Annotated in this window: 55 protein-coding genes (2 of these 55 only partly in view); 30 read left to right on the top strand and 25 right to left on the bottom strand. The window is 69.2% G+C overall.

The genetic code is table 11. The annotated features are described in order from the left end of the window. The 4 genes in view from ACWDUD_RS06070 to ACWDUD_RS06055 are tightly spaced (each overlapping or abutting the next) and all read right to left on the bottom strand, a layout consistent with a single transcriptional unit that may run on beyond the window. Positions 1-336 carry the 5' end (the start) of a dioxygenase family protein gene (locus ACWDUD_RS06070; protein WP_420750629.1) on the bottom strand. Its footprint begins 450 nt before the window's first position, so the window shows 336 of its 786 coding nt (coding positions 1-336); the start codon lies at positions 334-336; its stop codon lies off the left edge, out of view. Beyond that, the gene (locus ACWDUD_RS06065) at positions 333-1,574 is read right to left on the bottom strand and encodes an NAD(P)/FAD-dependent oxidoreductase (protein ID WP_450108678.1); all 1,242 of its coding nucleotides are present in this window, start codon (positions 1,572-1,574) and stop codon (positions 333-335) included. Before ACWDUD_RS06065 ends, ACWDUD_RS06070 begins: the two co-directional genes overlap by 4 nt. Then, a complete protein-coding gene (locus tag ACWDUD_RS06060) occupies positions 1,571-1,882 on the bottom strand; it encodes a 2Fe-2S iron-sulfur cluster-binding protein (RefSeq protein WP_420750627.1) in 312 nt (103 codons plus the stop codon). The genes ACWDUD_RS06065 and ACWDUD_RS06060 overlap by 4 nt, the downstream gene beginning before the upstream one ends. Continuing rightward, entirely contained in the window at positions 1,875-3,161 is a 1,287-nt protein-coding gene (locus ACWDUD_RS06055; protein WP_450108677.1) for a cytochrome P450, read from the bottom strand. The genes ACWDUD_RS06060 and ACWDUD_RS06055 overlap by 8 nt, the downstream gene beginning before the upstream one ends. A 320-nt stretch (positions 3,162-3,481) precedes the next feature. Here ACWDUD_RS06055 and ACWDUD_RS06050 point away from each other — a divergent pair, with 320 nt between their 5' ends. The 5 genes from ACWDUD_RS06050 to ACWDUD_RS06030 all read left to right on the top strand — a co-directional run bounded on the left by ACWDUD_RS06050 (position 3,482) and on the right by ACWDUD_RS06030 (position 9,982). Beyond that, complete coding sequence (locus ACWDUD_RS06050; RefSeq protein ID WP_420750625.1) at positions 3,482-4,825, top strand: MFS transporter; 1,344 nt, start codon at positions 3,482-3,484, stop codon at positions 4,823-4,825. A 251-nt stretch (positions 4,826-5,076) separates the two neighbouring features. After that, positions 5,077-6,264 carry a CaiB/BaiF CoA transferase family protein gene (locus ACWDUD_RS06045; RefSeq protein ID WP_450108676.1) on the top strand — a complete coding sequence of 396 codons (1,188 nt, stop codon included), beginning with the start codon at positions 5,077-5,079 and terminating at the stop codon, positions 6,262-6,264. Beyond that, positions 6,261-7,034: a citryl-CoA lyase gene (locus tag ACWDUD_RS06040; RefSeq protein ID WP_450108675.1), complete on the top strand. Its 774-nt coding sequence runs from the start codon at positions 6,261-6,263 to the stop codon at positions 7,032-7,034. The genes ACWDUD_RS06045 and ACWDUD_RS06040 overlap by 4 nt, the downstream gene beginning before the upstream one ends. Then, positions 7,031-8,623 (top strand): class I adenylate-forming enzyme family protein, encoded by a 1,593-nt coding sequence (locus ACWDUD_RS06035; protein WP_450108674.1) that lies wholly within the window; start codon positions 7,031-7,033, stop codon positions 8,621-8,623. The genes ACWDUD_RS06040 and ACWDUD_RS06035 overlap by 4 nt, the downstream gene beginning before the upstream one ends. An 84-nt stretch (positions 8,624-8,707) precedes the next feature. After that, positions 8,708-9,982 (top strand): acyl-CoA dehydrogenase family protein, encoded by a 1,275-nt coding sequence (locus tag ACWDUD_RS06030; protein WP_450108673.1) that lies wholly within the window; start codon positions 8,708-8,710, stop codon positions 9,980-9,982. Positions 9,983-10,053: 71 nt separating this feature from the next. Here the strand turns inward: ACWDUD_RS06030 and ACWDUD_RS06025 are convergent, their stop codons facing one another. Then, the gene (locus ACWDUD_RS06025) at positions 10,054-10,557 is read right to left on the bottom strand and encodes a MarR family winged helix-turn-helix transcriptional regulator (protein ID WP_248673198.1); all 504 of its coding nucleotides are present in this window, start codon (positions 10,555-10,557) and stop codon (positions 10,054-10,056) included. Between the two features lie 211 nt (positions 10,558-10,768). Between ACWDUD_RS06025 and ACWDUD_RS06020 the strand changes: the two genes are divergently transcribed. Genes ACWDUD_RS06020 through yhjD form a run of 6 tightly spaced genes read left to right on the top strand, consistent with a single transcriptional unit; the run spans position 10,769 to position 15,817 of the window. Then, positions 10,769-11,998, top strand: a complete 1,230-nt coding sequence (locus tag ACWDUD_RS06020; RefSeq protein ID WP_450108672.1) for an MFS transporter — start codon at positions 10,769-10,771, stop codon at positions 11,996-11,998. A gap of 5 nt (positions 11,999-12,003) precedes the next feature. Continuing rightward, the gene (locus ACWDUD_RS06015) at positions 12,004-12,807 is read left to right on the top strand and encodes an exodeoxyribonuclease III (protein WP_450108671.1); all 804 of its coding nucleotides are present in this window, start codon (positions 12,004-12,006) and stop codon (positions 12,805-12,807) included. Beyond that, positions 12,804-13,292 (top strand): ribonuclease domain-containing protein, encoded by a 489-nt coding sequence (locus ACWDUD_RS06010; RefSeq protein WP_197255000.1) that lies wholly within the window; start codon positions 12,804-12,806, stop codon positions 13,290-13,292. Before ACWDUD_RS06015 ends, ACWDUD_RS06010 begins: the two co-directional genes overlap by 4 nt. Beyond that, a complete protein-coding gene (locus ACWDUD_RS06005; protein WP_450108670.1) occupies positions 13,292-13,714 on the top strand; it encodes a barstar family protein in 423 nt (140 codons plus the stop codon). Before ACWDUD_RS06010 ends, ACWDUD_RS06005 begins: the two co-directional genes overlap by 1 nt. Before the next feature lie 13 nt (positions 13,715-13,727). Beyond that, complete coding sequence (gene trpS, locus ACWDUD_RS06000) at positions 13,728-14,768, top strand: tryptophan--tRNA ligase (RefSeq protein WP_450108669.1); 1,041 nt, start codon at positions 13,728-13,730, stop codon at positions 14,766-14,768. A gap of 14 nt (positions 14,769-14,782) precedes the next feature. Further along, the gene (gene yhjD, locus ACWDUD_RS05995) at positions 14,783-15,817 is read left to right on the top strand and encodes an inner membrane protein YhjD (RefSeq protein ID WP_197254994.1); all 1,035 of its coding nucleotides are present in this window, start codon (positions 14,783-14,785) and stop codon (positions 15,815-15,817) included. A gap of 25 nt (positions 15,818-15,842) precedes the next feature. Here the strand turns inward: yhjD and ACWDUD_RS05990 are convergent, their stop codons facing one another. Then, entirely contained in the window at positions 15,843-17,045 is a 1,203-nt protein-coding gene (locus ACWDUD_RS05990) for a hypothetical protein (protein ID WP_231611257.1), read from the bottom strand. Positions 17,046-17,230: 185 nt separating this feature from the next. Here ACWDUD_RS05990 and ACWDUD_RS05985 point away from each other — a divergent pair, with 185 nt between their 5' ends. Continuing rightward, positions 17,231-18,271, top strand: coding sequence for an NAD(P)-dependent alcohol dehydrogenase (locus tag ACWDUD_RS05985; protein ID WP_450108668.1), 1,041 nt, complete (start codon positions 17,231-17,233; stop codon positions 18,269-18,271). 101 nt (positions 18,272-18,372) lie between these two features. Here the strand turns inward: ACWDUD_RS05985 and ACWDUD_RS05980 are convergent, their stop codons facing one another. The 4 genes from ACWDUD_RS05980 to sdhC are packed head-to-tail and all read right to left on the bottom strand — an operon-like array spanning position 18,373 to position 21,765. Beyond that, positions 18,373-19,149, bottom strand: a complete 777-nt coding sequence (locus ACWDUD_RS05980) for a succinate dehydrogenase iron-sulfur subunit (protein WP_197254990.1) — start codon at positions 19,147-19,149, stop codon at positions 18,373-18,375. Beyond that, positions 19,149-20,900, bottom strand: a complete 1,752-nt coding sequence (gene sdhA / locus ACWDUD_RS05975) for a succinate dehydrogenase flavoprotein subunit (RefSeq protein WP_197254988.1) — start codon at positions 20,898-20,900, stop codon at positions 19,149-19,151. The genes ACWDUD_RS05980 and sdhA overlap by 1 nt, the downstream gene beginning before the upstream one ends. Positions 20,901-20,915: 15 nt before the next feature. Next, positions 20,916-21,356 carry a succinate dehydrogenase hydrophobic membrane anchor subunit gene (locus tag ACWDUD_RS05970; protein ID WP_248673205.1) on the bottom strand — a complete coding sequence of 147 codons (441 nt, stop codon included), beginning with the start codon at positions 21,354-21,356 and terminating at the stop codon, positions 20,916-20,918. 1 nt (position 21,357) lies between these two features. Further along, positions 21,358-21,765 (bottom strand): succinate dehydrogenase, cytochrome b556 subunit, encoded by a 408-nt coding sequence (gene sdhC / locus ACWDUD_RS05965; RefSeq protein ID WP_282581764.1) that lies wholly within the window; start codon positions 21,763-21,765, stop codon positions 21,358-21,360. A 253-nt stretch (positions 21,766-22,018) separates the two neighbouring features. Here sdhC and ACWDUD_RS05960 point away from each other — a divergent pair, with 253 nt between their 5' ends. From ACWDUD_RS05960 to ACWDUD_RS05950, 3 genes are read left to right on the top strand one after another with little or no spacing between them, the layout of a single operon-like run. Further along, on the top strand, positions 22,019-22,438 hold the full coding sequence (locus ACWDUD_RS05960) for a cytidine deaminase (protein WP_197254985.1): 420 nt from the start codon (positions 22,019-22,021) through the stop codon (positions 22,436-22,438). Further along, a complete protein-coding gene (locus ACWDUD_RS05955; RefSeq protein WP_197254983.1) occupies positions 22,431-23,735 on the top strand; it encodes a thymidine phosphorylase in 1,305 nt (434 codons plus the stop codon). The genes ACWDUD_RS05960 and ACWDUD_RS05955 overlap by 8 nt, the downstream gene beginning before the upstream one ends. 17 nt (positions 23,736-23,752) lie before the next feature. Next, positions 23,753-24,838: an adenosine deaminase gene (locus ACWDUD_RS05950; RefSeq protein ID WP_450108667.1), complete on the top strand. Its 1,086-nt coding sequence runs from the start codon at positions 23,753-23,755 to the stop codon at positions 24,836-24,838. A gap of 61 nt (positions 24,839-24,899) precedes the next feature. Here the strand turns inward: ACWDUD_RS05950 and ACWDUD_RS05945 are convergent, their stop codons facing one another. Genes ACWDUD_RS05945 through ACWDUD_RS05925 form a run of 5 tightly spaced genes read right to left on the bottom strand, consistent with a single transcriptional unit; the run spans position 24,900 to position 28,195 of the window. After that, the gene (locus ACWDUD_RS05945) at positions 24,900-26,138 is read right to left on the bottom strand and encodes a primosomal protein (protein WP_450108666.1); all 1,239 of its coding nucleotides are present in this window, start codon (positions 26,136-26,138) and stop codon (positions 24,900-24,902) included. Between the two features lie 59 nt (positions 26,139-26,197). Next, positions 26,198-26,497 carry a YbaB/EbfC family nucleoid-associated protein gene (locus tag ACWDUD_RS05940; protein ID WP_450108665.1) on the bottom strand — a complete coding sequence of 100 codons (300 nt, stop codon included), beginning with the start codon at positions 26,495-26,497 and terminating at the stop codon, positions 26,198-26,200. Beyond that, positions 26,494-26,814: a hypothetical protein gene (locus tag ACWDUD_RS05935; protein ID WP_450108664.1), complete on the bottom strand. Its 321-nt coding sequence runs from the start codon at positions 26,812-26,814 to the stop codon at positions 26,494-26,496. The genes ACWDUD_RS05940 and ACWDUD_RS05935 overlap by 4 nt, the downstream gene beginning before the upstream one ends. 38 nt (positions 26,815-26,852) lie before the next feature. Further along, positions 26,853-27,848 (bottom strand): C40 family peptidase, encoded by a 996-nt coding sequence (locus ACWDUD_RS05930; protein WP_450108663.1) that lies wholly within the window; start codon positions 27,846-27,848, stop codon positions 26,853-26,855. Beyond that, on the bottom strand, positions 27,845-28,195 hold the full coding sequence (locus tag ACWDUD_RS05925) for a type VII secretion target (RefSeq protein WP_248673213.1): 351 nt from the start codon (positions 28,193-28,195) through the stop codon (positions 27,845-27,847). Before ACWDUD_RS05925 ends, ACWDUD_RS05930 begins: the two co-directional genes overlap by 4 nt. Positions 28,196-28,285: 90 nt before the next feature. Here ACWDUD_RS05925 and upp point away from each other — a divergent pair, with 90 nt between their 5' ends. Both upp and ACWDUD_RS05915 read left to right on the top strand, forming a co-directional pair. Then, positions 28,286-28,909 (top strand): uracil phosphoribosyltransferase, encoded by a 624-nt coding sequence (upp, locus tag ACWDUD_RS05920; protein WP_248673214.1) that lies wholly within the window; start codon positions 28,286-28,288, stop codon positions 28,907-28,909. A 216-nt stretch (positions 28,910-29,125) separates the two neighbouring features. After that, a complete protein-coding gene (locus tag ACWDUD_RS05915) occupies positions 29,126-29,839 on the top strand; it encodes an MspA family porin (RefSeq protein WP_450108694.1) in 714 nt (237 codons plus the stop codon). A gap of 10 nt (positions 29,840-29,849) precedes the next feature. On the opposite strand, the gene ACWDUD_RS05910 is transcribed toward ACWDUD_RS05915, so the two are convergent. Together ACWDUD_RS05910 and ACWDUD_RS05905 are read right to left on the bottom strand one after the other, a co-directional pair. Beyond that, positions 29,850-31,340 carry a phospho-sugar mutase gene (locus ACWDUD_RS05910; protein WP_450108662.1) on the bottom strand — a complete coding sequence of 497 codons (1,491 nt, stop codon included), beginning with the start codon at positions 31,338-31,340 and terminating at the stop codon, positions 29,850-29,852. Further along, positions 31,337-32,149 carry a purine-nucleoside phosphorylase gene (locus ACWDUD_RS05905; RefSeq protein ID WP_450108661.1) on the bottom strand — a complete coding sequence of 271 codons (813 nt, stop codon included), beginning with the start codon at positions 32,147-32,149 and terminating at the stop codon, positions 31,337-31,339. Before ACWDUD_RS05905 ends, ACWDUD_RS05910 begins: the two co-directional genes overlap by 4 nt. A 66-nt stretch (positions 32,150-32,215) precedes the next feature. Between ACWDUD_RS05905 and ACWDUD_RS05900 the strand changes: the two genes are divergently transcribed. The 6 genes from ACWDUD_RS05900 to ACWDUD_RS05875 all read left to right on the top strand — a co-directional run bounded on the left by ACWDUD_RS05900 (position 32,216) and on the right by ACWDUD_RS05875 (position 38,967). Further along, entirely contained in the window at positions 32,216-32,914 is a 699-nt protein-coding gene (locus ACWDUD_RS05900; protein WP_450108660.1) for an enoyl-CoA hydratase/isomerase family protein, read from the top strand. 38 nt (positions 32,915-32,952) lie between these two features. Next, positions 32,953-34,113, top strand: a complete 1,161-nt coding sequence (locus ACWDUD_RS05895; RefSeq protein ID WP_450108659.1) for a M20 family metallopeptidase — start codon at positions 32,953-32,955, stop codon at positions 34,111-34,113. Further along, positions 34,110-35,267: a M20 family metallopeptidase gene (locus ACWDUD_RS05890; RefSeq protein WP_450108658.1), complete on the top strand. Its 1,158-nt coding sequence runs from the start codon at positions 34,110-34,112 to the stop codon at positions 35,265-35,267. The genes ACWDUD_RS05895 and ACWDUD_RS05890 overlap by 4 nt, the downstream gene beginning before the upstream one ends. 75 nt (positions 35,268-35,342) lie before the next feature. Then, positions 35,343-36,380, top strand: a complete 1,038-nt coding sequence (locus ACWDUD_RS05885; protein ID WP_450108657.1) for an iron ABC transporter substrate-binding protein — start codon at positions 35,343-35,345, stop codon at positions 36,378-36,380. A 104-nt stretch (positions 36,381-36,484) separates the two neighbouring features. Beyond that, on the top strand, positions 36,485-37,939 hold the full coding sequence (locus ACWDUD_RS05880) for an ABC transporter permease (RefSeq protein ID WP_450108693.1): 1,455 nt from the start codon (positions 36,485-36,487) through the stop codon (positions 37,937-37,939). After that, positions 37,936-38,967, top strand: a complete 1,032-nt coding sequence (locus ACWDUD_RS05875) for an ABC transporter ATP-binding protein (protein WP_450108656.1) — start codon at positions 37,936-37,938, stop codon at positions 38,965-38,967. Before ACWDUD_RS05880 ends, ACWDUD_RS05875 begins: the two co-directional genes overlap by 4 nt. A 30-nt stretch (positions 38,968-38,997) precedes the next feature. On the opposite strand, the gene ACWDUD_RS05870 is transcribed toward ACWDUD_RS05875, so the two are convergent. Beyond that, positions 38,998-39,468, bottom strand: a complete 471-nt coding sequence (locus tag ACWDUD_RS05870) for a gamma-glutamylcyclotransferase (protein ID WP_197253847.1) — start codon at positions 39,466-39,468, stop codon at positions 38,998-39,000. A gap of 178 nt (positions 39,469-39,646) precedes the next feature. Here ACWDUD_RS05870 and ACWDUD_RS05865 point away from each other — a divergent pair, with 178 nt between their 5' ends. Further along, the gene (locus tag ACWDUD_RS05865; RefSeq protein WP_450108655.1) at positions 39,647-41,044 is read left to right on the top strand and encodes an NAD(P)H-quinone dehydrogenase; all 1,398 of its coding nucleotides are present in this window, start codon (positions 39,647-39,649) and stop codon (positions 41,042-41,044) included. Between the two features lie 186 nt (positions 41,045-41,230). Continuing rightward, complete coding sequence (locus ACWDUD_RS05860; RefSeq protein ID WP_450108654.1) at positions 41,231-42,442, top strand: aminotransferase-like domain-containing protein; 1,212 nt, start codon at positions 41,231-41,233, stop codon at positions 42,440-42,442. Here the strand turns inward: ACWDUD_RS05860 and glpK are convergent. Continuing rightward, on the bottom strand, positions 42,427-43,941 hold the full coding sequence (gene glpK / locus ACWDUD_RS05855) for a glycerol kinase GlpK (protein WP_450108653.1): 1,515 nt from the start codon (positions 43,939-43,941) through the stop codon (positions 42,427-42,429). The two genes, ACWDUD_RS05860 and glpK, sit on opposite strands and share 16 nt — an antisense overlap. Positions 43,942-44,050: 109 nt before the next feature. On the opposite strand from glpK, the gene glpD reads away from it, so the two are divergent. Then, positions 44,051-45,784, top strand: a complete 1,734-nt coding sequence (gene glpD / locus ACWDUD_RS05850) for a glycerol-3-phosphate dehydrogenase (RefSeq protein ID WP_450108652.1) — start codon at positions 44,051-44,053, stop codon at positions 45,782-45,784. 43 nt (positions 45,785-45,827) lie between these two features. On the opposite strand, the gene ACWDUD_RS05845 is transcribed toward glpD, so the two are convergent. The 3 genes from ACWDUD_RS05845 to ACWDUD_RS05835 form a co-directional block, all read right to left on the bottom strand. Next, the gene (locus ACWDUD_RS05845; RefSeq protein WP_450108651.1) at positions 45,828-46,376 is read right to left on the bottom strand and encodes a hypothetical protein; all 549 of its coding nucleotides are present in this window, start codon (positions 46,374-46,376) and stop codon (positions 45,828-45,830) included. Between the two features lie 53 nt (positions 46,377-46,429). Then, complete coding sequence (locus ACWDUD_RS05840) at positions 46,430-46,966, bottom strand: hypothetical protein (RefSeq protein WP_450108650.1); 537 nt, start codon at positions 46,964-46,966, stop codon at positions 46,430-46,432. A gap of 100 nt (positions 46,967-47,066) precedes the next feature. After that, positions 47,067-48,014, bottom strand: coding sequence for an oxygenase MpaB family protein (locus ACWDUD_RS05835; RefSeq protein ID WP_450108649.1), 948 nt, complete (start codon positions 48,012-48,014; stop codon positions 47,067-47,069). 50 nt (positions 48,015-48,064) lie between these two features. On the opposite strand from ACWDUD_RS05835, the gene ACWDUD_RS05830 reads away from it, so the two are divergent. Beyond that, on the top strand, positions 48,065-48,658 hold the full coding sequence (locus ACWDUD_RS05830) for a TetR/AcrR family transcriptional regulator (protein ID WP_450108648.1): 594 nt from the start codon (positions 48,065-48,067) through the stop codon (positions 48,656-48,658). A 71-nt stretch (positions 48,659-48,729) separates the two neighbouring features. Next, a complete protein-coding gene (locus tag ACWDUD_RS05825; RefSeq protein ID WP_450108647.1) occupies positions 48,730-48,987 on the top strand; it encodes a DUF7218 family protein in 258 nt (85 codons plus the stop codon). 9 nt (positions 48,988-48,996) lie between these two features. Here ACWDUD_RS05825 and ACWDUD_RS05820 read toward each other — a convergent pair whose 3' ends face one another. Both ACWDUD_RS05820 and ACWDUD_RS05815 read right to left on the bottom strand, forming a co-directional pair. Then, entirely contained in the window at positions 48,997-49,788 is a 792-nt protein-coding gene (locus tag ACWDUD_RS05820; protein WP_450108646.1) for a DNA-formamidopyrimidine glycosylase family protein, read from the bottom strand. A gap of 1 nt (position 49,789) precedes the next feature. Beyond that, positions 49,790-54,334, bottom strand: coding sequence for an ATP-dependent helicase (locus ACWDUD_RS05815; RefSeq protein ID WP_450108645.1), 4,545 nt, complete (start codon positions 54,332-54,334; stop codon positions 49,790-49,792). Between the two features lie 208 nt (positions 54,335-54,542). Here ACWDUD_RS05815 and ACWDUD_RS05810 point away from each other — a divergent pair, with 208 nt between their 5' ends. Then, positions 54,543-54,983, top strand: coding sequence for a DUF4383 domain-containing protein (locus ACWDUD_RS05810; RefSeq protein WP_197253864.1), 441 nt, complete (start codon positions 54,543-54,545; stop codon positions 54,981-54,983). Between the two features lie 27 nt (positions 54,984-55,010). On the opposite strand, the gene ACWDUD_RS05805 is transcribed toward ACWDUD_RS05810, so the two are convergent. Further along, on the bottom strand, positions 55,011-55,628 hold the full coding sequence (locus tag ACWDUD_RS05805; protein WP_374068741.1) for a TetR/AcrR family transcriptional regulator: 618 nt from the start codon (positions 55,626-55,628) through the stop codon (positions 55,011-55,013). Positions 55,629-55,731: 103 nt separating this feature from the next. On the opposite strand from ACWDUD_RS05805, the gene ACWDUD_RS05800 reads away from it, so the two are divergent. Then, a protein-coding gene (locus ACWDUD_RS05800) for an SGNH/GDSL hydrolase family protein (protein WP_450108644.1) crosses the window boundary here: on the top strand, positions 55,732-56,221 show its 5' portion. It continues 218 nt past the right edge of the window; the window shows 490 of its 708 coding nt (coding positions 1-490); it begins with the start codon at positions 55,732-55,734; the stop codon falls past the right edge of the window.

Below are 56,221 nucleotides of genomic sequence, written 5' to 3'. Positions count from 1 at the left end.
GAAGTTCGGGTCGAGCGGAAAGCCCGAGACGTCCAGGGAGTCGCGGTATCCGCCGGCGCTGTTCGCCTGCCAGATCTCGACGAGGGCGTTCTTGACCGGGACACCGCCGCTGTCGGTGATGTGGCCGTGCACGATGACCCGAGTGCCGATCGGCTCGGAGACGCCCTGCACGGTGAGGTCGCTGTCGAACGCGCCGAGCTTGAGCTGCCCGAAGGCGGGGCCCGGCCGGTTGTGGAAGAACTCCTTGTCCAGGTGCACCGGTGCCTGCAGGGGCACGCGCAGGGTGCTGACGAGGGAGTTCGAGTCCGCCAGCGGCGGATCGAACGATTCGATCATGATGTTGCCTCCAGTGCTTGTGCGGCGATGTCCCGGATTCCGAGGCTCTCGTCGGCCACGGTGTGCTGTGCGGGGCTGACCCCGCGGTCCATCAGCCTGCGGGCCGTCAGGAACGCGCCCGGGTCGTTGAGGGCCTCCACCGCGACGAGGTCGTCACCGCGGTAGTGCCACAGGGAGAATCCGTTGCCGTCCTCGGCCTTTCGGGTGACGACGGTGTCGCTCTCGTCGAGCAGGCCGACGATCTGCAGTTTCACGTCGTACTGGTCCGACCAGAACCACGGTGCGGGCCGCGGGGGAGTTTCCCTGCCCGCGATGTGCGCGGCCGCGGCCTTCGCCATGAACTCGGCGTTCTGCACCGACTCGAGTCGCCGTCGCCCGCCGCGCCACGCGAAGTTGGCGCAGTCGCCGATCGCGTAGACGCCGGGGGCGCTGGTGCGGCCGAGTTCGTCGACGGTGATGCCGTTGTCGACGTCGAGGCCGGCGTCGGCGGCGAGCTCGGCGACCGGTTCGGCGCCGATTCCGACGAGCACCAGGTCGGCCTCGATGCGGGTTCCGTCCGTCATCACGCCGGCGGTCACGCGTCCGTCCACGCCGTCGAACGAGGCGAGTTCACGACCTTCGACGAATTCGACGCCGTTGCCCAGGTGCACGGACCGGATGTGCTCGGCCGCCTGTTCGCTGACGACCCGCCCCAGCACTCGGTTGCGTTCGACCACCGTGACGCGACGGCCGAGACGTGCTGCCACGGCGGCGAATTCGAGTCCGATGAAGCCGCCACCGAGGACGAGCACCGACTTCGCGTCGTCGAGGGCGCCGGCCAGGGTGTCGGCGTCGGCGAGGGTCCGGAGCACGTGCACACCGGCGAGTCCGCCCACCAGCGCCTCGGGGAGCCTCCGGGCCCGGGTGCCGGTGGCCAGCACGAGATGGTCGTAGCGGAAGCTGGTGCCGGCGTCGGAGACGACGAGGCGCCGGTCGACGTCGATGCGGGCCACGCGTTCGCCGGTGCGCAGGTCGATCTGCGGTCCCCGGGCACGGCCGCCGAGTGCCAGGTGCTCGGGCTGGGCCTCGCGCAGCAGGTAGCGCTTGGACAGCGGAGGACGCTGGTAGGGGGCGGCCGGCTCGTCGCCGATGACGGTGACCGGGGCCTCGTATCCGGCGGCCCGCAACTGCATGGCGGCGGTGTGGCCGGCCTGTCCGGCGCCGACGATCACGGTTCCGTGGCTCATGGCTGTGCTCACCAGGCGGAGGGCACTTCGACGGTGATGCCGTCGAGCTCGGGCCGGGCAACGATCTGGCAGCTCAGCCGGCTGGTGTCGCGGCGGGGGACCTCGGCGAAGTCCAGCAGGTCGGCCTCGACCGGGGTGGGTTCACCGGTCCGGTGGTCCGACTCGACGTAGACGTGGCAGGTGGCGCACATCATTCCGCCGCCGCATTCGCCGACGATGCCGGGGACGCCGTTGGCGACGGCTGCTTCCATCAGGTTGATGCCGTCGGCGACATCCGCGGTGATGCGCTCGCCGTCGGCGATCCAGGTGACCTCAGCCATTTTCGGAACCTCCAAGGCGGACCTTCAGACTCTGGGGGCCGCGGTGGGCCATCGTCCTGGTCCATTCGAGTTGTTGTCCCTTCACCAGGCTCATGCCGGGGAAGGCGTTGACGAGTTCTTCGAGCACGATCTTCAGTTCGGCGCGTGCGAGGGGTGCTCCCATGCACACGTGGATGCCGTATCCGAAGGACAGGTGTTCACGGGAGTTGCGGCGGTGGATGTCGAAGACCTCGGGACGTTCGAACCGGGCCTCGTCGTGATTCGCCGAGGCCAGGCTGAGCAGGATCTTGCCGCCGGCCGGGATGGTCACGCCGCTCAGTTCGACGTCCTCGAGCGCGGTACGCCGCCAGGTCATGACGGGCGTGCTGTGCCGCAGGACCTCTTCGATCGCGCGGGGAATCAGCGAGGGGTCCGCGACCAGTTCCTCCCAGGCCTCACGATGCTCGAGCAGAGTGAGGACGCTGATGGTCAGGCCGTTGGTGACGGCCTCGTGACCGGCCAGCAGCAGCGCGAAGACGAGGCAGATGATCTCGTTCTCGGTTAGCACGCTGTCGTCGCCGTCACGCAGTTCCAGCAGCTTGCTGGGGTAGTCGTCGCGCGGGTCGACCTTGCGGTCCTCGACGATCTCCCGGCAGAACTGGAAGAAGTTGTTCAGCTCGTGGCCGGCGTCGATCATTTCCTGGTCGGTGAGCTTGCCCCAGATCATGGTGGCGCGGTTGAGCGCCCAGCGCTTGATCTGCAGCGGGTCCACGTCGTCGACGCCGAGCAGCATGAACACCACGCGCGCGGGCATCTCGTGGGTCAGTTCGGCGACGATGTCGACCTCGTCCTCACCGCGTGCGACCTTCTCGCGCAGGCCTTCGACGTACTCCTGGACCAGAGCGCGGACGCGGGGTTCGAAGTCGCGGTAGCGCTTGGGGTTCAGGAACTGGCCCGCACTCTGCCGGATCCGGGAGTGCCGGGGGCGGTCGGTGTTGGACTGCACCGGCTCCACCGTGAAGTTGTTGTCCGCGAGGAACCGGGTGAGCTCCTCGGGGTACGGCTTGACCGAGGACAGCACGTTCGCGGCCGAGAACCGGTCGGCGTCCTTGAACACCGCGAGGACGTCCTCGCGCCTGGTCACCACCCAGTAGTCGGTCTCGGCGTTGTAGAAGACCGGTGCCTCGCGGCGGGCGCCGAGGAAGAACTCGTAGGTGCCGTCGTGATCGAACGGCTTGAATCCGCTGGTCACGGGGCACTGTGCGGCGGCGGCGGTGGGCTTCTCGTCGGTGACAGTCATCCGTCTGCACTTTCTCCCGTCGGTCGTGTGTGACCGTGCTCGAGGTCACATTCGACCGTAGTTGTTGTTTTGTCAACAGACGGTCGAAGTGTGTCCAGAGTTTGATGATTTGTCAACAACTCCCCGGAAATCCGAGGACGGACGCGACTTCGCGGGAGAGCGTGTTGACAAGTCAAGAGTCTTCCGTCACCGTTGTGGTCCAGGTCACCGGACTCCGCCGAACCGATTCCGTGAGCGCAGTCCCGCCCTGGGGCCGGCGCTCCGTTGAAACCGGATTGCGGGCAGTGGCTTTCATAAACGACTCTGTCGAGAGGACTCCTATGGGAGCGAATCGGACTCCTGAACTCGCCGAAGCTTTCGCGTCGGCGGGTAGCACTGCGCCGGCAGGCATGGACCGGGAACGGCGACGCGTCGCGTATGCGACGCTCGTCGGCACCACGGTCGAGTGGTACGACTTTCTTGTCTACGCGCAGGTCGCTGCCCTGCTCTTCGGCAATCTGTTCTTCAGCGGTCTCGGCGAGTGGAGCCAGCTCACCGCGCTGGCGACCACCGGCGTGAGTTTCGTGTTCCGGCCACTCGGGGCGATCATCAGCGGATACCTCGGTGACCGTTACGGCCGCCGCCTCGTGCTGGTGCTCACGCTGGCCCTGATGGGTGTATCGACCGTCCTGGTCGGTCTGCTGCCGACGGCCGCGTCGATCGGTATCGCGGCTCCGATCTTGCTCATTCTGCTGCGGTGCCTCCAGGGGCTCTCCGCGGGCGGCGAGTGGGGTGGCGCGGCGATGCTCGCCGTCGAGCACGCCGAACCCGGTCGCCGCGGGCGCATGGGCTCCTTCCCCCAGATGGGCATGCCGCTCGGCATGATGCTGGCGATCATCGTGATGGCCGTCCTCAACGGCGTGCTGGGCAAGGAAGCGTTCGACTCCTGGGGCTGGCGTCTGCCGTTCCTGTTCTCGGTGGTGCTGGTCCTCGTGGGTCACTTCGTGCGGTCCAGGGTTTCCGAGTCGCCGATCTTCGCGCAGCTCGAGGAATCGAACGCCACGGCGAAGACCCCGCTGCGGGAGCTTCTCGGCAACCACTCCGGCAAGGTCTTCCTCGCGGCCGGCACGCTCGTGGGCAACATCGCCGCCGGGTACATGATCGTCGGTGGTTTCGTTCTCGCGTACTCCACCAAGACACACGACCTGCCCCGCAACCACGTGCTGATGTGGCTCGTCGCGGCCAGCGCGGTGTGGATCGCGTGCACCTACCTCGGGGCGTGGTGGAGTGATCGCGCCGGTCGCCGGGTCGTCTACCGCACGGGCTACTTCCTGCTGTTCGTGATGCTCGTGCCGCAGTTCTGGCTCCTCAGCGGGGGTTCCGAGCTCGGTACCGGCGTGGCGCTGCTGACGCTGGCGGCGCCGCTGGGTCTGACCTACGGACCGCAGTCGGCTCTGTTCGCCGAGATGTTCCCGGCGAAGATCCGGCTCTCCGGGGTGTCGCTGTCCTATGCGGTCGGTGCCGTGCTCGGTGGAGCCTTCGCTCCCACGATCGCCGAGGCGCTGACCAAGAGCTTCGGCTCGGTCATGGCAGTCGCTCCGTACCTGATGGGCATGGCCCTGCTCAGCCTGATCGCCGCGTTCCTCATCCCCGAGCGCTCCAAGGAGCCGCTGCCCACCCACTGAGTGCAGCGGCAGTTCACGAAGCACGGCCGGCGTCGGCGGCGTGGACCTCGGGTCCCGTCGCCGGCGCCGGCGTGCCGTTTTCCGGCAGGCCTGCGGAAGGGCCGACCCTGTGGCGTCGAGCCACATCCATCGCAAATGTGGTGTTGACAACTCAACAACTCTCTCGACAAGATGCGTGTTGACAAAACAACAACTTGTGACGGGGTCGTGCAATGCGTCGGCGCCCGGGCCGCAAGTCGTAGGAGGAAGCTGTGGAGATTCAGCAGAGCAAGGAAGCGGGAAGTCCGCTCGGAATGCTTCCGGGACTGAAAGTCGTGGAGATGGGCCAGAACCTGGCCGCTCCGTACGCTTCGTTGATCCTCGGTGACCTGGGCGCCGACGTCGTCAAGGTCGAGAAGCCCGGCGGTGACGACGCCCGCGGATGGGGCCCGCCGTTCGTGGGGGACAGCTCGGTGAGCTTCCACATGATGAACCGCAACAAGAAGTCCGTGGTTCTCTCCCTCGATGACGAGAACGACTACAAGGCGTTCCTCGATCTCATCCGCGATGCCGACGTCTTCGTCCACAACCTGCGCCCCGGCGTCGACAAGAAGCTCAAGGCCGACGCCGACACGCTCATGGCCGTGAACCCGCGGCTGATCTACTGCGGGATGTCGGCCTTCGGTCACGCCGGCCCGATGGCCGACCGTCCCGGCTACGAGCCTCTCCTGCAGGCCTTTTCGGGCATGGTCGCCATCAACGGTGACCCGAGCGGACCGCCCTCGCGGGTCGGCCCCTCGGTGGTCGACCTCGGCACCGGCATGTGGTCGGTCATCGGTGTGCTCTCGGCACTCCTGCAGCGTCAGGTCACCGGACTGGGCAGCGAGGTCAAGACCTCCCTGCTGGAGACCGCCGTCAACTGGGCAGGTCGCCACATCGCCGATTACGGTGCCACGGGCAAGATTCCGCCGCGCGTGGGCACCGGCCACAACTCGCTCACGCCCTACGGGGCGTTCGAGGCGTCGGACGGCCCGTTCATCATCGCGGCCGGCAACGACCGACTGTTCGCCAAACTGGCCGGGGCACTGGGCCATCCGGAGTGGCCCGAAGATCCGCGCTTCACGACCAACGCGGCCCGCACGGAGAACCGTCCCACGCTCCTGCCGCTGATCTCCGAGATCGTCGCCGGTGCCACCGTCGCGGAGTGGATCGAGCGCCTCGAGGCGGCGGGAGTGCCCTGCGCACCGATCAATTCGATCCCGCAGGTCCTCGAGCACCCGCAGACCGCGGCGATGCAGATGATCCTCGACACCGACGACGAGCGGCTCAAGCTCACCGGACTGCCGCTGAGCATCAACGGTGCCCGGGCAGGCTTCGGCACCGAGGCTCCGGCGCTCGACGCGCACCATGACGAACTGGTCGACGGCGCAGCCGCGACGAACACGGGAGAAGTCAAGTGACCCAGGCAGTGACACACATCGCGACCTCCGACGAGAAGTCGGTCACCGTCCGCGGCAAGGACCTGTGCGAGGAGCTCATCGGCGAGCGCACCTTCACCGAGATGATCTACTTCCTGTCCGTCGGGCGGATGCCGTCCACCGCCGAGGCGCGTGTCCTCGACGCCTGCCTGGTCACCTTGATGGAACACGGCTGGGTCCCGACCTCGATCGTCACCCGCCTGGTCGCGGACAGCGTCCCCGACGACGTGCAGGTCGCGATGGCCGCCGGTCTGCTCTCCGTCGGCCCGGTCTTCGCCGGCACCATGGAAGGCTGCGCGGAAATCCTCGCCGAAGGCATCCGCAGCGGTGAGGACCCGGACGTGTACTGCAAGCGGGTCGCCGAGGAGTATGTCGGCACCAAGCGGCCGGTCCCGGGATTCGGGCACCGCCTGCACAAGCCGGACGATCCGCGCTCGATCAAGCTGCTGCGTGTCGCCGAGGAGAACGGGCTCAAGGGCCGCTACGTCGATCTGCTCCTGACGCTGAGCCGCGAGGTCGACGCCGCCCGCGGTGGCCGGCACCTGACCATCAACGCCACCGGCATGATCGCCGCGCTGTTCCTGGAGATCGGAATCCCGCTGAAGGCGGGCCGCGGCATGGCCGTGGTCTCGCGCGCCGGCGGTCTGCTCGGTCACGTGGTCGAGGAGTTCAACGAGCCCTCCGCGCGGAAGATCTGGCAGCTCACCCGGGAAGGCATCCCGTACTCGGCACCCGAGGAGACGCAGGCATGACCGCCGCGTCGACCGATCGGTACTCCTCGGCCGAGGTGCTGGCGCTCTATCGCGAGCACGACGGAACCCTGGCCGATCTCGTCCGCAGCCGCGCCGAGACCGATTCCGGGCGCGAGATGCTCGTGTGCGGCGAGCGGTCCCGGTCCTGGGCGCAGGCCCTGGACGCGGCCGGCCGTCTGGCCGCCTACCTGCACGGCCGCGGTGTCGTCGCCGGCGACCGCGTGCTCGTCATGGGCCGCAACAGCGACTGGCACGTGCTCGCGTTGCTCGCCGCCGCGGGGCTCGGTGCCGTGTTCGTCCCCGTCAACCCGGATTTCAAGGTGGAGGAGGCGGCCTACGTCCTGCGCCAGTCGGGTGCCCGGGCCGTCCTCTGCGACGAGGTCGCCGCAGCGACCGCCGAGGCGGCGCGCGCCGAGGTCGACGAGGACGTCTGGATCGAACGGCTCGGCGAGCACCTGCTCACCGCAGAGCCGATGACGCTCGGTGGCGACCCGGAGGCGCCGTGCGTGATGATCTACACCTCCGGAACCACCGGTTTCCCCAAGGGCGTCCTGCACTCTCAGCAGAGCGTGATCGCCGCGGGGGAGAGCTTCGTGGAACGGGTGCAGCTGCAGCCGCACGACCGGGTCCTGGCGATCCTTCCGCTCTTCCACGTCAACGGACTGCTCTACTCGGTGGCGGGCGCGCTCGCCGCGGGCGCGACGCTGCTGGTGGAGCCGAAGTTCTCGGCGTCGAACTTCTGGACGACCGTGACGACGCTGTGCGCGACGCAGGTCAACATGATCGAGGCGATCAGCGCGATCCTGCTCAACCGACCCGAGAGCGAGTACGTTTCCGAGCACGGGCTGCGCAAGATCTACGGGATCCGGCAGGCGAGCATGCAGGCCTTCCGCGACCGGTTCGGTGTGCCGCACCTGGTGGGCGGCTACGGCATGACGGAGATCCCCGGCATCCTGAGCACCCCCTACGACGGCGAGACTCCGAAGGGCAGCATGGGCCGGTTGTGCCGGCATCCCGATCCCGCGCGGCCGTGGGCCAAGTGCCGGATCGTCGACGACAACGGCGCCGACGTCCCCGACGGAACGGTCGGCGAACTGTGGGTGAACACGCCCATCGTGATGCTCGGCTACTTCCGTGAACCCGAGCAGACCGCCGATTCCTTCGACGGCGGCTGGTTCAAGACCGGCGACCTCGTCCGCCGCGACGAGGACGGGTGGTTCTACTTCGTCGCCCGCAAGAAGGACATCATCCGCCGGCGCGGGGAGAACATCTCCGGCGCCGAACTCGACCGGGTCGTTGCCGAGCATCCGGAGATCGTGCTCGCCGCGGCTGTCGGCGTGCCCTCCGAAATGGGTGACGACGACATCCTGCTCGTGGTGACCAGGCGAACGGATTCGCAACTGACAGAACAGGAAGTCGCCGACTTCTGCAGCACACGACTGGCCCGGATCAAGCGACCGCGCTACGTCGTGTTCACCGACGACATGCCTCTCACCCCCACCGGAAAGGTCGCGAAACACCGGTTGCGCGCGGACGCCACGCTCCGCGACCGCGCCTGCGAAGTCGACCTCGTAACCGCCGAACAGTAAGCCCGCACCGTCGTCGGTGACGACGCGCAGCCACCCGTCGAACCGGTCAGCGTGACCGACGGTGGCCACAGAAAGGACCGAGCAATGACCGAGACCCTCGCACCACGCACCGCATCCTTCGTCTGGGACGACCCGATCGGCCGGATCCACGAATTCCTGGTCGGCGACTTCACGTCCTCGCCGCTGGTGCAACGTGCCCGCGACCTCGTTCCGACGCTGAAGGAGCGCGCGGCACGCCAGGCGCAGCAGGACCGCATCCTGCCGGAGACGATCGAGGACATGCAGCGGGCAGGGTTCTTCCAGATGCTGCAGCCGCGTTCCCACGGCGGTTTCGAACTGTCGCCGATCGAATCGTTCGAGGTGACTTCGATTCTCGCGGAGGGAGATCCGTCCGTCGGCTGGGTCCTGGGCGTGGTCGCCATCCACCACTTCCACCTCGGCTTCTTCGACGAGCGTGCCCAGTCGGACGTCTGGTCGACGGACCACACCACGCTGGTCAGTTCGCCGTACGCGCCGCAGACCGCGAAGCGGGTGGACGGCGGCTACCTCCTGTCCGGCCGCTGGTCGTTCTCGTCGGGCAGCGACTACTGCGAATGGGCGCTGCTCGGCGCGAACGTCGAAGGCGAGCCGACCCCCGGACCCGGACCGCTGGGCAGCCACGTGCTGCTGCTCCCGCGCAAGGACTACGAGATCGTCCACAACTGGGACGTCTCGGGCCTGCGCGCTACGGGTAGCAACGACATCGTGGTCGAGAACGCCTTCGTCCCCGACCACCGCAGCCTGACCTGGAACGAGGTGCACGACGGAACGGCACCGGGGCTCGCGCTCAACGACGGGCTGCTGTTCAAGCTCCCGTTCTTCCAGGTCTTCTCCCGCGCCACCCAGGCTCCCACCGCGCTCGGCGCACTGAAGGGCATGGCCGACGCCCTGGCCGACTTCATCCGGAGCAAGGGACGCAAGGGTGTCGATCCTGCTGCTGCCCTCGCACTCGCCGAGGCGTACTCGTTCATCTCGGAGGCGAAGGGACGGCTGTACGCGAACTACGGTGCGGTGATCGCCGAAGCGACCGGCGGTGCCGCGGTTTCGCCCGAGCGGCTCGAGGAGTTCCGGTTCCAGTCGGCGTACATCCCCGCGCGCGCCGCCCGGTACGGCACCGAGCTGTACCGCGTCGCGGGTGGCACCGGTATCTACAACACCCGGCCGTTCGGGCGGTACCTCACGGACCTGATGGCCACGCAGACCCACGCCATCAACAACTTCCAGGCCCGGGCGATGGACTGGATGGGTCCGCAGCTCGACATCACGGGTTCGTTCGTCTCGAAGCCGGACGGCGTGGTGCCGAACGCGATTCGGCGCTGAGCCGCCGGCGAGCACTGCTCGGCCCGGGTACCGATACGGTGCCCGGGCCGATCTGCTTTTCGGCGGTCCGTCTATTCGCTCAGCCCGTCCAGGTTCTCGCGGAAGCGCCGCAGCATTTCGTTGAACTTCTTGATCTCCCGCGGTGTGAAGCCCGACAGCACCTGCTTCTGGCGAGCGAGCACATCCTCGAGCATGCGGTCGTGGAGCTCGTATCCCTCCGGCGTCAGATGCCACAGGCGGCTCCGCGGATTCGTGCCGTTCGCTATCGCCTCGGCCAGGCCGAGCTTCTCGAGCTTGCTCAACGCGCGGCTCACGGCACCCTTGTCGTAGCCGACCGCGGGGCTGGCCGCGGTCACCGGGACATCCGGTTCCTTGCACAGCATCACCAGCATTCGCCATTCCATCGCGCTGATGCCGAATTTGTTCTGGTAGTGCCGGGAGGCGCTCCGGTTGAAACTGTTGGCGGCCCACACCAGAAGGACCGTCGGATTGTTGTCGAGATTGAGCGACTTCGAGCCGGAGCCGTCGCTGCGCTCGACGTCCTCGACAAAGAATTCATCGAGCGCGTCGGCCATGCGTTGCCCTTTCGGTTTCGGCTCGAACCGACGATCTCGGTGAACCGGACAGGAATCAGTTCTTGTTTCGTCAACAGTTTAAGGGCATTTCGGCGATTGCCAAGAGGCTGCAGCTGTTTGCCCACCCGAAGTTCCGGGGTGAGTGCCGGGTGAGTGAAGTCACGGGGCCGCACCGGTGACCTCGCCGCCGCGCACGGGACAATGGACACCCGTGACTCTCACCGACATCGCGCACCCACCCACCGGGTCCGGAACCGTCCGCAGCCGCGCCCTCGCGGTGTTCGCGCTGGCGCTGGGTGGCTTCGGAATCGGCACCACCGAATACGTCGCGATGGGACTGCTCCCCGAAATCGCCGCCGACCTCGGTATCACCGAGCCCACCGCCGGCCACACCATCTCCGCGTATGCGCTCGGCGTCGTCGTCGGCGCACCGCTGTTCGCGGTGCTCGCCGCCCGAATGCCCCGTAAGACGCTGCTCGCCGCCCTGATGGCGGTCTTCACGCTCGGCAACGCCGCCTCGGTCACGGCCTCGGGCTACGGGCTCCTCGTCGCGGCCCGTTTCCTCGCCGGCCTGCCGCACGGGGCCTACTTCGGGGTGGCCGCGCTGGTCGCCGCGCACCTCGCCGGTCCCCGGCGCCGCGCCCGGGCCGTCGCCCAGGTGATGCTGGGCCTGTCCGTCGCCAACGTCGTCGGTGTGCCCGCTGCGTCGTGGCTCGGGCAGGCCCTCGGCTGGCGGACGGCGTTCGGCCTCGTGGTCGTCATCGGCGCCGCGACCGTCGCGGCCATCACCGCCTGGATACCGAAGGTCTCGATGCCCGCCACCAACCCGATCACCGAACTCGGTGCGCTGCGGCGACGGCAGGTGTGGCTTACGTTGATCGTCGCGACCGTCGGTTTCGCCGGGTGCTTCGCCGTCTACACCTACCTGGCGACCACCCTCACCGACGTCACCGGCGTCGCCCGCTCGACGGTCCCGATCGGGCTGGCCGTGTACGGCGCGGGCATGGTTGCGGGCAGTCTCGCCGGCGGTCGCATCGCCGACCGTGCGCTGATTCCCGGCCTGATCGGCGGCATGCTCGTCTACGCCGCGCTGCTCGGCCTGTTCGTCGCCGGCGCTCACCATCCGGTCGCGGCGTTCGTGCTGCTATTCCTCATCGGCGCGACCAACGCCTCACTGATCCCGGGGCTGCAGACCCGCCTCATGGACGTCGCCGCCGACGCCCAATCCCTCGCCGCGTCCCTGAACCACGCCGCGCTCAATGCCGCGAATGCGCTGGGCGCGTGGCTGGGTGGCCTCGTCATCGCCGCCGGGTTCGGCTATACGGCGCCCGCCGCGGTCGGAGCCGTACTCGCGCTCGCAGGGGTCGCGGTCCTCACATTCTCCGTCCGCCTCGACACCCTCCCACCGGACCGGATCCGTCGACTGCGTCGGATACGGTGACCGGCGTGCCTCGCATCATCACCACCGTCAACGTCAACGGCGTGCGCGCCGCGGCCACCAAGGGCCTGCTCGAATGGCTCGCGGGGTCGGCCGCGGACATCGTGTGCCTGCAGGAGGTCCGCGCGACCGAGAAGCAGTTCCACGCGGCGATCGCGCCCGCCCTCGCCGCCGGATGGCAGGTCGTCGGCGCCGAATCCTCCGCGAAGGGCCGGGCCGGTGTCGCGATCATGTCCCGGGTTCCCGCGGACGCCGTCCGCGTCGGCTTCGGCGACGAGAGCTTCGCCGACACCGGCCGCTACCTCGAGGCCGACTTCGGCGACCTGACGGTCGGGAGCCTCTACCTGCCGACCGGCGAAGCGGAAACCCCGAAGCAGGACGAGAAGGAGCGCTTCATGAAGTCGCTCGCCGCCTACCTGGGGGACCGCGCCGCCGAGGTCGTCGAGGCGGACCGGCACATGCTCGTGTGCGGCGACTGGAACATCGCGCACACGGAACGGGACATCAAGAACTGGAAGGGCAACATCCGCAAGTCCGGGTTCCTGCCGCACGAACGCGAATGGGTCGGCGATCTCCTCGCGACCGGTCAGTGGCGCGATGTCGTGCGCGAGCACCACGGCGATGTCCCCGGCCCGTACTCGTGGTGGTCGTACCGGGGCAAGGCCTTCGACACCGACGCGGGCTGGCGGATCGACTACCACCTGGTGACCCCGGCACTCGCCGACCGGGTGACCGCGGCCCGCGTCGAACGGGCCGCGACATATGCCGAACGCTGGTCGGACCACGCGCCGGTGACGGTCGAATTCCGATGATCCGGCACCGGGTGAACCGGCACTGCAAGGCGGCCCTGCTCGCGCTGCTGTCCGCGATCGTCGCCCTGTTCGTCACGGCCTGCGGATCCGCGGGCACCGACACCGGCACGACCGTCGCGCCGCTGCTGTCCGTTCCCTCCTCGACAGCACAGCCGTCCGGGACGGCACAGCCGAACGGCGACACCGTCACCTGCGAGCCGGAAGGTCCGATCCCCGACTACGTCTGGGACACCCTCGAGCTCATCGACGCGGGGGACTGGCCACCGGACGACGCCCCGGGCACCCAGGGCGGTCGCCGGTTCGGCAACTACGAGGGCGAGCTGCCCACCGTCGGCGACGACGGGCGACCGGCGGCCTACCAGGAATGGGACGTCAACCGGAAGAAGCCCGGGCGCAGCCGCGACGCCGAACGCATCGTCACCGGTGCGGACGGATCGGCGTGGTACACCGCCGACCACTACGAGTCGTTCACGAGGATGTGCTGATGCGAGCCGACCTGACCCTGCTCGAGACCACCCGATCCGGGGCAGCGGACCTCGAGGAACAACTGCGGCAGGACGGGCGCGTCGTGCACCTGCGCGGCCGGAAGATGACGACCCTCCGGCAGCTGTTCGACGAGTTCGCCGCGGCGCTGCAGTTCCCGTACTACTTCGGTGCGAACAAGGACGCGTTCGACGAGTGCCTGTCCGAGGTCTGCGAGGCCGCCGCGCCGTCGGTACTGGTATTCGACGCACACGAACTGCTCACAGGAGAACCGGACCAGCTGGCGTGGTTCGTCGCGGTGCTCGGGCAGATCCCGCTGCGGGTGATCCTGCAGGTTCCGCCGCAGCACGCCGACGCCGTGGCCGAGCGATTCGCCGCGGCCGGACACGGCGACCTCGGTCGCAGCGCCGAACCCGGTGCGTGACAGTATCGAGAGCATGTCGAGCACTGCAGATCAGAACGCCACCGCGCCGACCGCCCGGCCTCGGGTGCTGTCCGGCATTCAGCCCACCTCGGATTCCTTCCATCTCGGGAACTTCCTCGGTGCGCTGCAGCAGTGGGTTCCGATGCAGGACGAGTTCGACGCCTACTACTTCATTCCCGACCTGCACGCGATCACCGTGCCGCAGAATCCGAAGGAGCTGCGCAAGCGGGTGCTGGTCTCGGCGGCGCAGCTCCTGGCCGTGGGCATCGACCCCGAGAAGTCGGTGCTGTTCGTGCAGAGCCACGTGCCCGAGCACGTCGAACTGTCCTGGGTGCTGACCTGCATGACCGGCTTCGGTGAGGCCAGCCGGATGACGCAGTTCAAGGACAAGTCCGCGAAGCAGGGCACCGAGCACGCCGGGGTCGGCCTGTTCACCTACCCGATGCTCATGGCCGCGGACATCCTGCTCTACCGCGCGCAGAAGGTCCCGGTCGGCGAGGATCAGCGCCAGCACCTCGAATTGACCCGCGACCTCGCGCAGCGTTTCAACAAGCGCTACGGCAAGACCTTCGTCGTCCCCGAGCCGCACATCGTCAAGGGCACCGCGAAGATCTACGACCTGCAGGACCCGACGTCGAAGATGAGCAAGTCGGCCGAGACCGCGGCCGGCCTGATCAACCTGCTCGACGACCCGAAGGTGTCCGCGAAGAAGATCAGGTCGGCCGTCACCGACAACGAACGGGAGATCCGCTTCGACCGCGAGGCCAAGCCCGGCGTGAGCAACCTGCTCACCATCCAGTCGGCGCTCTCCGGCCGCGACATCGACGATCTCGTCGCCGGATACGAGGGCAAGGGCTACGGCGATCTGAAGAACGACACCGCCGCGGTGCTCACCGAGTTCGTGACGCCGCTGCGGGCGAAGGTCGACGAGTACCTGTCCGACGAAACCGAACTGCTCAAGATCCTGTCGAACGGCGCGGACCGTGCGCGCGACGTCGCTTCCCGGACACTTGCCCAGGTCTATGACAAGGTGGGATTCCTGCCCCGCAAGTAGAAGGAGCGTCACGGATGGCCGGCGCGAGCGACGAGAAGAAACCCGGTTTCCTCGATCGGCAGCGTGCCGCCCATCCCTGGCTCGACCACACGATCCGGACCGGGCTGCGCTACCAGGAGCACAAAGGCGACTACTACGCCGCCGGTATCACGTACTTCACGGTGCTGGCTCTCGTGCCGATCCTCATGGTGGCGTTCTCGATCGCCGGTTTCGTGCTCGCCGGCCGACCCGAGATGATCGAGCAGATCCAGGACGCGATCGCCGAGAACATCCCCGGGCAACTCGGTGACACCGTGCAGAGTCTGATCGCGTCGGCGATCAACTCGCGCGGCGCCGTCGGCGTGATCGGGCTGCTCACCGCGTCGTACGCGGGACTCGGCTGGATGGCGAACGTGCGTGACGGCCTCACCGCGATGTGGGACCACCCGCGCGACAAGGGCAACTTCGTGGTCTCCAAACTGCGGGACGGGGCGTCGCTGCTGGGTCTCGGTCTCGCCATGCTCGTCTCGCTCGGGTTGTCGGCGCTGAGCAGCGGCCCGATCATGTCCAGGCTCGTCACGCTGCTGAACATGGAGAACCTCCTCGGGATCGGCGTCGCGTTGCGGATCGCCGCGCTGGTCTTCGCGCTGGGCGCGACCTGGGCGGTGTTCACGTGGGTGATCGCGCGGCTGCCCCGCGAACCGGTCACCTTTCGTAGCGCCGCGCAGGCCGGTCTGATCGCCGCGATCGGATTCGAAGTGCTCAAGCAGGCCGGGTCGATCTATCTCGAGATCGTGCTGAACGGGCCCGCCGGCGTCGCCTTCGGCCCGATCCTCGGTCTGCTCATCTTCTCCAACCTGACGGCGAAGCTGCTGCTGTTGTGTACGGCGTGGGCGGCGTCGAAGAAGGAGAATCTGGCCTTGGCGCACGTGCCCGCGCCGGAATCGGCGACGATCACTCCGCGGCTCGAGGTGCACCAGGGTCCCGGGGTGCGGGGGAGCATCGCGCTCCTCGGCGCGGGCATTCTGGGTGGCGCGCTGCTCGGGTCGCGCCGACGCGCCCGGAGATGACCGGCGAAGTCGAGGGGCCGGCGGATCAGCCCGCCGCCTCGTCCTGGCACGCCTCGTAGCCTCCCGCGACGAAGGTCGTCGCGGAGCAGTACACGGCGGTCGGATAGTACGGTCCCATCACCGTCGCGGGGTCGGCTCCGGTCGCCTGGGACGCCTGGATGGACTGCGGGTAGAACGCCGGCGTCGGCAGCATGTAGCGCAGGAACAGCACCTTCTTCGGTACCGTCGTATCGCCCCACGGCAGCACCGTCACGGTCGGATCGGCGACCGAGGTGAGATCGGCGGGCGCGGCGACCGCGTAGGTGTAGTAGCCCGATTCGTCGAGCGCGGTCTCGAAGTCGGCCCCGCACGCCACCACCGGATAGGGCGAGACCCGATCGTTCTGGCACAGCGACCAATACCGCACCTGCTGATCCGGGTCGGTCGCCGGGACACCCGCGCGGGTGTCCGGGAACAGCGGCGCCTTCCCGCGGACGACCACGATCCTGCCCGGCTGGTAGGTCAGTGCCGTTCCGAGATACTTGTTGTCCCCGTTGGGAAACAGACCGGACGAGCTGGCCGGGTTCACGAACACCGTCTCCGGTGTGTCGCCGGGGAACGCGCCGCTCGCGGCACCGGCGATGACCTGATCGAAACCTGCCTGCGCGAGCTGCGAGACGGGTCCCGTGTAGGAGTTCGGGTCGAACGGCTGCTCGCACGGCTGCCGCGGAACGGTCGCCCCACCGACCCGCATCGTCGCCTCGGGCAGGGGCACACCGCCGCTGGGGGAGGCGGCGTCGTCGGGCACGTAGACGCGGATGATCAGGAAACCCACCGGGGTGCTCTGACCGGCCGGCAGAGCCTGAATCTCGTTGCGCGCGTGGTCGGCCGGGCCGGTGACGATGGTGGCGTGCCATTGGCGTTGCACAGGGGGGAGGGTCCGTGCCGACGCGTCCGTGAACGGATTGCTGCTGCCAGGGTCGGGGTCGATCTGGTTGTCGCGCAACGTATCCACGGTGTCGAAGTTCGTGCCGTAGGTGTTGAGCGAGAAGTACCGGGCGTACGGGTAGGTGCCGGACAGTTCGATCGAGTCGCCCGGCCCCAGCGCATAGGGCAGGACCCAGTAGGTGGCGTTCACGTCCGGAAACGCGACGTTCAGCACCGTCTCGTTCGACATGAACCGCCACGCGCACAGGGGAGTATCGGCGGTCGCGGCCGGAGGCAGGGCGACCGTGACGGCGGCGCACAGGAACGCGACGAGGGCAACGATCCGGGCGCAGGCAGATCGAGAGCGATTGTCGGACACGGGGACTCCGTTCGTCGCCTCCACGATAACCGCGGTTCGCCCAGAACGGACCGGGTTTCGGTGAACAAGATCATTCGATTCGGTTACATCGGCTGACGCGGTGGCGGATCGGCCGTACTGTCGGGTCCATGAAAGCCGTTCAGTACACCGAGATCGGTGCGGAGCCGGTCGTCGTCGAGATCCCCACACCGTCCCCCGGCCCGGGGGAGGTGCTGCTGAAGGTCACCGCCGCGGGTCTGTGCCACTCCGACATCTTCGTGATGGACCTGCCCGCGGACGGATACGTCTACGGGCTTCCGCTGACGCTGGGCCACGAGGGGGTCGGCACGGTCGCCGAACTCGGCGCGGGCGTCGACGGCGTCGCGGTCGGGGACACGGTCGCCGTGTACGGGCCGTGGGGCTGCGGTTCCTGTCACGCCTGCGCTCGTGGCCACGAGAACTACTGCACGCGCGCCGCCGACCTCGGGATCACCCCGCCGGGGCTCGGTTCTCCCGGTTCCATGGCCGAATACATGATCGTCGATTCGGCCCGGCACCTCGTGCCCATCGGTGATCTCGACCCGGTCGCGGCGGCTCCGCTGACCGACGCCGGTCTGACCCCGTACCACGCGATCAACCGGGTGCTGCCGCTGCTGGGCCCCGGATCCACCGCGGTGGTGGTCGGTGTGGGCGGGCTCGGTCACGTCGGGATCCAGATCCTGCGGGCGACCGGCGCGGCCCGGGTCGTTGCACTGGACGTCGACGACGACCGTCTCGAACTGGCCCGCACGGTGGGCGCCGACGTGGCGATCCGGTCCGATGCGAGTGCGGCCGCCGCGATCCGCGAACTGACCGGCGGGCAGGGCGCCACCGCGGTGTTCGACTTCGTCGGCGCGCAGTCGACGATCGACATGGCGCAGCAGGTCGTCGCGATCGACGGGCACATCTCGATCGTCGGAATCCACGCCGGCGCGCATGCGAAGGTCGGGTTCTTCCTCGTACCGTTCGGTGCCTCCGTCGTGACGCCGTACTGGGGGTCCCGCACCGAGCTGATGGAGGTGATCGCCCTCGCCCGCGCCGGCAGACTCGAGATCCACACCGAGACGTTCACTCTCGACGAGGGGCCCGAGGCGTACCGGCGGCTGCGGGAAGGCACCATCCTCGGCCGCGGTGTGGTCGTACCCGGCTGAGTCCGCCCGGCGGAACAGCGTCGCGGAAACGCAGAACGCGGGCCCGGCCCCCGAAGGGCCGGACCCGCGTTCCGTGTTGCAGTTCCCTGTGACAGGGAGGGTCAGCGAGCGAACAGCAGCGCGCGCTTGACCTCCTGGATCGCCTTCGTCACCTGGATGCCACGGGGGCACGCGTCGGTGCAGTTGAAGGTGGTGCGGCAGCGCCACACGCCGTCCTTGTCGTTGAGGATGTCGAGACGCTCGGCGGCACCCTCGTCACGCGAGTCGAAGATGAACCGATGCGCGTTGACGATCGCGGCGGGGCCGAAGTACGACCCGTCGCTCCAGTACACCGGGCACGACGTGGTGCAGCACGCGCACAGGATGCACTTGGTGGTGTCGTCGAAGCGGGCGCGGTCGGCCTGCGACTGGATCCGCTCGCGGGTCGGCTCGTTGCCCGTCGTGATGAGGAACGGCTTGACGGCACGGAACGCGTCGAAGAACGGCTCCATGTCGACGACCAGGTCCTTCTCGACCGGCAGGCCGCGGATCGGCTCGACGGTGATGGTCACCGGCTTGCCGTCCTTGGGCAGCATGTCCTTCATGAGGATCTTGCAGGCCAGGCGGTTGACACCGTTGATCCGCATCGCGTCGGAGCCACACACGCCGTGCGCGCAGCTGCGGCGGAAGGTGAGGGTTCCGTCGAGGTAGCCCTTCACGTACAGCAGCAGGTTGAGCATGCGGTCGCTGGGCAGCGCCGGCACCTGGAACGAATCCCAGTGCTGACCCTTGCCGTCCTCGGGGTTGAACCGGGCGATCTTGAGGGTGACCATGACGGCGCCCTCGGGAACCGGAGGCAGTTCCGCGGCGACGGCGTCGTTCTTCTCGAGAGTAGTCATCAGTACTTCCGCTCCATCGGCTCGTACCGGGTCTGGACCACCGGCTTGTAATCCAGGCGGATTTCGGAGATCAGATCCTGGCCCACCTTGTACGCCATGGTGTGCTTCATGTAGTTCGCGTCGTCACGATTCGGGTAGTCCTCGCGAGCGTGGCCGCCGCGCGATTCCTTCCGGTTGAGGGCGCCGACCACGGTGACCTCGGCCATCTCGAGCAGGAAGCCGAGCTCGACGGCCTCGAGTAGGTCGCTGTTGTAGCGCTTGCCCTTGTCGTGAACCGTGATGTTCTTGTAGCGCTTCTTCAGATCGTGGATGTCCTCGAGGGCCTTGGTGAGGGTCTCCTCGGTGCGGAACACCGACGCGTTGTTGTCCATCGACTGCTGCAGGTCGCGACGGATGTCGGCGACGCGCTCCTTGCCGCCCGCGTGGAGGATGCGGTCGAGCCACTCCTCGACGTAGGTCGCGGGGTTCTCGGGCAGCTCGACGAACTCGGTGCTGTTCGCGTACTCGGCGGCAGCGATGCCGGCGCGACGGCCGAACACGTTGATGTCGAGCAGCGAGTTGGTGCCGAGGCGGTTGGCGCCGTGCACGGACACGCAGGCGCACTCGCCGGCGGCGTACAGGCCCTTGACGATCTCGTCGTTGTTGCGCAGGACCTCGCCCTGGACGTTGGTGGGGATACCACCCATCACGTAGTGGCAGGTCGGGTACACCGGGACGAGCTCGGTGACCGGGTCGACGCCGAGGTAGGTGCGCGCGAACTCGGTGATGTCCGGGAGCTTCTCCTCGAGGACGTCCTCACCGAGGTGCGTGACGTCGATGTAGACGTAGTCCTTGTTCGGACCGGCACCGCGGCCTTCGAGCACCTCGAGCACCATCGACCGGGCGACGATGTCGCGAGGCGCGAGGTCCTTGATGGTGGGGGCGTAGCGCTCCATGAACCGCTCGCCGTCGGCGTTGCGGAGGATGCCGCCCTCACCGCGGACGGCCTCGGAGATGAGGATGCCGAGGCCCGCGAGTCCCGTCGGATGGAACTGGTGGAACTCCATGTCCTCGAGCGGCAGGCCCTTGCGGAAGATGATGCCCAGCCCGTCACCGGTGAGGGTGTGCGCGTTGGACGTCGTCTTGTACATGCGGCCCGAACCGCCGGTGGCGAACACGATCGACTTCGCGTGGAAGACGTGGATCTCGCCGGTGGCGAGCTCGTACGCGATGACACCGGTGGCGACGGGACCGTCCTCGGTCTCGGTCAGCGCGATGTCCAGGGCGTAGAACTCGTTGAAGAACTCGACGTCGTGCTTGACGCAGTTCTGGTACAGCGTCTGCAGGATCATGTGGCCGGTGCGGTCGGCGGCGTAGCACGCGCGACGGACCGGGGCCTTGCCGTGGTCACGGGTGTGACCACCGAAGCGGCGCTGGTCGATCTTGCCTTCGGGGGTGCGGTTGAAGGGGAGACCCATCTTCTCCAGGTCCAGCACCGCGTCGATGGCTTCCTTGGCCATGATCTCGACGGCGTCCTGGTCGGCGAGGTAGTCGCCGCCCTTGACGGTATCGAAGGTGTGCCATTCCCAGTTGTCTTCTTCGACGTTGGCCAGCGCGGCACACATGCCGCCCTGCGCGGCACCGGTGTGGCTGCGGGTCGGGTAGAGCTTGGTCAGAACCGCGGTGCGGGCGCGGGGGCCGGCCTCGATGGCCGCGCGCATACCGGCGCCGCCGGCACCGACGATGACCACGTCATAACGATGTTCCTGCATGAAGTCTTGGCTCCCCTAGCTCGCAACGATGTTGGGGTCGAATGTGAAGATCACGTAGGTGCCCAGGCCCATGATCAGGATCATCGACACTGCGAGGATCGTGTTGAGCCAGAAACGGGTCGAGTCCTTGCGCGAGTAGTCGGCGATGACGGTGCGCAGACCGTTGCCGCCGTGCAGCTGCGCGAGCCACAGCATCGACAGGTCCCAGAACTGCCAGAACGGGCTGGACCAGCGACCGGCGACGAACGCGAAGTTGATGCGGTGCACGCCCTCGTCGAGCATCAGCATGATGAACAGGTGGCCGAGCACGAGGATGATCAGTGCGAGGCCGGACAGGCGCATGAACAGCCAGGCGTAGAGCTCGAAGTTGTTCTTGGCCTGACGACGCGGCGAGCGCGGGTTGTCGAGGCCGGCCGGACGGTCGTAGGCCGTTCCGAGAGTCTTCGCTTCACTCATGTCAGTGCCCCGCAAACATGTTGTAGAAGATGCGTCCGGCCGCGGGGATCATCACCACGAACCAGATCGCCAGGATCGTCCAGAGCATCACGCGCTGGTACTGCGGTCCCTTCGACCAGAAGTCGACGAGCATGACACGCAGGCCGTTGAGCGCGTGGTAGAGAACCATCGCCACGAGCGCCAGCTCCATCAGGCCGACGATCGGGTTCTTGTAGGTTTCGATGACACTGTCGTAGGTCTCGGGGTTGACCCGGACGAGTGCCGTGTCCAGAACGTGGACGAAAAGGAAGAAGAACGTGGCCACGCCTGTGATCCGGTGCAGAACCCAGGACCACATTCCGGGATCTCCCCGGTAAAGCGACCGTGTGCGCCCCGCCGGTGCGGGGGCGGCTTCAGTCGTGCTGCTCATCGAGTGCTGTGCCTCCAACGTCAATGGTGGACGCGTCGAGCCGCTGTAGCCTGTGGGGGATTCCGCAGTACGGGCCCGACGAGAACCTGAACCGACTTGTTCAGACTCTAAACCCATCGGAATCGTGGGAACTAATCTCCTTCGCGATTCGTACCGGCCCGAAATGCTAAGTTAGGTTTGCCTTTCCAACTGTGATCTGGTGCGGTGGGGGCCACCGAACGTCGTCTTCGCCACCGTGACAGGATGGTCAACCATGGTGGACGTGGAGTGGGAAACGTTGCGCGCCAAGGCACATGAAGCGATGGGGCGTGCGTACGCGCCGTACTCGCGGTTCCCGGTGGGGGCTGCCGCTCTCACCGCCGACGGCGCGGTTGTGAGTGGGTGCAATGTGGAAAATGTCTCACATGGGGTGGGACTTTGTGCCGAATGCGTACTCGTCGGTAACTTCGTTTCCGGTGGTGGCGGACGGTTGCGAGCGATCTCGGTCTGCGACGCCCGCGGCGCCGTTCTGATGCCCTGCGGGCGCTGCCGCCAGCTCCTCATCGAGCACGGCGGACCCGACCTGCTCGTCGACACGTCCCGAGGGCCGCGGCCCATGTCCGAGCTGCTGCCCGACGCGTTCGGGCCCGATGATCTTGCGGCCGTGCATCCGACGGGAGGCGATCGTGCCTGACATCGTCTCCGTGATCCGGCACAAGCGCGACGGTCTGGAACTGACCGGCGCCGAGATCGACTGGGTGATCAGAGCGTTCACCCACGACATCGTCGCCGACGAACAGATGGCGGCTCTCGCGATGGCCATCTGGTTCCGCGGCATGACCCGCGCCGAGACCGCCCGCTGGACGACCGCGATGATCGACTCCGGACGGCGTCTCGACTTCACCGGGTTGGGCCTGCCCACCGTCGACAAGCACTCCACCGGCGGTGTCGGCGACAAGATCACGCTGCCGCTCGCACCGCTCGTCGCGGCGTGCGGGGCTGCGGTGCCGCAGTTGTCCGGACGCGGACTCGGATACGCCGGCGGCACCCTCGACAAACTCGAATCGATTCCCGGCTGGCGCGCCGACCTCGACACCGTCGAGATGGCCGAGCTCCTCACCGATCCGGCGATCGGCGCGGTCGTGTGCGCACCCACCGAGGACCTGGCCCCGGCCGACCGCAAGCTCTATGCGCTGCGCGACGTCACCGGCACCGTCGAATCGATCCCGCTCATCGCCAGTTCGATCATGAGCAAGAAGATCGCCGAAGGAGCGGGCGCGCTCGTTCTCGACGTCAAGGTCGGCTCCGGCGCCTACATGACCGAGCTGGGCGAGGCACGCGAACTCGCGCGCACGATGGTCGAGCTCGGCAGCGACGAAGGCCTGCCCACCGTCGCGTTGATCACCCGCATGGACACCCCGCTCGGGCGCACGGCGGGGAATGCGCTCGAGGTACGCGAGGCTGTCGAGGTTCTCGCCGGTGGCGGACCGCCCGACGTCGTGGAGCTGACCCTGGCGCTGGCGCGGGAGATGCTCGCTCTCGCCGGGATCGACGGCGTCGACCCCGCCGAGCGGCTGAAGGACGGCTCGGCGATGGACCGATGGCGCGCGATGATCGCCGCGCAGGGAGGCGACCCGGACGCTGCGTTGCCCACCGCCGCGTACACCGAGACCCTGCGTGCGGACTCCGACGGCATCCTCACCGGACTCGACGCCATGGCGGTCGGGGTCGCGGCGTGGCGGCTCGGCGCAGGTCGTGAACGGCAGGGGCAGGCCGTGCAGGCCGGCGCCGGTGTCGAGCTGCACGCGAAACCGGGCGAGGCGGTGCGCGCCGGGCAGGTCCTCGCGACCCTGCACACCGATACCCCGGAGAAGATCCCGGCCGCGCTCACCACGCTGCAGGGCGGGGTCCGGATCTCCGCCGAGGCGTCCGACGGAGGGGCACCCGCGGTGCCCGCGCGACCGCTCGTCGTGGAGCGGATCTCCGGGTAGCCGACTACCGTCGGGGCATGAACGAGCTGACTGCCCCGCAGGTGCGTACGGCACCGAAGGTTCTGCTCCACGACCACCTCGACGGTGGCCTGCGACCGGCGACGATTCTGGACCTCGCCGACGCATGCGGCCACACCCTGCCTGCCGATTCCGAGACCGAGTTGGCCGGATGGTTCCGGCGGTCGGCGGACAGCGGTTCGCTGGTGCGGTACCTCGAGACATTCGAGCACACGGTCGCCGTCATGCAGACTGCCGAGGGGCTCGAACGGGTCGCCCGCGAGTGCGTCGAGGATCTTGCCGCCGACGGCGTCGTCTACGCGGAGGTTCGGTTCGCGCCGGAACAGCACCTCGAGTCCGGCCTGACGCTCGACGAGGTCGTCGAACACGTCCTCGAGGGGTTCCGGTCGGGGGAGTCCGCGGTCGCGGCGGCGGGCGGCCGGATCCACGTGGGATGTCTGCTCACCGCAATGCGGCACGCGGCGCGGTCGCGTGAAATCGCCGAACTGGCAGTGCGTTTCCGCGACCGGGGGGTCGCCGGGTTCGACATCGCCGGCGCCGAGGCCGGATATCCGCCCAGCCGGCACCTCGACGCCTTCGAGTACATGCGAGCGTCCAACGCGCACTTCACGATTCACGCGGGCGAAGCGTTCGGGCTCCCGTCGATCCACGAGGCCGTCGCGTTCTGCGGCACCGACCGGCTCGGTCACGGGGTGCGGATCGTCGACGACATCACCGTCGCCGAGGACGGCACCGCGTCGCTCGGTCTGTTGGCGAATTACGTGCGGGACAAGAGGATTCCGCTCGAGCTCTGCCCCAGCTCCAATGTCCAGACCGGCGCGGTGGCCGCGCTCGAGGACCATCCGTTCGATCTGCTCGCGAGGCTGCGGTTCCGCGTCACCGTCAACACCGACAACCGGCTGATGAGCGACACCACGATGACGAACGAGATGATGCGCCTGGTCGAGACGTTCGGCTACGGCTGGGTCGACCTCGAACGATTCACCATCAACGCCATGAAATCGGCGTTCCTGCCATTCGATAAGCGGCTCGAGCTGATCGACGACGTCATCAAGCCCGGCTACGCGGTGTTGATCAGCGCGTAGCGCCCGGTGTGCCTTTGTGGCGGTGGGAGCCGCCACAAAGGCACACCGGCGGCGGAGCCGCCTAGTGCTTGCGGAGCCGTGCCTCGAACTCGCGCTCGAGTTCGCGCCACGCCGCGACCTCGGCGTCGAACGGCGCGCTCGGGGCCAGGCGGCTCGTATCGGGCTCGAGCACGTAGTTGACGAACCAGCCCAGCTCGGTGGAACCGGCGAGCGCGGCGTCGGTGGAGTCGTCGCGGGCGTAGTTCGCGGCATCGGTGAACAACTCGACCGCGAGTTCCAGCTGGTCCGGGTCCACCGCGTCGACGCCCTGCGCGATGTCGTCGGCGATGCCGGTGAGCACGTACACGTTGTCGTCGCTCACCTCGATCTCGAGCGAACCGTCGGTCGCTGCGAGGCGGATCTCGTCGTACGTGCTCACCGCCGCGAGATCGTGGTCGTGACGGTCGGCCAGGTAGCGGGCGAGCGCACGCTCGGAACCGAATACCGAGATCAGGCCGTCTTTGCCGAGGAACAGCGCGTCGTCGTCCAGGTAGCACCGCAGGGTGAACCACGTGCCTTCGCTCGTGATGATCTTGATCGGGTCGATGCCGACCTCGCCCCAGAAGTCGTCGACGAGTTCCTCGTCCTCGTCTTCGTCCACGAACTCGTATTCCTCGTCGTCTTCGCCCTCGACGGTGTCGTCGGCCTCGACGACGTTCTCCTCCGCAGCGACGAGTTCGGACTCGATCTCCGCGACGATCGCGGCGTCGACGTCGGGGGTCGTGACGACGGCGTCGATCGCGTCGATGACGTCGTCCCAGTCCTCGGCGACCGCGGTGCCGACCTGGTTCCACAGGTCGTCGCCGTCGGCACCGTCGAACGCGCTCGCGCCGTGCTGCAGCAGTGTCGCGATCTCGGGCCGGTCGACGAACTTCGTCACCGCCTCGAGATCGCACACCTCACCCAGGCTGCGGACGACGTCGAAGGTGTCCTGGAGCTGGGCGACGATCTCCGGGTCGACATCCTCGGCGACGAGCTCGGGCACCCCGACGATGTCGAACCGATAGGCGTCGTCGGGCTCGAACTCGACGGCCGCGAGCTTCGCGACGACCGGCCAGGTGGGGTGCTCGACGAGATCGTTGTCGGTGTCGGAGCGGACGAACGCGACCAGTTCGGCGACCCCGGGGAACCCGTACAGATCGTCCCCGCGGCCGAGGAACGCCTGCCATTCCTCGCCGTCCTCGCGCCACCGGGGCACCCACAGGGTGACGAGGTTGTCGTCGGTGAGACCGAGCTCGATCGGGACGATGTCTCCAGCCATGGCGGGAAGCCTAGCCACCTCGCGCCCGAAGACATAGCCGGGAGTCGACGAGACCGTCATCACCGGAACGAGTCGCGAAGATCCGAGAGCAACCGGTCGCGTTTCCCGGCTGCGATCCGCGCCGCCTCGTGCGCGGTCGCGAGGATCGCCGCGGACAATTCGGCGGCATCGAGCCGGCACGCCGACTCCTCCAGATGCAGTGCGATCATGCCGCCTCCACCGTCCACGCGTACCCACACCCGGCCGTCCGCGCTCGTCGCTTCCGCCGTCACCTCGCCGAGCCCGGCCATCACGTCCTCGAGCATGCCCAGCCTTTCCCGAGCCCGTTCGACGATCTCGTCGACACGGTGCCCGCTCACACCGACCTCAGCCAGGACGTGGGTTGCCGCTGCTCGTCGTCGGCCTGCTGGACGCGCGCCACCTCGTCCCGGGTGGGCAGGCCCATCCGGTCCAGCAGGGCGTCCGGCATGCCCTGGGCAGCGAGCTCGCCGCGGCGCAGCGCCGCGGCCTCGAGGGTCGCGCGGCGGCTGAGCGCGAGGATCTGCCCGGCCAGGTGCCCGGCCCCGTGGCGCAGTTCGCGGGGATCGATGTGCAGCTCGACCGGCACCCCCTGGTCGGTCGTGCGCACCGAGACGGTGCCCGCCGCATTGGCGGCGGTTGCTGTCGTGATGTTCATATCCGGTTGGACGCACCCGGTCGCCGGCCGGTTCCCTCTCAGCCGGTGGGCCGGTAGAACCCTTCGAAGGCCATGCCGCTGTTGCCGGTGCGGATCGGGGTGACGGCGACGGGATCGCCCGCTTCCACCATGAGGCCGTTGCCGATCACCATCGCGACGTGCCCGTCCCAGACGGCCAGGTCGCCGGGCAGGACCGAGTCCGGAGCGACCGGCATCCCGATGTCCTGCTGCTGGGCCAGCCGGGGAAGCTCGACACCGGCCTGGCCGTAGGCCCACTGGGTCAGCCCGCTGCAGTCGAGTCCCTGTCCCGGGGTGGTTCCGCCCCACACGTACGGGGTGCCCTGCTGGGACAGCGCATGACGCACCGCCGCGGCGGCCGTGGCGTTGGGTGCGGTGGCGACGCTGCCGTCGGGCAGGCGCACCGCGCAGTCCGACGCGGAGCCCGGCCCGACGCCCCTGTCGTCGTAGAACGCGCGGCTGTCGCCGGAACCGGGATCGGTTTCGGACGGTCCCGCTCCCGTGAGGGCCGGCGTCTCCGGCAGCAGGGCGGTGAGCCGGTCGGTGTGCTGTGCCAGTTCGGACGTGACCCGGGCGAGTACGTCGAGGCCTGCCGCGAGATGTTCGAGTGCGGCAGCGAGCATCAGCAGCTGGCCTTGGGGCAGCGCGAGCGCGGGTTCGAGGCTGCGGGCGACCGAACCGAACGAGTCGACGATGCGGGCGATCTCGACGGCGCCGCCGAGGACCGTCGCGGTGCCGTCCACCGCGATCGCGGCGATCTCCATGCCGCGGTCGGCGGCGGCGAGGGTGTCGGCGAGTACCTGCTCGGCGCTGCGGACCGCGGTGTCCGCCGCGGTACCGGTCCAGTCCCACACCAGTTCGGTGAGCGCGGCGCGGCCGATGGCGTGTACGTCCTCCGCAATTGCGGTCCCGGCTCGCAACGCCGCCGCCGGATCGATCGCGGGTGCGGTGCCGGAGCCGAATGCGGTGAGCAGATCCGCCAGCGGAGCCGCGAGCAGATCGGCCCCGATGGTCATCGTCGCGCTCCCGCCTCGGGCGTGCCTGCGGACTGCAGACCCGTGGACCACTCGGCCTCGCGGTTCTCGTAGCCCGCTGCGGTCGCTGCGGCGACCACGGACATGCCGTCGAGTGCGGTCACGAGGCGGGACACGTGCTCTTCGTGCGCGCGATGCGCCGTGACCAGGGCCGCGACGAATCCCGTTCCGATCGGGCCGAGCCCGGTGTCCAGTTGTTCGGGGGCGGCGCCCCGGATCTCGTCGACCGCGCCACGCATTCGTTCTGCCAGGTCTCCCGCCGTACCGCCGAACGCTGCGATGGTCTCCGGGCGTACCTGCACACCGTCCTGCCGAAACTCGCCTCTCACGCCTCACGCCCCTCGATGTCGGATCGAATCGCTCTCGACGGGTTCGACGCATTCGGGCGGCGGCCGGTTCCACCGTTCTATCCTTCGGGCATGGATCCGCTCGTCGTCGATCATCCGCTCGCTGCCTCGCTCCTCACGATCCTGCGCGATGAGCGCAGCGACAACGCCGCCTTCCGGCATGCACTGAGCCGGCTCACCCAGATGCTCGTGTACGAGGCGGTCAGGGACGCGCCGATCGAGCAGTTCGAGGTGCGCACGCCGATCACGACGACCACGGGGGTGCGGCTGAAGCAACCGCCACTTCTGGTCCCGGTTCTGCGGGCCGGTCTGGGCATGGTCGATCAGGCGCACGCGCTGATCCCGCAGGCACAGGTCGGTTTCGTCGGGCTGGCGCGCGACGAGAAGACGTTCGAGCCGGTGCCCTATCTCGAGTCCCTCCCCGCCGATCTGTCCAGGCTGCCGGTGTTCGTGCTGGATCCGATGCTGGCGACCGGTGGATCGATGGTGCACACGATCGAGCTCCTGGTGTCCCGCGGCGCGACCGACATCACCGCGGTGTGCGTGGTGGCGGCGCCGCAGGGTGTCGAGGCGCTCGCGGCGTGCGGGCATCCGGTGCGGTTGGTGACCGCGACGATCGACGAAGGCCTGAACGAGAACAAGTACATCGTTCCGGGCCTCGGCGACGCGGGCGACCGTCAATTCGGGCCGCGATAACGGCCATCGCCTACTCTGCGAAACACGCAGCCGAATCGTGACATCGATGCCCGTTTTGGTGCTTATGGTGCACATGGGGCTGCTGAGACGCGGTTCAGGCGCTGATCCGTTACCAACTCTTCACGATCTTCCTCACGAAATCGCTTGCGGCTCATTACTCTGAGGCGTGCATCACGATCGCTTCACTGTCATCTGTTCGTGAAATGGGGAAACGCGATGGTCCGCAATTCCGTAACGAAATCCCGCCGGCGATTCCGGGCAGCAGCACTGGGGGTGGCTGCCGCCGCGTTCGTGGCGATGGTCAACCCGGGCGCCGCAGGAGCCGCAGTCGACAACGCCCGGTCGATGCCGCTCGACGGCGGCGCCACGATCGAAGTCCTGCAGGCGGACACGTCGATTCAGTCCGTCCCGCCGCTCGACAGCTCACCGTTGAGCGTCGAGTTCTTCAACGACGGTGTCGCCGCCGTCCGGATCACCGGTCCTGGTGCCGACGCGTTCCAGGACACCAAGCTCACCTTGGGCTACCAGATCGGCTATCCGGTCGCGCTGCCCGGCGCGATCGTCCACATCTTCACCCCGAGCCTCAACTGGGGGGTCGGCAACAGCGCCGACTTCGGCATCGATCTCGGATTCGACAACGATGGCGGTGCGGCTCTCGGCCTGGGCCTGGGCCTGGGCACCAGCGCCGAACTCGGGGGCACGATCATTCCCGAGCAGGAGATCGAGGTCGAACTCGAACCGGGCGGCATCACCGAGGTGCCGATCGTCGAGAATCTCGAATTCGACGGCAGCGGCGTCACCGTCCGCATCGCGGGTGTGCACGGTTCCGTGTCCGGGGCGATCGGCCCGGTCACCGTCCGGCCGTTCGCGAAGGCGACCACCTCGAAGGGTGACACCGTCGTCACCTACGGTGTGCCGCAGCGGGTCTGACGACCCAGGCTCAATCGGCCATCCCGGAAGCCCACACGCGCAGCGCCGCCAGCTTGTTGGTGGCGCTGCCGTGGTTTCCGTCCACCGCGACCGCCTGCAGGTAGCACTTGAGTTTCGGTTCGGTGCCGGACGGCCGGACGACGACGCGGACCGACGCGCCCTCGAACACGAGCGCGTCGGTCCGCAGTCGTGTCTCCGCCCGGGCGAGATCGGTCACGGTGACCGCCTCACCCGCGAGTTCGTCCGGCGGCGTGGCCCGCAACGAGGCCATGAGCCGGTCGATCCGCGTGAGGTCGGCGACCCGGATCGAGACCTGATCGGTCAGGTGCACGCCGAACTCGTCGTACAGATCGTCGAGCGCGTCGAGCAGCGTGCGACCCCCCGCCTTCAGGTCCGCCACATAATCCGCGACCACGACCGCCGTCGCGATGCCGTCCTTGTCGCGCACCGCATCCGGGTCGACGCAGTGACCGATCGCCTCCTCGTACGCGTAGACCAGCCCCTCCCCGGCGCGGGCCAGCCACTTGAAGCCGGTGAGGGTCTGCGCGAAGCGGGCGCCGCGCGCGGCGGCGACCTTCCCCAGCAGCGTGGACGACACGATCGTGGTCGCCACCAGCGCTCCCGGGTGAGCTCCCGCGAGGATGTGATCGCCGAGCAGCACGCCGGTCTCGTCGCCGCGCAGCATCCGCCAGCCCTCGACGGCGGGCCGTCGCGAGTCGCTGCCCGCCGGCACCCCCACCGCGCAGCGGTCGGCGTCCGGATCGAGCGCAAGTGCGACGTCTGCGCCGACCTCCTCTGCGAGCGCGAGCAGCGCGTCGGTGGCACCGGGTTCCTCGGGGTTCGGGAACGCCACGGTGGGGAACGCCGGGTCCGGCGCGGACTGGGACGCGACGACGTGCACGTCGGTGAATCCGGCCTGCCGCAACGCCGCGACCGCGGTCTCGCCGCCGACGCCGTGCAGCGCGGTGAGTGCGATCCGCACGTTCCGGTGCGGCGACCGCGGCAGTGTCGCGACCCGCGCGAGGTATCTCTCGACGAGGTCGCCGCCCGAGGGTTTCACGGGCGTACGAGGCACCGCACCGCCGACCGCGTCGATCGCCGCTTCGATCTCGCGGTCCGCGGGGGAGACCAGCTGGGCACCGCCGGTGACGTACACCTTGTAGCCGTTGTCGGCGGCGGGATTGTGCGACGCGGTGATCTGCACCCCGGCGACGGCACCGAGCGCGCGCACCGCGTACGCGGTGACCGGCGTCGGCAGCGGGCGGGGGAGCGCGACCACGTCGAATCCTGCCGCGGCGAGCACCTCCGTTGCCGCGGTGAAGAATTCGGCGGATCCCGTGCGGGCGTCGCGGCCGACGACGACGGTGCCGCCGCCGTGCCCCTGCGCGTCGAGCCAGGCCGCGAGCCCGGCGGTCGTGCGCTCGACGACCGGCACGTTCATGCAGTCCGGGCCGTCGCCGACCGGTCCCCGCAATCCCGCGGTCCCGAAGCGCAGGCTCACAGCCGGGCCGCCAGTTCGCGCAGCAGATCGCCCATGCGGCGGGCCGCGGCCTGCCCGGCGGCCAGGACCTCGGCGTGGTCGAGGTGCTCACCGGTGACGCCGGCGGCCGCGTTGGTCACGAGCGAGATGCCGAGCACGCGTGCTCCCGCGGCGCGCGCGGCGATCGTCTCGTGCACCGTGGACATGCCGACGAGGTCGGCGCCGAGGGTGCGCAGCATCCGGATCTCGGCCGGTGTCTCGTAGTGCGGGCCGGGCAGACCCGCGTACACGCCCTCCGCGAGCGAGGGATCGATCTCGCGGGCGAGGCTGCGCAGGTCGGCGGAGTAGGCGTCGACGAGATCGACGAACTGGGCGCCGACCAGCGGCGACCGGCCGGTGAGATTGAGGTGGTCGGAGATGAGCACGGGTTCGCCGACCTTCAGGTCCGGGCGGATGCCACCGGCGGCGTTGGTGAGAATCACGGTGCGGGCGCCGGCCGCGACGGCGGTGCGCACAGGATGCACGACGCGGCTGAGGTCGTGGCCCTCGTAGGCGTGGATGCGCCCGGCCAGCAACAGCACCGGGGTCCGTCCGACGGTCACCGAATGGACGGTTCCGGGATGACCGGCCGCGGTCGGCGGGGTGAAGCCGGGCAGGTCGTTCATGGGTACGTCCGCGACGGTCGGCCCGAACCGTTCGACGGCGGCGCGCCAGCCCGAGCCGAGCACCACGGCGACCGGGTGGGCGGCCACCCCGGTGCGCTCGGCGAGGACGGCGGCGGCCCGTCCGGCTTCGGCGGGGGGATCGAGGATGGCGTCGGCTGCTCCCATGGCGCATGACCCTAGTGCCAACCTGCTTGTTACTCGCGAGTAGCTATTGGGTCTATCCTCGTGTCCATGCCTTATCTCGAACGTGACGGCGACGTCTTCGTCCTGTACCTCGGCGACCGGGACCGGGAGGTCGACGAGAACCGCTTCCATCCCGACCGGCTGGCCGAGATCGGCGCGCTGCTCGACGAGGTGGAGGCGCACGACGGTCCCGCCGCGCTCGTGACCGCCGCGACCGGAAAATTCTGGAGCAACGGCCTCGACACCGACTGGATCTTCGGGAATCTGCCCGACCTGCCCGGCTATCTCGACACCGTGCACGCGCTGTACGTGCGGATGCTGACCTTCCCCGCCGCGACCGTCGCCGCGATCCAGGGCCATGCGTTCGGCGCCGGCGCGATGCTCGCCCTCACCCACGACTTCGCGGTGATGCGCGCCGACCGCGGCTTCTGGTGCCTGCCCGAGGTGCAGCTCGGTATGCCGTTCACCGTCGGCATGTCCGCGCTGCTGCGCACCCGGCTGACCCCCGCCACCGCGGTCGAGGCCGTCACCACGAGCCGCCGTTACGGAGGCTCCGACGCGCTGGCCGCCGGGATCGTCGCCCAGGCCGTCGACGGGGACGCGGTCCTGGCCGCGGCGGTCGAGCGGGCGGCGGGACTGACCTCGACCCGCAGCGCGAACCTCGGCGTCGTCAAACGGGGCCTGCACGCGCCCCTCGTCGCCGCACTCGAGACGAAGACCGACGAGTCGAACTTCCGCTTCGGCTGACCGTTGGACCGGGCGGTCGGCATGACAGACTGGACGATGTGACGACCGAAGCGGACAGGGTGATCGAGGCGGCGTCCGACGAGCTCATCGCCCTCTCGCATTCGATCCACGCGGAACCGGAACTCGCGTTCGACGAGCACCGCAGTGCCGCAAAGGTCGTCGAGGTCCTGCGCGCCGCGGGATTCGAGATCCGCACGGGGATCGCCGATCTCCCGACCGCGTTCGACGCCCGTTTCGGCAGCGGCGAACTCGTCGTCGGGATCTGCGCCGAGTACGACGCGCTGCCCGGAATCGGTCACGCCTGCGGGCACAACATCATCGCCGCCGCTGCCGTCGGTGCCGGTCTCGGTCTCGCGTCCGTCGCCGATGCCCTGGGAGTCACCGTGCGGGTCATCGGAACCCCCGCCGAGGAGACCGGCGGGGGCAAGGTGCTCATGCTCGAGCGCGGCGTGTTCGACGACGTCGCCGCGGCGATGATGGTGCATCCGGGCCCCTTCGACATCACCGGTGCGACCTCCCTCGCGCTGGCGGACATCGCCGTCAGCTACGAAGGACGCGAGGCGCACGCGTCGGCGGCACCCGAGTACGGACGCAACGCCGCCGACGCCGCGACCGTCGCCCAGGTCGCGATCGGGTTGCTGCGTCAGCACCTCCTGCCGGGCCAGCAGATCCACGGCATCGTCAGCGACGGCGGCACGGCCCCGAACATCGTGCCCGCGCACACCGAGCTGCTGTACTACCTGCGCGCGACGACCGCGGAGTCGCTCGCCGACCTGTCCGAACGGGCCGGGAACTGCTTCGCGGCAGGGGCGCTCGCCGCCGGCTGCACCCACCGGATCCGGACGGTGTCACCCACCTACACCGAACTCACTCCCGACCCGTGGCTCGTACAGGCATATCGTGAGGTGATCATCGGCATGGGACGGGCGCCGCTGCCCGTCGAAGAGGAAGGATCGCGCCCGCTGGGCAGCACGGACATGGGAAACGTGACGAATGTTGTGCCGGGTATCCATCCGGTCATCGGACTCGATTCGGGTGGTGCGGTCACGCACCAGGCTGCTTTCGCGGCGGCGTGTATCACCGAGTCCGCGGATCGGGCGGTGCTCGACGGAGCCCGGGCGCTCGCGGCGACCGCGGCCCGCGTCGCGTCCGATGCCGGTCAGCGTGATCGCCTCCTCGAAGGGGTCGCGCGCCGATGAACCCCTATGTCGAGAAGTGGCTCGGTGACCACACCCAGGACCTCACCGCATGGCGTCGCCACATCCATGCGAACCCCGAACTGGCCCGCCAGGAGTACGCGACGACCGAGTTCGTCGCGGGGCACCTGTCCGCGGCCGGGCTCCAACCGAAGGTGCTGCCTCGCGGGACCGGCGTGATCTGCGATCTCGGGCCCACCACGGGACCGCGTATCGCCTTGCGCGCCGACATGGACGCCCTTCCGATGCAGGAGCTGACCGGACTGCCGTTCGCGTCCTCGGTCCCCGGTGTTTCGCACGCGTGCGGTCACGACGCCCACACCGCCGTCCTGCTCGGCACCGGACTCGCACTGGCCGAGGTCCCCGAGCTGCCCGTCGGCGTCCGGCTGGTGTTCCAGCCCGCCGAGGAGGTCATGCCGGGCGGTGCCCTGGACGTCGTCGCGGCCGGCGGTCTCGACGGGGTGTCCCGGATCTTCGCGCTGCACTGCGATCCGCGCCTCGAAGCGGGGAAGGTCGGGATGCGGGTCGGTGCGATCACCTCCGCCGCCGACACCGTCGAACTGGTGCTGGATTCGCCCGGTGGCCACACTTCGCGTCCGCACCTGACCGGCGATCTGGTCTACGGGCTCGGCACCGTCATCACCGGACTGCCCGGCATGCTCAGCCGCCGTATCGATCCCCGGACCGGCACCGTCATGGTCTGGGGTGCGGTCAGCGCGGGCAAGGCGCCGAACGCGATTCCGCGGACCGGGATGCTCGCCGGCACCGTGCGTACCGGCGACCACGAGACGTGGGAACTGCTCGAACCCATGGTGCGCGAAGTCGTCCACGGTCTGCTCGCACCGACCGGGGTCAGCTACGAGCTGGACTATCGCCGGGGTGTGCCCCCGGTCGTCAACGACGAGGTCTCGGCGCGCATGTTCGAGGCCGCGATCCGGGCCACCGACCCGGACGCCCTGGCCGACACGCCGCAATCCGGTGGCGGCGAGGACTTCTCGTGGTACCTCGAGCAGATCCCCGGGGCGATGGGCCGGCTCGGTGTGGGATTCGGGACCGGACCGGCGCTCGACATCCATCAGCCCACGTTCGACCTCGACGAGCGGGCGCTGCCGGTGGGAGTGCGGGTGATGACCAACCTCGTGCTCGGCGCAGGGTGAAACGGCCGGATGAGCTTAGCCTGACCTGAACCTGTAGGTTTCCTGTGAGTGACAGCTCACAACAGGAGGTCCGGGATGCACGTTCGACGCAGACTTGCCGCAGCCTTGACGGCCGGCGCGCTGGTGTCCGTACTCGCCGCCTGCGGCAGCGACAGCGCGTCCGACGAGTCCGGGGAGGACAGCGGCGCGCTGACGTTGTACTCGGGCCGCAGCGAGAACCTGGTCGCACCGCTCATCGATCGGCTCGAGGACACGCTCGGGTTCCCGATCGAGGTCGTCTACGGCGGCACCCCGGAGATCACCGGCAAACTCATCGAGGAGGGCGATTCCTCACCCGCCGACGTCGTGTTCAGTCAGGACGCCGGTGCACTCGGTCTCCTCGATCAGGCGGGGATGCTCGAGGTGCTGCCCGCCTCGGTGACCGATCCGGTCCCGCCCTACTACCGGGCCGAGGACGGCACCTGGGTCGCGACCTCCGCCCGGGCCCGCGTGCTCGTCTACAACGACGAGAAGGTGCAGCCGCAGGATCTGCCCACCGGAATCGACGATCTGCTCGACCCGAAGTGGAAGGGGCAGATCGGTTTCGCTCCGACGAACGCGTCGTTCCAGTCCTTCGTGACGGGCCTGCGCGTGTCGCGCGGCGAGGACGGTGCCCGGCAGTGGCTCGAGGCGTTCAAGGCGAACGAGCCCGTCGCGTTCGAAGGCAACGGCCCGCTCATGGAGGGCGTCGACAGCGGCCAGGTGAGCCTCGGGCTGACCAACCACTACTACTGGTACGGGCTGGCCGAGGAGAAGGGCGCCGAGAACCTCGCCGTTCAGGTCCACTACTTCCGTCCCGGCGACCCGGGAGCACTCGTGAACATCGCCGGCGCCGGTGTCCTGGCGACCACCGATCAGCCGGAACAGGCCCAGCAGTTCGTCGCGGCGCTGCTCTCGCCCGAGTCGCAGACCTACTTCGCGGACGAGACGTCCGAGTACCCGATCGTGCTCGGTGTCGAGACGAAGGACGAACTCCGTCCGATCACCGAGATCGGCACCTCGGACATCGAACTCGCCGAACTCGCGTCGGTCGAGCAGACCCAGTCGCTGCTGCAGGATCTGGGCTTCATCTGATCACGCTCACCGCTCCGCTCCGCACCCGGCGCGGCCGGCCGGTACTGGCCCTGGCCGCGCTGGGTGTGGCCGTGTTCGCGCTTGCTCCGGTCGTCCACCTGGTGATGCGGGCCTTCGCCGACGGCCCGGACCGGGTGTGGTCGCTGATCTTTCGTCAGCGCACCCTCGACCTGATCTGGCGCAGCGGCGTTCTCGCGCTGACGGTCACCGTCGCATGCCTCGTCGTCGGGCTCGCTGCCGCGTGGCTCACTACCCGCACCGACCTGTCCGGCCGCCGGTGGTTCGCGCTCGCTCTCAGTGTGCCGCTGGCGATCCCGTCGTACGTGTCGGGCTTCGTGTGGATCGCCCAGTTCCCCGCGCTCGAGGGATTCGTCGGCGCCGCGCTCGTACTGACCTGCGCGTCCTTCCCCTACGTGTACCTGCCGGTGGCGGCGGCCCTCGCGTCGATCGATCCGGGACTGGAGGAGGTCGCCCGCACCCTGGGCCGATCCCGCCTCCGCACCACGGTGACGGTGACGCTGCGGCAGGTGTGGCCCACCGCCGCCGCCGGTGGGCTGCTCGTCGCGCTGTACACGCTCAGCGACTTCGGGGCGGTCGCGCTCATGCGTTACGAGGCGTTCACCCTTGCGATCTACGGCAGCTACCGCGGTCTGCTCGATCGCACCCCGGCCGCTGTGTTCGGCCTGATCCTGGTGGCGCTCGCCGTGATCCTCACCGTCGCCGAACGCGGGGTGCGGCGCGGCGCGACCGCCCGCGTCGGCTCCGGGGCGGCCCGCACTCCGGGGCGGGTGCTGCTCGGGACCGGACGGTTGCCGGCGATCGGGTTCCTCGTCGCGGCCCTCGCCGTCTCCGTGGGAGTCCCGGTGGCCGGGCTGGCCCGGTGGCTGTGGAGATCGCAGCAGGCGTCGGTCGACTGGTCCGCCATCTGGACCGCGACCACCTACACCCTGTGGGTCGCCGCGCTCGGTGCGTTGCTGACCACCGCGCTGGCCCTGCCGGTCGGCGTGTTCGCGGCCCGCTCGACGTCGCCGCTGGCCCGGTTCACCGAGAGCGCCGCCTACGTCGGCTTCGCGCTGCCCGGCATCACCGTCGGCCTGGCACTCGTGTTCTTCGGCATCCGGCTGCTGCCGCAGTGGTACCAGCACACCCCGATGCTGCTCGTGGCCTACGCCGTGCTGTTCCTGCCCCTCGCCGTGGGATCCATCCATGCCGCGGTCGCCGCGATCCCGCCCGGCCTCGAGGACGCGTCGGCGACGCTCGGCAGCGGCCGGTTCCTCACGGGTCTGCGCGTGACGATTCCGCTCGCCGCACCGGGGGTCGTCGCCGGATGCGCGCTGGCGTTCCTCACCATCGCGAAGGAACTGCCCGCGACGCTGCTGCTCGTCCCGATCGGGCACGAGACCCTGGCCACCGGCATGTGGAAGCACACCGAAACGCTCGAATACGGTTCGGCAGCGCCGTATGCGGTGATCCTCGTGCTCATCGCGGCGCTGCCGTCGCTGATCCTGGGCCGGCTGCTGCGCGGTCGTGTCGATGCCGAAAGTGGTGGTGAGGAGTGAACGGACTGACCGTCGACGCGGTGTGTGCCCGGTACGGGCGCGCCGAGGTCGTCACCGACGTGTCCGTCGAGGTTCCGCGGGGCGACCTGCTCGCCGTGCTCGGCCCGTCGGGTGGTGGCAAGACCACGTTGTTGCGGGTGATCGCGGGCCTGCATCCGGCGAGTGCCGGCCGGGTCGTCGCGGACGGCAGGTCCGTGACGGACCTGCCCCCGGAGCGCCGCGGGGTGGGCCTGGTCCCGCAGGAGGGTGCGCTGTTCCCGCACCTCGACGTCGCCCGGAACATCGGCTACGGCCTGACCCGACCCACCTGGGACTCGCGGGTCCGGCAGCGGGCCGCGCGGGGCCGGCGCGTCGAGGAACTCCTCGAGCTGATCGGGCTGGCGGGCATGGGCCGGCGGAAGCCCGGCCAGTTGTCCGGCGGCCAGCAGCAGCGGGTCGCGCTGGCCCGGGCGCTCGCACCGCGACCGGCGGTGGTGCTGCTCGACGAGCCGTTCAGCGCGCTCGACGCGGGCCTGCGGTCCAGCCTGCGCGCCGACGTGCGTGTCCTGCTGCGGGAACAGCAGGTCGCGTCGGTGCTGGTGACACACGATCAGGCCGAGGCCCTCGCGATCGCGGACCGGGTCGCGATCATGCTCGACGGCCGGTTCGCCCAGGTCGGGACGCCGGAGGAGGTGTACCGGACGCCCGTGTCCGTCGCGGTCGGGGAGTTCGTGGGTGAGGCGATCGTGCTCGACGCCGAGGCGGACGGCGACCATGCCCACACGCCGGTCGGAAAGGTGCAGCTCACCGCGCCGGGACGTGGCACCGGCCGGATTCTGGTGCGACCCGAGCAGATCGCCGTCGAAGCGGCGGTGGGGGAGTCGTCGTTCACGGTCCGCGACATGGCCTTCGGTGGTGCGCACAGCGAGGTGCGGGTCGACGGACCCGGCATCACGATCCGCTCACTGCGCGGCGACGTCGACGACCTGCGCCCTGGGGACGCGGTGTCGGTCCGGGTGTGTCTGCCGGTCCCGTTCTACGCGGACTGACGGACCCCGGGCCCGACGGAACCTCGGCCCTCAGAACGCGTCGGGCCGGCCGGGTCCGACGTTGCGGCTGTTGCGGGTCCGCAGGTCCATCACGTAGTCGGAGGGGGCGCCCGCGATCTCCGCGGCATCGGCCATGACCCCGAGGTAGCGGGCGGACGGCAGGCCGCCCTCGTACGCGTCCACGACGTACAGCCACGCGAGAACCGGCCCGTCGGCGGTGTCCACACGCACCCGGATCTTGCGGTGGACGCCCAGTTCGGAGCCCTCCCAGCGGTCCAGGCTGCGCTCGTCCTCGTCCGGCACGTCGTAGAGCACCACGAAGACCTTCGAGTCCTCGTCCTCGACGACGGTCGCGAGGGCGCCCTCCCACCCGAGGTCTGCGCCGCTGAACGTCAACCGCCAGCCGTGCAACCACCCGGTACCGGCCATCGGCGAGTGCGGGCAGCGCTGCAACATCTGCTCCGGATGCATGTTGGACCCGTAGGCGGCGTAGATCGGCACGTGCCTAAGGCTAATCGGTCACCGCCCGACGCAGGATTCGGGGCACTTGTCGCCGAGTCCGCGCGTCCGTATGCGCTGCCCGCGCCCGGTGGCATAGCGTTTATGAGGGCGAAGCGGTGACCCTGCACGCCCGGAAACCGGCCCGAGGACCATCTCGGAATCGATACAGAGGAGAAAAATGACCCGGATCGTGATCATCGGCGGTGGGCCTGCGGGCTACGAGGCTGCGCTGGTGGCGGCCCAGTACGGCGCGACGGTGTCACTGATCGATTCGGACGGGATCGGCGGCGCCTGTGTGCTGTTCGACTGTGTGCCGTCGAAGACCTTCATCGCGTCGACCGGGGTGCGCACCGACATGCGCCGCGCCGCGGATCTCGGCATCGAGCTCGAACGCGCCGCCGTGTCGCTGCCGCAGGTCCATGCCCGCGTCAAGGGCCTCGCCCGTGCCCAGTCCGCCGACATCCGCACCAAGCTCGAGGCCGCCGGTGTGTCGATCTACTCGGGGCACGGCGAACTCATCGACCGCGAGGTCGGCATGGCGGCCCACCAGGTCCGCGCGAACCTGTTCACCGGCGACGAGAGGGTGCTCGACGCCGACGTCGTTCTCATCGCGACCGGCGCGAGCCCCCGTGTGCTGCCCGGCGCGGTGCCGGACGGCGAGCGTATCCTCACCTGGCGTCAGCTCTACGACCTCGACAAGCTGCCCGAGCACCTGGTCGTCGTCGGGTCCGGTGTCACCGGCGCCGAGTTCGTTTCCGCGTACACCGAAGTCGGCGTGCAGGTCACCCTGGTGTCGAGCCGTGACCGTGTGCTGCCGCACGAGGACGAGGATGCGGCGCTCGTGCTCGAGGACGCGTTCGCCGAGCGCGGTGTCACCCTCGTCAAGCACGCTCGCGCGGACGTGGTCGAACGCACCGGGGACGGGGTGCGCGTGCTGCTCGCCGACGGCCGGATCGTCGAGGGCAGCCACGCTCTCATGACCGTCGGTTCGATTCCCAACACGTCCGGTCTCGGCCTCGAGAAGATCGGGCTCGAGCTCGATCGCGGCGGCTACATCCCGGTCGACCGCGTGTCGCGCACTGCGGTGCCGGGCGTCTACGCCGCGGGTGACTGCACCGGTCTGCTGCCGCTCGCGTCGGTCGCCGCGATGCAGGGTCGCATCGCGATGTACCACGCGCTCGGTGAAGGCGTGAGCCCCATCAAGCTCAAAACCGTTGCGTCCGCGGTGTTCACGCGCCCGGAGATCGCCACGGTCGGTGTCAGCCAGGCCGCGATCGACAACGGCGAGGTCCCGGCGCGGACCGTGATGCTGCCGCTGAACACCAACCCGCGCGCGAAGATGGCGGGACTCAAGCGCGGTTTCGTGAAGATCTTCTGCCGTCCCGCGACCGGCGTGGTCATCGGTGGTGTCGTGGTCGCGTCGACGGCGTCGGAGCTGATCCTGCCGATCGCGATCGCCGTCCAGAACAACCTGTCGGTCAACGATCTCGCGGCCACCTTCTCGGTGTACCCGTCGCTGAGCGGGTCGATCACGGAGGCGGCGCGGCAGCTCATGCGGCACGACGATCTCGACTGATCGAGTCTCGCTCGACGGTGGCGCGTTTCACGATGTGAGACGGCGTGTTCACATGGTGGTGCCGTGATGAGGTAAGCTCTTCCCGGGTCGGTCGTACCCACGACCGCTCGTCACGGCATCCCTCCGCCCGCAGATCCGGACGCTCGGTGCTGCTTCGCTCACCACCCCTCTGCTCGTGGAGTACCCATGACACGTATCCGCGCCCGCCGTCTGGACGGGTTGACCAGTTCCGCCATCCGAGATCTGCTCGAAGTCACCGCCCGTCCCGAGGTGATCAGCCTCGCCGGCGGCCTGCCCGCCGCCGAACTGCTGCCCACCGCGCGGCTCGCCGAGGCCGCCGCGTCCGCGCTCGCCGATCCCGCGACCGCCCAGTACACCGAGACCTGCGGGCTCGGGGACCTGCGCACGGTGATCGCCGCCCGCGAGAGCGGACGCCTCGGCCGCACGGTGGATCCGCAGCAGGTCGTCGTCACCCACGGTTCGCAGCAGGCCCTGAGCCTGATCGCGCAGGCGCTGCTCGACCCGGGCGATCTCGTCGTCGTCGAGGAACCCGCGTATACCGGGGCGCTGCAGGTGTTCCGGGCCGCCGAGGCCACCCTCGCCTCTGTCCCCGTCGACGACGACGGCCTCGACACCGATGCACTCGAGGAACTGCTCGCGCGCGGCGCGCGGCCGGTGCTCGTGCACACCGTCGCCACCTTCCACAATCCGCGCGGGGCGGTTCTGTCGGCGCCGCGGCGGGCGCACCTCGCGGCACTCGCCGATCGCTACGGATTCCGCATCGTCGAGGACGATCCGTACGGCGACCTGTGGTTCGGTACACCGCCTCCGGCACCGGTCGCCTCCCACACGGACCGGGTGATCCGGCTGTCGAGCGCGTCGAAGATCATCGCCCCCGCGCTGCGGGTCGGCTGGCTGCTCGCCGACCGCGACGTGTGCGCGTCCGTGGAACTGCTCAAGCAGGGCGCGGATCTGTGCGGATCGTCGCTGACCCAGCGGATCGCCGCGGATCTGCTCGCCGACACCGCCTGGCTCGACGCCCATCTGACGACCCTGCGCGCCACCTACGGTGCCCGCGCGCACACACTGGCCGCCGCTCTCACGGCCGAATTCGGTCCGGACGTGACGTATTCGCCGGTGCGCGGCGGCATGTTCACCTGGTCGTCGCTGCCCACCGCGGTTCCGGCCGCCGAATTGCTCCCTGTCGCAGCGGATCTCGGTGTCGCCTTCGTTCCGGGTGATGCGTTCGCGGTGGCAGGCGACCACACGCACTCCGTGAGGCTGTGTTTCGCCACCTCCGCGGAGGACGAACTCGCCGAGGCCGTCCGGCGCCTGGGCGCGGCGGTGCGGACCGCCGAGGGCGCCCGCCCGCCGGCCCGGGCTCAGGCCCAGTCGTAGGTTCGTTCGACCGCCTTGTTCCACTCGCCGTACAGCCGCTCGCGTTCCGTCTCGTCGAGTGCGGGCTCCCAGGTGTCGCCGACCGCCCAGTTGCGGCGGATGTCCTCCTCGCCCTCCCAGAATCCGACGGCGAGACCGGCCGCGTAGGCCGCGCCGAGCGCGGTGGTCTCCGCGACCACCGGACGCACCACCGGCACCCCGAGGATGTCGGCTTGGAACTGCATCAGGGTGCGGTTGACGACCATGCCGCCGTCGACCTTGAGGGTGCTCAGATCGACCCCGGAATCCGCGCGCATCGCCTCGATGACCTCGCGGGTCTGGTACGCGGTCGCCTCCAGGGCGGCACGCGCCAGGTGGCCCTTGTTGACGAACCGGGTCAGACCCGCGATGACGCCGCGGGCGTCGGGGCGCCAGCGAGGCGCGAACAGCCCGGAGAACGCCGGCACGAAGTAGGCGCCGCCGTTGTCGGGGACGGTCGCGGCGAGGTCCTCGATCTCCGCTGCGGAGCGGATGATTCCGAGATTGTCGCGCAGCCACTGCACGAGCGATCCGGTCACCGCGACGGATCCTTCGAGCGCGTACACCGCCGGAGCGTCACCGATCCGGTAGCAGACCGTCGTGAGCAGGCCGTGCTCGCTGCGCACCGGCGTGGTGCCGGTGTTGAGCAGCAGGAAGTTTCCGGTGCCGTAGGTGTTCTTCGCCTCGCCGGGCGACAGGCACGCCTGCCCGAAGGTGGCGGCCTGCTGGTCGCCGAGGATGCCCGCGACCGGAACCCCCGCGAGCGGACCGCGCTCGCGTGCGTAGCCGTACACCTCGGACGAACTGCGGATCTCCGGCAGCATCGACATCGGGATCCCGAAGTCCGCGCAGATCTGCGGATCCCATTGCAGCGCCCGGAGATTCATCAGCATCGTGCGCGAGGCGTTGGTGACGTCGGTGACGTGCACACCCGGTTCCTGCGTGCCGTTGCCGACGCCGCCGGTCAGATTCCACACGATCCAGCTGTCCACGGTGCCGAACGCCAGCTGCCCGGCCTCCGCCTTCTCCCGGGCGCCTTCGACGTTGTCGAGGATCCAGCGCACCTTCGGGCCCGAAAAGTACGTCGACAGAGGCAGTCCCGTCGCCTCGCGGTACCGGTCGACGCCGGCGTCCCCGGCGAGTTCGCCGATGAGCCGATCCGTGCGGGTGTCCTGCCACACGATCGCGTTGTACACCGGCTTGCCGGTGGTGCGGTCCCACACCACGGCGGTCTCACGCTGATTCGTGATGCCGATCGCGACGACCGCTCCGCGCGGCAGGTCGGCCTTCGCCAGCGCCAGTGCCGCGACCTCGCGGGTGTTCGTCCACAGCGTCTCCGGATCGTGTTCGACCCATCCCGAGCGCGGGAAGATCTGCTCGTGCTCGGTCTGCGCGACCGAGACGATACGGCCGTCGTGGTCGAACACGATGCAGCGGCTCGACGTGGTGCCCTGGTCGATCGCGGCGATGTACTGGTTCACGGCGTCCTCGCTCGAATCGGTGGTCTGAAGGTTGCGTCCTGGTCAGCGGTACGAATCGAAAACTACTAGCCTGGGTCCGGATACGTCGACGAGGCACAGGAGTGGCGCGGTGACCAACCAAGCGGGTGTGCAGATCCTCGGGCCCGAGCAGCGCCGCGAGGCGTGGCAGCGACTGGGTTCCGAACAGTTCGATGTGGTCGTCATCGGTGGCGGCGTGGTCGGTGCCGGTGCCGCACTGGACGCCGCGACCCGCGGCTTGCGGGTCGCCCTCGTCGAGGCACGGGATTTCGCCTCGGGCACCTCGAGCCGGTCGTCGAAGATGTTCCACGGCGGCCTGCGTTATCTCGAACAGCTCGAGTTCGGTCTGGTCCGGGAAGCGCTGCGCGAGCGGGAACTGTCGCTGACGACGCTCGCCCCCCACCTGGTCAAGCCACTCGAGTTCCTGTTCCCGCTCACCCACCGGGTCTGGGAACGGCCGTACATCGCCGCCGGGATCTTCCTCTACGACCGGATGGGCGGGGCGAAGTCCGTACCCGCGCAGAAACACCTGACCCGGTCGGGGGCACTGCGCATGGCGCCGGGTCTCAAGCGGTCGTCGCTCATCGGCGGGATCCGCTACTACGACACGGTCGTCGACGACGCCCGGCACACGATGACGGTGGCGCGGACGGCGGCGCACTACGGCGCGGTCGTGCGCACGTCGACGCAGGTCGTCGGGTTCCTGCGGGAAGCGGACCGGGTGTCGGGTGTACAGGTGCGCGATTCCGAGGACGGAACCGTCACCGAGGTCAAGGCACACGTGGTGATCAACGCGACGGGGGTGTGGACCGACGAGATCCAGGCGCTGTCGCGTCAACGCGGCCGGTTCCGGGTGCGTGCCTCGAAGGGCGTGCACATCGTGGTGCCCCGCGACCGGATCGTCGCCGATTCCGCGATCATCCTGCGCACCGAGAAGTCGGTGCTGTTCGTCATCCCGTGGGGCAACCACTGGATCATCGGCACCACCGACACCGACTGGAATCTCGATCTCGCGCACCCCGCGGCGACGAAGGCCGACATCGATTACATCCTCGACCACGTCAACGAGGTGCTCGTCACCCCGCTCACCCCCGAGGACATCGACGGGGTGTACGCGGGTCTGCGTCCGCTGCTCGCGGGGGAGAGCGACGAGACCTCGAAACTGTCCCGCGAGCACGCGGTCGCGCGCGTGGCGCCCGGGCTGGTGGCGATCGCCGGCGGCAAGTACACCACCTACCGCGTCATGGCCGAGGACGCCGTCGATCTGGCCGCCGAGGACATTCCGTCGCGCATCGCGCCGTCGATCACCGAGAAGGTGCCGCTGGTGGGCGCCGACGGGTACTTCGCGCTCGTGAACCAGACGATGCACCTCGCCGAGCAGTACCGGGTGCACCCGTATCGGATCAAGCACCTGCTCGACCGGTACGGCTCGCTCCTCGAGGAGGTGCTTGCCTACGCCGACGGCAAACCCGAACTGCTGCAACCTCTCACCGATGCGCCGCAGTACCTTCAGGTCGAGGTCGCCTACGGGGCCGCCGCCGAAGGCGCGCTGCACCTCGAGGACCTGCTCGCGCGGCGCACCCGGATCGCCATCGAGTATCCGCACCGCGGGGTGCACTGCGCCGAGCAGGTCGCGCGTCTCGTCGCCCCGATCCTGGGCTGGGATGCGGAGGCGGTGGAGCGGGAGATCAATACGTACCGCGCACGGGTCGACGCCGAGATCCGGTCGCAGAGCCGACCCGACGACGAGTCCGCGGACGCGTTGCGCGCGGCGGCACCCGAGGCCCGCGCCGAGATCCTCGAACCGGTGCCGGTCTGGGGCTGACCACCCGGGAACCATCGCGCCGGCCGGGAACCGCGCGGCCCGCTCACAGCTCGGCGAGCAGGTCCTTCCAGAACGCCTTCGCGTCGTCCGCGGAATCCGGGGACGGAAGCCGGTTGTGGGCGACCGCGATCCGGCTCCTGCCGGGGCCGCTCTCACCGATGGTGACCTCGACGCGGGTGCCGTCGTCGAGCGCGCAGCGCCAGTACCGCCACTTCGGCGTCGTGGAGGTCGTCGGGTCGTCGGTGAGATCCCGGTCGGCGAGGCGGGTACGGCCGCCGACCAGAGCGGTCCACGCCGCGAGCGCGTCGTCCGGTGATCCGTCGACGGTGCGGCTCGCGGCGGCGGAGAAGGTTCCGTCCGACTGCTGGCCGGGAACGCGCCGGCCGATGTGCTGTTCGTAGGCGACGGTGACGGACTGGGCCCACCAACCCGCGTTCGCGACGCCGAGCGAATCGAGTTCACGTTGCACGTGCGGGGCGATGTCCCGGTGATCCAGCTCGGCTGCGCCGAGTTCGTCGAGCCAGCGGACCCACTGTTCCCACGGCCGGGAGGTGCTGCGCTCGATGGCGGTGACGTTGGCGGGCGCGGTCATGCTCCGACACTAGTCCCGGTACGGCCCGGGATCCCGCATTCGGCGGTCCCGGATCAGTGGGTGAGCAGGACCTTCGTGAGCACGACCGACAAGGCGACCAGCATGATGACCGCGGCACTCGTGAGCCAGCCCTTGCTGGGACGTTTGCCGTTGAGTCTGCCGATGACGAGGACGATGCCGCCGATCCGCACGAGCACCGCGATCTCGGCGAGCAGCTGCGCGGTGTGCGGCTCGAGCCAGCCGATCCATCCGATCGCCAGGATCACGCACGGCATCACCGCCGAACTGAGGATCGGTACCGAGTTGCGGAGCTCGGCCCGGCGCTCGGCAGCGGTCAGCTGCGCACCCTCCCGGACACTGTGCCCGACCGCCTCGGCGAAGACGTGGGCGACGAACGTCGACAACGTGGTGCCGAGGACGATCGCGATGCCGACGTACTTGTCTTCGGTCACCACCGGTACGAGCGCCGCCAGCACCAGGATGTTGCCGTAGATGTAGGCACTGATGCGGCTGGCGGCGTTGCTCCGGTCGAGCGGCTGACTCCGCGAGAACAGGGGACCGTGCAGCACGGCGTGGGCATCGACCTTCATGCACACAAGGGTGGCATGCGATGACCGCGTCTGCGTGCTTCTGTGTCGTCTGTGGGTCGTCGTCTGTGGGTCGTCGTCTGTGGGTCGTCGTCTGTGGTTGTCACCGGCTTTCGTGTGCGGGAACCTTCGGGCTGTAGTGGATGGGCAGGTCGCGGCGGTCGAGCGGCGGCAGGTTCCGTGCCGGGGTGTGCACGAGCGGCGCATCGCCCGGGATCCGGCCGGCTTCACGGTCCCACCCGGCGCGGGCCCGCGGATGGTAGCGATAACGCCACGGCACGAGCCGGGTACCGAGACCGATCGCCCGCCCGATCACCCGGTGGAGGCGCTCCTCGGGGCGTGACCACGAGAAGCCGAGCAGGTCGCGCACGGGCTGGTCGTAGAGGCCGACGGTCAGCCACAGGAATCCGCGGGTGACGACCGGACGCACGCCTCGCCAGATCGGATCCGGGAACCACCGGAGGAACGGCGGCCGGTCGAGCTGCGACAGGTCGAGGACGTCCCGGGTGGCCTTGTTGTCCTCGAGAACGTTCCGGCACATGTGGTCCCAGTACTCGAGGAACGCCTCCCACGACTCGGGGACCGGGCGCATCGACATCCCGTAGAGGCGGTACCACTGCACGTGTTCGTCGAACAGCCGGTGCTTGTCGGCGAGTGACAGCGGGCCGTCGAACCATTCGATCGACACGACCAGGCTGTAGAAGAAGGTGGCGTGTGCCCAGTAGAACGTGTCCGGGTCCAGCGCGTGGTACTTGCGGCCGCGGGCGTCGACGCCCTTGATGGTGTCGTGGTATCCGCGCACCTGGCGTGCGGTCTCGGCGGCACGGGGTCCGTCGAACACGACGCCGTAGATCGGATACAGCGATCGGTACAACCGTTCCCAGCGTTCGTCGAAGAACTTCGAATGCTGTTCGACGCCGGCGCCGAGGCCCGGATGCATGTTCTGCATCGACCCGGCCCACGGCCCGAACAGCATGCCGCGCCACCCGCCGAAGTACTTCCAGGTGAGCGAATCCGGCCCGAGCGGCACCGAGGAGTTCTGACTACGCATGTTGTCAGAGTAGAATTCCGGCGCGCAGGGGTCAACGACAGGATCGAGCCGTGGAACCAACGCGCCGCAGTTGGGCGGGCACCGCCCTCGAGGAGCGTCGGCGCGTGAGACGCGAGGCCCTTCTGGAGGCCGGAATAGAGCTGCTCGGGGCCGTCGACCGGTCGGCCTCGAACGTGCGGGCGGTGTGCCGCGCCGCCGGACTCACCGAACGATACTTCTACGAAAGCTTCGGCGACCGGGACAAGTTCGTCCGTGCCGTCTACGACGAGGTCGGCGACCGCGCGCGCACGGCACTGATCGAAGCAGTCGCCGGAGCGCCCCCGAACAAGCGCGCGGACGCCGCCGTGCGCGTGTTCGTCGAGCTGATGGTCGATCAGCCCGCCATGGGGCGGGTACTGCTGCTCGCGCCGCTGCGTGAACCGGCGATCGGCACCAGCGGCGTCGAACTGGCGCCTCAGTTCGTGACACTCGTGCGGGAGCAGCTCCCCATCGAGGACCCGGAGAAACGGCACATGGTCGCGGTCGGGCTGGTCGGTGCGCTGACCAGCCTGTTCATGGGCTACCTCGAAGGCACGATCGTCGTGCCCCGAGAAACGCTCGTGCAGCACTGCGTCGAACTCGTCGAGCGCGCCGGACGCGGTTGATCCTGCACCTGGGGGACACGGTTGCACGGCCTCCAGGATGGGTATCCCTCACCCGACGAAGGGAGAATGCGATGCCGAACCCCTCGATCAAGGACGAGAAACTCTACGAGGAGCTTCGTGACGACGGTGCTTCGAAGGAGAAGGCCGCGCGAATCGCGAATGCCGCCGCCTCGCGCGGACGGTCGTCGGTGGGGCACAAGGGCGGCAAGTCCGGTTCGTACGAGGACTGGACCGTCGCGGAACTGAAGAAGCGCGCCAAGGAGATCGGGCTCACCGGATACTCGTCGAAGCGCAAGGATGAGCTGATCGAGGCCTTGCGCAATCACTGAGGTGCGCGATCACCGATCCGTGCCTCGCTGACAGCGCGGGCAGTGGTAGAAGATCCGCTCCGGGTCGTTCGCGGCGCCCAGCGTGCCGGACACGACCGTGCCGCCGCAGCGGAGGCACGGTCGTCCGGCCCGCCCGTACACCCACAGGTTCCGGCCCGGACGGCGGTCGCCGGTCGTGATGCGCACGGCGCGGTCGCGGTTGGCGACGAGCAGCCTGTGTGCCAGATCCACCCACGCGGCGACGTCGCCGGCGTCGGCGACGGGCACTGCGGGATGCACCCCGCGCAGGAAACACAGTTCGCTGCGGTACACGTTCCCGACACCGGCGAGGACCCGCTGATCGAGCAACGCCAGTCCGATGGGCCGAGCAGGATCGCGTGCGAGATTGGCGGCTGCCGGAGCCGGATCCCACGACGGGCCGAGCAGATCCGGGCCCAGATGCCCGATGGCATCGGACTCGCGGTCGCGAGGAAGGACCTCGACGATCCCGAGGTCGAAACCCACCGCCTGCACATCGGCGGTCTCGAGAACCAGGCGCGCACGGAAACCGGGTTTGCGCCAGCGGGCGCCGCGGGCGTAGATCTGCCATTCGCCGTCCATCATCAGGTGCGTGTGCACCGTGTGCTCGGGCAACCGCGTCAGGATGTGCTTACCGTACGCGACGGTGCCGGTCACCTCCGCGCCGGACAGATCCACGGTGGCGTAGCGCGGAACCCGGAAGTCGGAGCGCGTCAACGTCTTTCCCGTCAGCGCCGCGTGCAGCCGCGCCGCGGTCCGGAACACGGTGTCGCCCTCGGGCATGTCAGGCCCGCAACCGATAGCCGCGCGGTGTCGCCGAGAATCCCGCCTCGGACAGCAGCGCCGCGAAATCGTGTCCGTGGATCGAACGCCCGTCGACCTTCTCCACCACGATCTTGTCGACGCTGCCTCGCTTGACGGTGGCCGCGAGCGACGCGCACGCCACGCGCAGCACGCCGGGATCGTCGTCGAAAGTCAGGAGGGTGCGGCCCCCGCGCTCGACGAACAGCACCAGCCTCCCGTCGACCAGCACCACCAGCCCGCCGGCCTTGCGGCCCGGACGGTGCCGGGTCGTGTCGTCGGCGCGCGGCGCCGGCCACGGCAGCGCCGAGCCGTACGGATTGGCGGGGTCGCATGCCGCGAGCGTCACCGCCGGGGTCTCGGCGTGGCGACCCTCGAGGGATTCGCCATAGGAACGCAACCGATCCACGACCTCGGGCGTCGAGAACTGGGCACCGCCGAGCGAATCGACGAAATAGCCGCGACGGCACCGGCCCGATTCCTCGAAACGCGCGAGCACCTTGTACATCAGGGCGAATCCACCGGGCACGGACTCGCCGGCCACCACCCCGCGCGTCACCACGCCGTACCGTTCGAGCAGGAGTTCGGCGGTCGCGTGGGCGCGCACAGTCGACTGCGGTTCGGGTTCGGGCAGCAGCGACCACCGCCCGCCCACCGTCGGGGGTCCGGTCCGCGACGGCAGAGCCGGGCGACCCCGGTACATGCGCGAACGCGGTGCGCGGCGGGGTGCGCGGTGCGCCGGGGTGGCGCGGGACGTGTCCCCGATCAGGGCGCGCAGAGGTGCGAGGGTATCGCCGCCGATGTGCCCCGCCCACACCAGATCCCACAGCGCCGCCGCGGCGGCCGCGTCGCTGACCTGGAGGCCCTGCGCCGCCAGCGCGTCGGCGAGCTGGCGGAAGAAGAACCCGCCGCCGCCGGCCAGCGCATCGAGGATCGCCCGGTGGATGTCGTTCAACTCGATGTCGGTGGGTGGCGCCAGGGTGGTCGATGCCGCGTCGGTCGGGTGCAGGCACACCCAGCCGTCCTTGCCCGAGATCGAGCCGGCGCCCGACCACAGCACCTCACCGGTCGCGGTGAGCTCGTCCAGCATCGCGGGGGAGTAGTCCCGCACCCGGGGCGCGAGCACGAGCGGTTCCAGGGCGCTGGCCGGGACCGGGAACCCGGCGAGCTGGTCGACGACGGCCGCGACCCCGTCGATGCCGCGCAGCCCGCCGCCGATGTTGTGCCACGCGGGCAGGAATCGTCCGAGGGTCGCGGTGCTGACCGGTTCCACCTCCTGGCGCGCGGCCGCGAGGGAGCGGCGACGCAATCGCCGCAGCACCTCGCTGTCACACCATTCCGATCCGGTCGCACCGGGACGGAATTCGCCTGTCGTGACGCGTTTCTCGTCGGCGAGGCGGCGCAGGACGTCCTGGACCACGGCGGCGCCGAGACCGAACCGCGCCGCAGCCTCGGCAGTGGTGAACGGTCCGTGGGTGCGGGCGTACCGCCCGACGAGGTCGCCGAGCGGATCGGCAACCGGTTCGACGAACGCCGTGGGCACGCCGATCGGCAGCGGCACGCCGAGGGCGTCGCGCAACCGGGATGCGTCCTCGATCGCCGCCCACCACACGTGGCCGGCGAACGACACCTCCAGCACCCGGTTGCGGGCGGCCAGATCGGCGATCCATTCCGCCGGGTCGGCGGTGCTCCGTTCCCGTAGTTCGGCGAGGGTCAGCGGCCCGAGCAGACGCAGCAGATCCGCGACACCCTCGGCGTCCCGGGCGCGCCGGTCCGGCACCAGCCGTTGCAGTTCGTGTTCGGCCGCGGCGATGACGTCGGCGTCGAGCAGTTCCCGCAACTCGACGCGCCCGAGCAGTTCGGCGAGCAGCGACGAGTCCAGCGACAGGGCGGCCGCGCGGCGTTCGGCGAGGGGACTGTCCCCCTCGTAGAGGAATGCGCCGACGTAGTCGAACAGCAGCGAACTCGCGAACGGGGACGCGGTGGCGGTCTCGACGTCCACCAGGCGGATCTGCCGACGGGCGATGCGTCCGAACAGGTCCCGCAGGGCGGGCAGGTCGTAGACGTCCTGCAGGCATTCGCGGACAGTCTCGAGCAGGATCGGGAACGTGGGGTAACGGCGTGCCACGTCCAGCAACTGGGCCGAGCGCTGCCGCTGCTGCCACAGCGGTGCGCGTTTGCCGGGGTTGCGACGCGGCAGCAACAGGGCGCGGGCCGCGCACTCCCGGAACCGGGACGCGAACAGGGCCGACCCGCCGACCTGTTCGGTGACCAGATCCTCGATCTCGTCGCGGTCGAAGACGAAGATCTCCGCGCCGGGCGGGTCGTCCTCGGTGTCGGGCAACCGGACGATGATGCCGTCGTCGGAAGCCGTCGGATTGGATTCGACACCGAACCGCTCCTGTAGGCGTGCGCCCACCGCGAGTGCCCAGGGTGCGTGCACCCGCAGCCCGAACGGTGAGTGCAATACGAGCCGCCAGTCGCCGAGTTCGTCGCGGAACCGTTCGACGACGAGGGTGCGGTCGGTGGGCAGGTGCCCGGTCGCGGTGCGTTGTTCGTCGAGCAACCGGATCAGGTTCCTGGTGGCGTTGTCGTCGAGCCCGCTTTCCTTGCAGCGGGTTTCGGCGTCCTCCGGGGTGGCGTGTCCGAGTTCGCGGACGAATTCGCCCAGAGCTGCGCCGAGTTCGGCGGGCCGGCCCTGGCCGTCGCCGTGCCAGAACGGCAACCGGCCTGGTCGGCCGTAGGCGGGGGAGACCAGTACACGGTCGAAGGTGATCTCCTCGATCCGCCAGCTGGTCGCGCCGAGCGCGAAGACGTCGCCGACCCGCGACTCGTACACCATCTCCTCGTCGAGTTCGCCTACCCGCGTGGCCTTTTCGCCGACCATGTAGACGGTGAACAGACCGCGGTCGGGAATCGTCCCGCCGGAGGTGACCGCGAGACGCTGCGCTCCCGGACGCCCCGTGAGCGTGCCTTCGTTACGGTCCCACACCAGACGCGGTCGCAGTTCGGCGAATTCGTCCGAGGGGTACCGTCCGGCCAGCAGGTCCAGAGTGGATTCGTAGGCCGAACGGGGGAGTGTCGCGAACGATCCGGTGCGGCGCACGGTCTCGAACCAGTCGTCGACGTCGAGTGGTTCGAGCGCGGCTGCGGCCACGGTCTGCTGGGCCAGCACGTCCAGCGGGTTCGCCGGTACCTGCAGGGCCTCGATGCGGCCCGCGACCATTCGTTCGACGGTGACCGCACAGTGGATCAGGTCGGTGCGGTGCTTGGGGAAGAGCACACCGCGGGAGACCTCGCCGACCCGGTGGCCGGCGCGCCCGACGCGTTGCAGTCCGCCGGCCACCGACGGAGGGGCCTCGACCTGGATCACGAGATCCACGGTGCCCATGTCGATGCCGAGTTCGAGGCTCGACGTCGCGACGACGCACGCGAGCCGGCCCGATTTGAGATCGTCCTCGATCAGCGCGCGCTGATCCTTGCTCACCGAGCCGTGGTGGGCGCGGGCCAGCAGCGGTTCGGCGCCGTAGCTCACCTCGGTCGGGGCACCGATCTGCGCGGGCGGGCGCGGTTCCCGATCCACGGTGGCCCCGGTGCGTTCGGCGTGAATCTCGTTGAGCCGCGCCGTCAGTCGCTCGGCCAGACGCCTCGAGTTCGCGAACACGATCGTCGACCGGTGGGCGGTGATGAGGTCGACGAGCTGTTCCTCGACATGTGGCCAGATCGAGCCGGCCTGCGGGGTGGCCGGGAACGGATCCTCGCCCGGGATCTCGGCCTCCGGCGCCGCGACGCCGAGTTCGGTCATGTCCTCGACCGGCACCCGGACGGTGAGATCCCAGGTCTTGGTCGCCGGGGGCGCGACGATACGGATCGGGGCCTGCCCGGTCAGGAACCGGCCGACCTCCTCGTGGGGACGCACCGTCGCGGACAGGCCGATCCGTTGCGCCGGGCGCGGCAGGAGGAGGTCGAGCCGTTCGAGGGAGACCGCGAGGTGCGCGCCGCGTTTGGTTCCGGCGACCGCGTGCACCTCGTCGACGATCACCGTCTCCACACCGGCGAGCGTGCTGCGGGCCGCCGAGGTGAGCATGAGGAACAGCGACTCGGGGGTGGTGATGAGGATGTCCGGCGGCTTCTGGACGAGCTTGCGCCGGTCGGCGGGGGTGGTGTCGCCCGAGCGCACCCCGACGGTGATCTCGGGTGGGTCCAGCCCGAGGCGCTTCGCGGTCTGGGTGATCCCCACAAGGGGAGAGCGCAGGTTCCGTTCGATGTCGACGGCCAATGCCTTCAGCGGCGAGACGTAGAGAACCCGCGTCGTGCGGGTGTCGCGGGGTTCGGCCGCCAGCCGGTCGAGCGACCACAGGAACGCCGAGAGGGTCTTGCCGGAGCCGGTCGGCGCGACGACGAGGGTGTGGAGCCCCGACGAGATCGCCTCCCACGCCCCGAGCTGGGCGGGAGTGGGGGCCGCGAACGCGCCCGCGAACCACTCGCGGGTGGGCGCGGAGAAGCGGTCGAGGACGGCGTCGGTCACTCGTCCATGGTGCACCCGGGGTCCGACATGCGTCGCAGCTGTGCAGGTTGCCTGGCTGTCGCCAGGGGGCAGGTTTGCCCGGCTGTTCCCACGGGTAGGCCACGGAGGTCCCTGCCAGCGATCCTCCTGGCCGGAAGGCACGAGGGTTCTGCCGGCCGGCAGAACTCGAAAGAAGGGAACCGTCATGGCCGAGCACGCGACACGCAGTATGACGCGGACACCTGTCCAGACCGCCGCTCTGGTGATCGGGGCACTGTTCCTCCTCGTCGGGATTCTCGGGTTCATTCCCGGCATCACGACCAACTACGACACCATGACCTTCGCCGGTCACCACTCCGAGGCGATGCTGCTCGGCGTGTTCAACGTGTCGATCCTCCACAACATCGTGCATCTGCTCTTCGGTGTGGCCGGGCTCGCGATGGCGCGCACCGTCCCTGCTGCCAGGGCATTCCTCGTCGGCGGCGGCGTGATCTACGCGGTGCTGTGGATCTACGGACTGGTGGTCGACGCGGACAGCTCCGCGAATTTCGTTCCGCTCAACACGGCGGACAACTGGCTGCACTTCGGACTGGCGGTCATCATGATCGCGGCCGGTGCGCTGCTGGAGCCGCGTAACGATCGGGCGCTGCGCAGCGAGCGCGCGCGGTAGCGTCCGCGGATCGTCCCGAGCGCCGGTTCAGTCCGGATCGGCGTTCAGGATCCGATCGACGATCGAGCGAGCGGTCTCGGCGGCGCGCGGATCGTCAAGGCGCAGTGCGGTGTTGGTGGCCGCGAGGACGGCATCGATCTCGAACGCGACCTCGTCCGGGTCGCGATCCGGGACGGTGCCGTCCTCGCGTGCGTGCCGGTACTCGCCGGCCAGCAGGTCCAGCCAGTCGCGGCGGTCGCGGGCGAGTGCGTCGCGGACCGGTCCGGGGCGGCTGTCGAACTCGGCGATCGTGGCGGCGCGGAAGCATCCGCCCGGAAACGCCGGTTCGATCGCGTAGTCGAGCCACCGGTCGATCAGGGCGCGGAGTCGCGGAAGTCCAGCGGGTTCGCGCAGGGCGGGCCGGACGATCCGTTCGACGAACACCTCTCGGGCCGCGTCGACGGCGGCCACCTGCAGGTTCTCCTTGCTGCCGAACAGTGTCGCGACACCGCTCTTGCTGAGGCCGAGGTCGGTCGCGAGGCGTCCGATGCTCACCCCGTTGAGGCCCTCGACCGATGCCACGTCCACCGCGTGCCGGGTGATGGTCGCGCGGGTGCGTGCGCCCTTGAGCAGTCGCAGGTCGGACGTCGATGCGGGTTCCGTCACGCGAATCATCCTCTCACGTCTTGCCGAAGTGGACGAACGGTCGTACTGTCATATGCACGAACGATCGTACTCCCTTCCTCAGTCGAGACCCGGAGGGTCAGCCATGACGAACTCGATCTCCCGAACCGTCCCCGCCTCGCCCTGGACCGAGGCGACGGACCCGATGTGCCTGCCCGCAGCGACGCAAGCGGCACTCCTCGCCGACGCCCCCTGGTCGAGATACGCCGTGATGGGCGACTCGATCGCCGAGGGCATCGGCGATCCCAGCCCCGGATACGCGACCTCACCGTGGGCCGATCGGGTCGCGGCCGCGCTGCGCGCCACCCATCCGGACCTGGCGTATCTCAACACCGGGCGCATGGGCGCCACCAGCGGGCAGGTGGTCGCGACCCAGCTGTCACCCGTGCTGGACTTCGCACCCGATCTGATCCACATCACGTGCGGTTCCAACGACCTGTGGTCCGCCCGTCCGGACCTGGCGCGCACCGCCGACAATCTCGGGTCGCTGTTCGCGGCGGCTCACGACACCGGTGCCACCGTCACCACGCTCACCCTGGCCGACGCGTTCGTCGGCGACGACATGCTCGCGCTCC

The organism is Rhodococcus sp. NPDC003382, assembly GCF_053589135.1.
This window is presented reverse-complemented; position numbering and strand designations above follow the sequence as displayed.

Coding starts and splice junctions, on each gene's coding strand:
- ACWDUD_RS06025 (WP_248673198.1), bottom strand. CDS start 10,557: ATGGCCGACGCGCTCGATGAATTCTTTGTCGAGGACGTCGAGCGCAGC.
- upp (WP_248673214.1), top strand. CDS start 28,286: ATGGATCCGCTCGTCGTCGATCATCCGCTCGCTGCCTCGCTCCTCACG.
- ACWDUD_RS05930 (WP_450108663.1), bottom strand. CDS start 27,848: ATGACCATCGGGGCCGATCTGCTCGCGGCTCCGCTGGCGGATCTGCTC.
- ACWDUD_RS05985 (WP_450108668.1), top strand. CDS start 17,231: ATGAAAGCCGTTCAGTACACCGAGATCGGTGCGGAGCCGGTCGTCGTC.
- ACWDUD_RS05915 (WP_450108694.1), top strand. CDS start 29,126: ATGGTCCGCAATTCCGTAACGAAATCCCGCCGGCGATTCCGGGCAGCA.
- ACWDUD_RS05810 (WP_197253864.1), top strand. CDS start 54,543: ATGACGCGGACACCTGTCCAGACCGCCGCTCTGGTGATCGGGGCACTG.
- ACWDUD_RS05905 (WP_450108661.1), bottom strand. CDS start 32,149: ATGGGAGCAGCCGACGCCATCCTCGATCCCCCCGCCGAAGCCGGACGG.
- ACWDUD_RS05890 (WP_450108658.1), top strand. CDS start 34,110: ATGAACCCCTATGTCGAGAAGTGGCTCGGTGACCACACCCAGGACCTC.
- ACWDUD_RS06050 (WP_420750625.1), top strand. CDS start 3,482: ATGGGAGCGAATCGGACTCCTGAACTCGCCGAAGCTTTCGCGTCGGCG.
- ACWDUD_RS06055 (WP_450108677.1), bottom strand. CDS start 3,161: ATGACTGTCACCGACGAGAAGCCCACCGCCGCCGCCGCACAGTGCCCC.
- ACWDUD_RS06010 (WP_197255000.1), top strand. CDS start 12,804: ATGATCCGGCACCGGGTGAACCGGCACTGCAAGGCGGCCCTGCTCGCG.
- ACWDUD_RS05900 (WP_450108660.1), top strand. CDS start 32,216: ATGCCTTATCTCGAACGTGACGGCGACGTCTTCGTCCTGTACCTCGGC.
- ACWDUD_RS05950 (WP_450108667.1), top strand. CDS start 23,753: ATGAACGAGCTGACTGCCCCGCAGGTGCGTACGGCACCGAAGGTTCTG.
- ACWDUD_RS05825 (WP_450108647.1), top strand. CDS start 48,730: ATGCCGAACCCCTCGATCAAGGACGAGAAACTCTACGAGGAGCTTCGT.
- ACWDUD_RS05885 (WP_450108657.1), top strand. CDS start 35,343: ATGCACGTTCGACGCAGACTTGCCGCAGCCTTGACGGCCGGCGCGCTG.
- ACWDUD_RS06030 (WP_450108673.1), top strand. CDS start 8,708: ATGACCGAGACCCTCGCACCACGCACCGCATCCTTCGTCTGGGACGAC.
- ACWDUD_RS05945 (WP_450108666.1), bottom strand. CDS start 26,138: ATGGCTGGAGACATCGTCCCGATCGAGCTCGGTCTCACCGACGACAAC.
- ACWDUD_RS05980 (WP_197254990.1), bottom strand. CDS start 19,149: ATGACTACTCTCGAGAAGAACGACGCCGTCGCCGCGGAACTGCCTCCG.
- sdhA (WP_197254988.1), bottom strand. CDS start 20,900: ATGCAGGAACATCGTTATGACGTGGTCATCGTCGGTGCCGGCGGCGCC.
- ACWDUD_RS05840 (WP_450108650.1), bottom strand. CDS start 46,966: ATGAAGGTCGATGCCCACGCCGTGCTGCACGGTCCCCTGTTCTCGCGG.
- trpS (WP_450108669.1), top strand. CDS start 13,728: ATGTCGAGCACTGCAGATCAGAACGCCACCGCGCCGACCGCCCGGCCT.
- yhjD (WP_197254994.1), top strand. CDS start 14,783: ATGGCCGGCGCGAGCGACGAGAAGAAACCCGGTTTCCTCGATCGGCAG.
- ACWDUD_RS06060 (WP_420750627.1), bottom strand. CDS start 1,882: ATGGCTGAGGTCACCTGGATCGCCGACGGCGAGCGCATCACCGCGGAT.
- ACWDUD_RS05880 (WP_450108693.1), top strand. CDS start 36,485: ATGCGGGCCTTCGCCGACGGCCCGGACCGGGTGTGGTCGCTGATCTTT.
- sdhC (WP_282581764.1), bottom strand. CDS start 21,765: ATGAGCAGCACGACTGAAGCCGCCCCCGCACCGGCGGGGCGCACACGG.
- ACWDUD_RS05835 (WP_450108649.1), bottom strand. CDS start 48,014: ATGCGTAGTCAGAACTCCTCGGTGCCGCTCGGGCCGGATTCGCTCACC.
- ACWDUD_RS05865 (WP_450108655.1), top strand. CDS start 39,647: ATGACCCGGATCGTGATCATCGGCGGTGGGCCTGCGGGCTACGAGGCT.
- ACWDUD_RS06005 (WP_450108670.1), top strand. CDS start 13,292: ATGCGAGCCGACCTGACCCTGCTCGAGACCACCCGATCCGGGGCAGCG.
- ACWDUD_RS06035 (WP_450108674.1), top strand. CDS start 7,031: ATGACCGCCGCGTCGACCGATCGGTACTCCTCGGCCGAGGTGCTGGCG.
- ACWDUD_RS05935 (WP_450108664.1), bottom strand. CDS start 26,814: ATGAACATCACGACAGCAACCGCCGCCAATGCGGCGGGCACCGTCTCG.
- ACWDUD_RS05845 (WP_450108651.1), bottom strand. CDS start 46,376: ATGACCGCGCCCGCCAACGTCACCGCCATCGAGCGCAGCACCTCCCGG.
- ACWDUD_RS05820 (WP_450108646.1), bottom strand. CDS start 49,788: ATGCCCGAGGGCGACACCGTGTTCCGGACCGCGGCGCGGCTGCACGCG.
- ACWDUD_RS05860 (WP_450108654.1), top strand. CDS start 41,231: ATGACACGTATCCGCGCCCGCCGTCTGGACGGGTTGACCAGTTCCGCC.
- ACWDUD_RS05970 (WP_248673205.1), bottom strand. CDS start 21,356: ATGAGTGAAGCGAAGACTCTCGGAACGGCCTACGACCGTCCGGCCGGC.
- ACWDUD_RS05960 (WP_197254985.1), top strand. CDS start 22,019: ATGGTGGACGTGGAGTGGGAAACGTTGCGCGCCAAGGCACATGAAGCG.